Source organism: Burkholderia sp. SRS-25, from assembly GCF_004343765.1.
In the GTDB taxonomy this organism is placed as follows: Bacteria; Pseudomonadota; Gammaproteobacteria; order Burkholderiales; family Burkholderiaceae; genus Burkholderia; species Burkholderia contaminans.
This window is the reverse complement of the sequence record NZ_PTXM01000011.1, coordinates 170,026-225,937: the sequence shown is the minus strand read 5'-3', so window position 1 is coordinate 225,937 and position 55,912 is coordinate 170,026. Positions and strand designations below refer to the sequence as shown.

The window sequence follows — 55,912 nt, the reverse complement described above, 5'->3', positions numbered from 1 at the left end:
CGCTTCGCGCCGCAAGTGCTCGCGATGATCAAGCGCTTTCCCGCGCCGGCCTATACGCTCGCGTTCCTGCTGTGCTTCGAGCTGATCACGCAGTTCGACGAACTGCTGACGCTCGCGCAGTCGGCCACCCACACGATGTGACGGGGAGACGCCGCGATGCTGCCGCTGCTTACGTTCCGCCGCCCCGGCACGCGCTGCCGGCCATGCGCAGTGGCGGCGCGCCGCGCGTCGCCCGCGCCGATCAGTCGCGATCAGGCGCACCCAGCGGAAAGAACGGGCGAAACGGCCGCGCCTCGTCGACCGCGCGCGCGAACGACGGCCGCGCCAGCAGACGCTGGCGGTACGCCAGCACGTTCGCGAACGACGGATCGATCCGGTGCGTCCAGTCCGCGTAGAACAGGAACGGCGCCGCGCCGCAGTCGGCGAGGCTGAAGCGGTCGCCGGCCGCCCATTCGCGATCGGCCATCCTCTTGTCCAGCCACGCGTACGACGTCTCCAGCATCGCGCGCGCATCGGCCACCCCGCGCGCATCGCGCTCGGCCTCCGGCCGCAGCGCGTCGAACACGACCTTCTGCTGCGGCGTCGACACGTAGTTGTCGAAGAAACGATCCATCGTGCGCACCTCGAGCGCCGCGTGCGGATCGTCGGGCAGCAGGCGCACGGGGCCCGGATGGTTCAGGCCGAGATACTCGATGATGATCGACGCCTCGATCACCGTGCGGCCGGCATCGACGAGCACCGGAAAACGCTTCAGCGGCCACAGCGCGGCCAGCTCCTGCATCGGCTTCGGATCGTCGTGCGCGAGCACGCGATACGAGAACGGCGTGCCGTTCTCGTACAGCGCGGTCAACACCTTCTGGCAGTAGGACGAAAAGGGATGGGCGTAGAGCGTCGGCATCATCGTGGGGTCTCTCAGGGGTTTCGGCGCCGCGTGATGCGGCGCCACGTGATCGGATACCTTGACGACGAACGGCACGCGGCCATTTCGACAACGAGTCGGAATTTTTTTTCGTGCGACCTGGGGCGTTACGACCGGCCGTCCATCACGACGCGCCCTTCGGCACGCCAGCGCAGCATCCCGCCGCCGAGATTCGCCACCGCGTCGAAGCCGGCCTTCAGCAGAATGACGGTCGCCTGCGCGGATCGCCCGCCGGCCCGGCACACGGTCACGACCGGCCGGTCGCGCGCTATCTCGCCGGCGCGCGCGGCCAGTTCGCCGAGCGGAATCGGCGTCGCGCCGGGCAGATGGCCGAGCGGGCCGGTGAATTCGTCCGGCTCGCGCACGTCGACGACCTGCACCGCCGGCAGATGATCCTCGAGCCATTGCGGATCGATTTCCCAGAACCCGGCGAACGTATAGACGAGCGGCGCCCAGTCGGGTGCGGCCTGCACGTCGGGCGCGTTCGCCGCGACGCCGCATTGCAGGTTCGCCGGCACCGCCACGTCGATCTGCCGCGGATGCGCGAGCCCGAGGTTGCGCATGTAACCCGCGAAATCGTCTTCGCTCAGGTCGCCGCCGAGACGCGGGTTGAAGCGCCGCTCCTCACCGACGCTCGTCACCGTGAGCCCGCGATAATCGTGCGCCGGATACAGCAGGCACGCGGCCGGCAGCGTGAACAGCCGGCCGTGCACCGCGCGATACAGCGCGCGCGGGTCGCCCTGCTGGAAGTCGGTGCGGCCCGTGCCGCGGATCAGCAGGCAATCGCCGGTGAACGCCATCGATTCGTCGTCGAGCACGAGGCTGATGCAGCCGTTCGTGTGGCCGGGCGTCGCGCGCACGGTCAGGTAGCGCGCACCGAACGCGCAGCGGTCGCCGTCGTTCAGGTAGCGATCGGCGCCTTGCGCGCCGCTCGCGGCCGAGATCGCGATCGTGCTGCCCGTGCGCTGCTTCAGCAGCCACGCGCCCGTCACATGATCGGCATGCACGTGCGTGTCGACGGTCGCGACGAGCCGCAGCCCGAGCTCGTCGAGCAGCGCCGCGTCGCGGCGCACCTGCTCGAACACCGGATCGATCAGCACCGCTTCGCGCGATGCGCTGTCGGCAAGCAGGTACGTGTACGTCGACGATTGCGGGTCGAAGAGTTGCCGGAAGATCATCGCGAAGTCGCTCCGTCGCTGGTTGAGGCTTGTTTGATGCGTGCTGGATGCTGCCGTCCGGCCCGCGTCGCGACGGTCGCCGTCGCGCGGGCCACCCCGTCGTGATCCTGCATGGCCGGCATCCGGCCGGCACGGTGTGTCAACGCGGCTGCGTCACGTAGCGCAAGTACGGCTTCAGCGTCCGGAAGCCGTCCGGATACTTCTGCTTCGCCGCATCGTCCGACACCGACGTCGGAATGATGACATCGTCGCCGGGCTTCCAGTTCACGGGTGTCGCCACCGTATGCTTCGCGTTGAGCTGCAGCGCGTCGAGCAGGCGCAGCACCTCGTCGAAGTTGCGCCCCGCGCTCATCGGATAGACGAGCATCGCCTTGACCTTCTTGTCCGGCCCGACGATGAAGACCGAGCGCACGGTCGCGTTGTCGACCGCCGTGCGCGGGCCGCCGCTCGCATTCGGGTGAATCATGTCGTACAGCTTTGCGACCTTCAGCTCGTCGTCGCCGATCAGCGGATAGTTGACCGCGTGCCCCTGCGTTTCGGCGATATCCGCCACCCACTTCCGGTGATCGCTGACCGGATCGATCGACAGCCCGATGATCTTCGTGTTGCGCTTGTCGAATTCCGGCTTGAGCCCGGCCATGTAGCCGAGTTCGGTCGTGCACACCGGCGTGAAATCCTTCGGATGGGAAAACAGGATCGCCCAGTGGTCGCCGATCCATTCATGAAAGCGGATCGTTCCCTCGGTGGTCTCCGCGGTGAAATCGGGCGCGTCCTCGCCTAGTCGAATCGACATGTTCGTCTCCATCAAGTGGGAATCATCACGACGCCCGCGCCGCGGCTTGCGCGCGACGCGCGATCGTCCGCACGCGAAGGGCCGGCATGGCACATGCCGGGGGGCCGCGCGTTCATATAGCCTAGTTCAAAATGCGCGCGCCACCGGTATCGAGCACGCGGCTCGCGTGCGTATCGCGGCCGATTCCGATGGCGAATGCGGTGCAGCGGAACGGTGCGCCGCACCCGGCCGCCGGTACGCACTGACTTACACTACCGGCTGTTCTCGTCTTACGTTCACAGGAATTCCACCGACATGTCGATGACGATCGATCACAGACAAATGCGCGTTAGCCTTTGATCTTTGACCATTAGGCTCGCGTCGGTCAGATTGCGGGCTATCTAGATTTTGCTGATTTTTATTGAATTCCCGATCTATCGATTCTTATCGCTGGCACAGTTCGGTCACACCTCCCCCCGATACCCCTGCTGTCCGTGCTATCCCGCGTACAGGAGAGAGCTGCAAGAAGTGCCCGCCTGAGGCAGGTGGCATGCAGCGCCGCAACTGGAGCATGAGTCACAACTCCCGAGAGTATCAAGGGCGAATTACGGGGTTCCCCTATAGCCTTGAAGAAGCCTGGAGCATGGAGTGGGTCTGGCAGCGCGACTTCGACGGCTTTCGACCGGAAAGCTGTTTGCTGATCGAAGCGAAGGCAAAGTACGACCAGTTCTTGAACAGGGACGATGTACCGTACACCAAGACCTTTGATGAAATGGAGGAGCAGGCCGCTGGTCAGGCCGCAGTTGTGGATGATCATCCTCCTGCGAGGTTGAAATGGTATTTTCAGACGGAGCGGACTTGGAACTACATGAGAAAGCCGCTTACCCGTCTTCAAGTCGAATCAGAATGGGTGCCCTGACAAACATGGAAATAGTCACGCAATTTCGTAACCCTGCCGACTTCGCCCAGCTTGGCGATTTTGCGGCTCATCTCGTCCGTCTATGGCCAGTGGTTGAGGCCATGTCACGCGAGGACGAACGTCTGGGGCAGTGGTGGTTGAAGGCAGATACCGAGGAAGAAGCCCGTCTGTATCCCATGTATGAAGCGCCCGGCATACCTTCGACAGCCGTTTTGGCAGTCTTGGCGCAACGGTACGAAAAAAAGATGGACCTTCCTAAAGTATTTGGCTTCTGGAATGGTCAGATGGACGCGGCCGACAGCGCGAGGCTGAAGTTGGCTATCGATGCGAAGAGGCGGCCCAGTGAGGTTGAAATTGGGCTACCGGCATTGAGTGCAGTTTCGGCGGACGAGCACGGCTATGAGGGCGTGGCTAAGATCGTGTCCGCGATGGTCTCGGTTTATGACCCGATGTATGTCTCTGTTTCGCCACGAGAGTATTTTCCCCGGCAGGTGTTTGATGACAAGCCGGGCGTTGGCTGGATGCTGTATCTCCCGAAGGTCCTCACGACTCAGCAAGTCCCTCAAGCACGCGAATTGATTCCAGTTCCCGAGGCCGGCCGTAGGCAGACTGGGACGATCATTGTGAGCGTCGCTGACGCCGTTTTTTCAGTGGACAACGCCGAACACGTCGACGTTGCCAACCGTATTGAGATCCGGCTCGTCGACCAGGACCTTCTGCCCGCGTTCGCTGACCTGTAACCACGGTGCCGGCGCGAAAGGGTGCTCGAACATCCCGCCGGCCGCCCTGTTTTTTTGACCGCTTGGCCTCGGTTACCGCGCTACTTCGGCAAATTGGTTTGCGCGTCCCCGATAAACACGTCGTGACTGAGCTCGCACTGCCTCCCGGCGATGCCGCGCTGGCCAGCGATCCTCGCCAACTCTCCAACATCGAGAACTTTCGATTTCACGATGTCCGGCACACCTGGGCTAGCTGAAACGTTCAGAATGGCCCCCCCTTGAGCGACTGAAGGAACTGGGTGGATGGTCGAGTTACGACATGGTTCTCCGGTATGCACGTCTAGCGCCAGACCATCTGGCATAACATACCGAACCGGTCACAGTTTGGTCCGAAGGTGGGACCGATTTCCGTGTCACACTTGATCGCTACGCGTCATGATCGGCCGCAACGCCATAACTCGAAAGGCTTCATCGTTTTGAGTATCACAATCTGTCTTGGGCTATCTGATACATGTCGATGACGATCGATCCAAAGCAGGCCGCCGCGCTGCTGGCCGTCGCCGACACGGGCAGCTTCGAGCAGGCCGCCGTGCGCCTGCACGTGACCGCATCCGCCGTCACGCAGCGCGTCCGCGCGCTGGAAGCGAGCCTCGGCACGCCGCTCGTGCTGCGCACGCGGCCGTGCCGCCCCACGGTGGCCGGGCAGCGCGTGCTGCAGCACCTGCGGCGCGTCGCGCTGCTGCAGGCCGACCTGCAGAGCACGCTCGCGACCGAGCGCGAATCGCCGATCTCGGTCACGATCGCGCTCAATTCCGACAGCCTCGGTACGTGGTTCCTGCCGGCGCTGACATCCGTACTCGCCGGCGAGCGCATCCTGTTCGAGCTGATCGTCGAAGATCAGGACCACACGTTCGCGCTGCTCGAAAGCGGGATGGCAGTGGGCTGCGTGACGACCGAGCCGAAGCCGATGCGCGGCTGCCTCGCGACACCGCTCGGCACGATGCGCTACCGGCTGCTCGCGGCCGCCGCGTTCGCGGTGCGCTGGTTTCCGCGCGGGCTGAACCGCACGAGCGCGCGCAAGGCGCCCGTCGTCGCGTATTCGCGGCGCGATACGCTGCAGTCGTCGTTCCTGAAGGAGAAATTCGGATTGCCCGAAGGCGCGTACCCGTGCCACTACGTGCCGGGCACCCATTCGCACTTCGCGGCGGTGCGGCACGGGCTCGGCTACGCGATGGTGCCGGAGCCGCTGATCGGCAGCGCACCGCTCGACACGCAGGGGCTCGTCGATCTCGCGCCCGCCCATCCGACCGACGTCACGCTGTACTGGCACGCGTGGACCGTGCAGTCGCCGACGATGGCGTCTTTGTCCGAGCGGGTCGTCGAAGCGGCGCGGCGGCTGCTCGCGCCGCTGCCGTGACACGCGTGCAAGCGGCGCCGCCCACGCCGCATATGGCGTATGGCGTGCGATGTGCCGTATGCGATGCGCGGCGCAGCGCGGTACACCTGGCGACGAGAATCCCCGCCGCGCCGCCTATACTTTTTCCATCGGCCTGATGAGCGCCCCGCGCGGCCGATCACGCCTGTCCGGCCGTTCCCTTTCCTGCAAGGAGAACATCATGTCTCGCCGCTATATCGATTGCCGCGAGTTTCCCAGCGCGACGAATTGCTCGGTCGCGATTTCTGCCGACTCCGACAACGAACTGCTGGAGGCCGCCGTGCAACATGCGGTCCTGGTGCACCAGCACACCGACAGCGCCGAACTGCGCACGCAACTGAAAGCGCTGTTCCGCGACGGCACACCGCCCGCGGATGCACCCCGGCAAGCATGACCCGCCGGCTCGCCCGATATCGACAGACGGGTTGCCACGTCGCCCCCGTCGCCTCTCCGCCTCCTGCTTCGCGCCACATCGGGCCGGCGGCCCCGCCGGCCGGCGCATTCCACCTTACGCGCGGCGTTGCGCGAAATACGCACCGACCGCGTCGATGAACGTATCGATGTCCGCGCGCGACACGTCGCAGTGCGTGACGAAGCGCGACGCGTACAGCATCTGCGTGAGGATCCCGCGTTCCTTGAGCCACGCCTCGAGCGGCGCGCAATCGGCTTCGGGGAATTGCGCGAACACCATGTTCGTCGCGTGCGACAGCACCTTCACGGAGTCGATGCGCGCGAGGCCTTCGGCGAGATGCGCCGCATTCGCATGATCGTCCGCGAGCCGTTCGACATTGTGGTCGAGCGCATACAGGCATGCGGCCGCGAGAATGCCCGACTGCCGCATGCCGCCGCCGAGCACCTTGCGCCAGCGCTGCGCGCGCTCGATCAGCGCGCGATTGCCGACCAGCACCGAGCCGACCGGCGCGCCGAGCCCTTTCGAGAAGCAGATCGACACGCTGTCGAACGGCGCGCCCAGTTCGGCGATCGAACGGCCCGACGCGACGGCCGCGTTGCACACGCGCGCGCCGTCGAGGTGCAGGGACAACCCGCGGCTGCGCGCGAGCGCGGTCGCTTCCTGCACATAGCCTTCCGGCAAAACCTGCCCACCGATCGTGTTTTCGAGCGCGAGCAGGCGCGTGCGGGCAAAGTGATTGTCGAGCGGCTTGATCGCCGCGGCGATCTTCGCGAGCGGCAGCGTGCCGTCCGGCGCGTTCTCGATCGGCTGCGGCTGGATGCTGCCCAGCACGGCCGCGCCGCCGCCTTCGTACTTGTAGGTATGCGCGAGCTGGCCGACGATGTACTCGTCGCCGCGCTCGCAATGGGCCATCAGCGCGGCCAGGTTGCTCTGCGTGCCGCTCGGGAAGAACAGGCCGGCTTCCTTGCCGGCCCGCTCGGCCGTCACCGCCTGCAGGCGCAGCACGGTCGGGTCGTCACCCCATACGTCGTCGCCGGTTTCGGCGGCAGTCATCGCGGCCAGCATTGCCTGGCTCGGACGTGTCACGGTATCGCTGCGTAAATCGATCATCGCTGAGTCCTGGGTAAACGCGGACCGGAACCGATGCGCCCGGCCCTGCCGAAACGAGACTCAGAGTGTACGCAATTCATGCAGCGTGTGTGTATCGACGGTCGAGGCACGCACGGCGCGTCTGGCGCACCGGGCGCACGTGCGCGCCATGCCGTACGACGCCGCCCTAGCCGTCGTCAGTAGCGCGGCGGCGGCGGTTGAACGCCCGCCGGCGGCATCGGCGGCGCCGCGCGCGGTGCACCGCCGTATCCGCCCCCGCCATACCCACCGCCACCACCGCTCATCCCACCCGGCACCGGAACGCGATTGCCGGTCGCGTACATGCACTGCAGGTAGCCATAGTCGTAGCGGCGCTGGATGTCGTAGGCCGAGCCTTGCGCCGCACCGGCACCCACCACGCTGCCCGCGAGCAGCCCCGCGCCCGCGCCGACTGCCGCCCCCGTGCCGCCGTTGAACGCCGCGCCGGCCGCCGCACCCAGTGCGGTGCCGACGGCTGCGCTGCCCACTGCGCTTGCGGTCGACGCCTGCCCGGCGCTCACGCCGCCCGATTGCTCGAACGCGTATTGGCGGCAGTTCGCATCGTCGACGCGGAACTGGTCGAACGATTTGCCGGTGCCGGGCAACGCCATCACGCTCGGCCCGGTCGGCATGTACGCGCATGCGCCGAGCAGGCCGGCCAGCGCGAGCGCGGCCGGCACGCGCAGCGGTCGAAATATGGATTTCATCGTCGCGCCTCCATCACTGCGGCCGCGCCGGCACCGATCGCCAGCCCGACTTGCAGGTCTTCACATACGGGTAGTAATGCTTCGACGCGTCGCAGTAGTACCAGAGGTTCGCGTCGCCTTCGTCCTGCGGCTGGCCCTTCTCGACGTACTCGGGCGGCGGCCCCGGATCGACGGGCACGGCGACGACGGGCGGCGGGTAGTAGTAAGGCGCAGGGACGACGGGGTAGTAATACGGGTAGCCGGGGCCGATATAGACCCCGACCCGGGCGGCATGCGCCACGCCGCCCGTCGCGATCGCCACTGCGGCCACCGCGCCCAGCGCGAGCTTCAATCGATTCACGTCACGTTCTCCGGCTGGCGGTTCGTCGATGCGAACCCGACATACGGAACGCTACGCCGCGCACGATCCGTCATCCATTACGGACACACCCGCCAATATTGCGCGGCATTACCAATGTGACAGACCCCATCGACCGCGGCCCGCCGGCACGACCGCGCACGTTACGCGATAACGCATCGCAACGGTTCGGCCGTGCGCGGACGCGACGCCGCGCGTTGTCACGCGGGGGTTTGCGCCCGCATCGAACCGTTCCGATGACGCAACGCGCCATATTGCCGCACGTGCGTCAGACCGCCACGCCGCGGCCGCGCCTGCCGCACGCATCCTTCTTGATACGAATCAACGATTTACCGCGAAAACGCGCGCGACGGGCTGGACATCTGCGACGAGTTGGCGCATTTCGCGGTGCAACATCGCGGCACATACTCCAGCCAACCCCGACGCCCATCCGCCGGGGTCCGTCGGCACCCGCCGGCGGGTATCGTCAGCCTCGGTCAACTGGTATGGACACCGCTCTTTCGGCCCTCGATCTGGCCCGCCTGCAATTCGCGTTCACCGTCTCCTTTCACATCGTCTTTCCGGCGCTGAGCATCGGCCTCGCCAGCTTCATCGCCGTGCTCGAGTATCGCTGGCTGAAAACCGGCAAGCAGTACTACAAAACCCTCTGCCTGTTCTGGTCGAAGATCTTCGCGGTCGCGTTCGGGATGGGCGTCGTCTCCGGCGTCGTGATGAGCTATCAGTTCGGCACGAACTGGTCGGGCTTCTCGAGCTTCGCGGGCGCCGTCACCGGGCCGCTGCTGATGTACGAGGTCATGACCGCGTTCTTCCTCGAAGCCGGCTTCCTCGGCATCATGCTGTTCGGCTGGAACCGCGTGAGCCCGCGCGCGCACTTCGGCGCGACGCTGATGGTCGCGATCGGCACGCTGATCTCGACGTTCTGGATCCTCGCGTCGAACAGCTGGATGCAGACGCCGCAGGGCTTCGAGATCGTCGACGGCCGCGTCGTGCCGACCGACTGGTTCGCGATCATCTTCAATCCGTCGTTCCCGTACCGCCTGTTCCACATGGCGATCGCCGCGTTCATCGTCGCCGCGCTGGTGGTGGCCGCGACGGGCGCCTGGCACCTGCTGAAGGGCCGCCGCGACAAGGGCGTGAAGAAGATGTTCTCGATGGCGCTGTGGCTGCTGCTCGTGCTCGCACCGCTGCAGGCCGTGATCGGCGACCAGCACGGCATCAACACGCTGAAGCACCAGCCCGCGAAGATCGCGGCGATCGAAGGGCTGTGGGAAACCGAGAAGGGCGGCACGCCGCTGAACCTGTTCGGCATTCCGGACATGAAGGCGGAAACGACCCGCTACGCGGTGAAGGTGCCGCACCTCGGCAGCCTGATCCTCACGCACAGCTGGGACGGCAAGATCCGCGGGCTGAAGGAATTCCCGCCGGAAGACCGCCCGAACTCGACGGTCGTGTTCTGGAGCTTCCGGATCATGGTCGGCCTCGGCTTCGCGATGATCGGCCTCGCCGCGCTCGCGTGGTTCCTGCGCCGCCGCGGCCGCCTGTATGAATCGAAGTGGTTCCAGCGCTTCGCGCTCGTGATGGGCCCGACCGGCTTCGTGTCGCTGCTCGCGGGCTGGGTCACGACCGAAGCCGGCCGCCAGCCGTGGGTCGTGTATGGCGTGATGCGTACCGCGCATGCGGTATCGCCGCTGTCGGTGCAGCAGGTCAGCCTGTCGATGATGACGTTCGTGATCGTGTACTTCCTCGTGTTCGGCACCGGCGTGTACTACATGCTGAAGCTGATGAAGGCCGGCCCCGCGCTCCCCGACGTGAAGCACGACGACACCCCGGACACGCGCCCCGACCACACCGCGCGCCGCCCGATGTCGGCCGTCGACGAGCCGCTCGAGACCGTCTGAGCCCACCCTTTCCGCATACGAGAAAACCTATGGACGTCACCGTAATCTGGGCCGCGATCATCGCATTGGGGCTCTTCATGTACGTCGTGCTCGACGGCTTCGACCTCGGCATCGGCATCGTCTTCCCGTTCTTCCCGGACGAGAAGGAACGCGACCTGATGATGAACACGGTCGCGCCCGTGTGGGACGGCAACGAGACGTGGCTCGTGCTCGGCGGCGCGGGGCTGTTCGCGGTGTTCCCGGTCGTCTATTCGACCGTGCTGTCCGCGCTGTACCTGCCGCTGATCTTCATGCTGGTGTGCCTGATCTTCCGCGGCGTGTCGTTCGAGATCCGCGCGAAGGCGCGGCGCACGAAGCAGCTGTGGGATCTCGCGTTCATCGGCGGCTCGGCCGGCGCGACGTTCTTCCAGGGGATCGCGCTCGGCGCGTTCCTGCAGGGCATCAACGTGAAGGACGGCGTGTTCGCGGGCGACGCCTTCGACTGGCTCACGCCCTTCAGCCTGCTGACCGGCCTCGGCCTGATCGTGACCTATGCGCTGCTCGGCTGCTGCTGGCTCGTCGCGAAGACGGAAGGCGACCTGCAACGGCGCCTGCATCGTGTCGTATGGCCGCTGACGGTCGTGCTGCTCGGCTTCATCGCGGTCGTCAGCCTGTGGACGCCGCTGCAGGATCCGGCCGTCGCGCAGCGCTGGTTCGATTCGGGGCTGTTCTGGCGCCTGCTGCCGGTGCCGTTCCTGGTCGCCGGCTGCGCGGTGTGGATGCGCCGCGCGGTGCGCGCCCGACATGACATGACCCCGTTCGTGCTCGCGCTGGCGCTCGTGCTGCTCGGCTACGTCGGCCTGCTCGTCACGCTGTTCCCGTATGCGATTCCCCAGACGATGACGATCTGGGAAGCCGCGGCGCCGCGTTCCAGCCAGACCTTCACGCTGGTCGGCGCAGCGGTTATCCTCCCGATCATCATCGCCTACACGACGATGGGTTACTGGGTATTCCGAGGCAAGGTGCGCCATGAAGACCAGCATTACTACCACCACTGATTCCGCCGATGGCCAGCCCGATGCGCCGAAGCCGCGCATGCGCGGCTGGATGTGGTTCGTCGTCCTGTGGGCGGGCGGCGTGATCGGCGCCGTCACGCTCGGCTATGCGTTCAAGATCTTCATGAACCTGACGCTGTTTGCGGTGAAGTAGACGAAGCGGCTGCCGGATCGAGCGACGATCCGGCAGCCGTTTTCTCGTCGACGGCTGCAGCGTCGCCCCGATGCAGCGGGCGGCGCGCCGGCATCCGCGCCCATTCTCCGGGCGGCCGCGCGCACGCCGTTCCCCGCTCCTCCCTTGCGCCCCCGACGCCGGCACCTGCGTGCCGATCACCGCTCGCACGACGTCGTGCACATCGCCTTGTCCATCGCGCCGAAGAAGGTCTGGTAGTAATCGGGCTCGACGATGGTTTTCATCCGCGAGTCGCCGTTGCTGTCCCATACCGTGCGGTCGAATCGCGCACGCACGATCGCGTCGCGCGCCGCCGTCACGCGAACCGTGACGACGGCGGCTATCCGCTCGTGATCCGGCTTCGCGGGCAAGCCGCCGATGCGCGCCTTCAGCGCGCCGCGCAGCAGTTGCCGCCACTTCGGAATCAGCGTATCGCTGCGCCCGCCCTCGATCAGCCCCGAATCGCGATCGACCGTTACGGGCGCATAACCCTGCGCGCGCAGCACCCCGGCCACCGCGTCGAGTGCGCGCCCCTGCGTCGCACCGGCATAGCGGCGATCGGTCATCATACGCAGCGTCTGCTGCTCGCTTTCGGACAGGTCGACTTCGGTCTGGCTGGAGCTGTAGCGCACCAGCGATCCGCCGCTGCCGATCTGGCGTTCGTTTTCCGGCTTCGCTGCACACCCGGCCAGGACCGCGAACAGTCCGGCACAGGCGAGCGCCAGCGCGCCGCGGCCATGCATCGGCGGCACCGCTACCTCGCGACGCATCGCGCGCCGGGCGCGAAGTCGGCGGCGAATTCCGGTTGATCGGCAATCGGGTGGCGCTATGATCGTCATCGCGGTGTTCTCCTGTCGGCGCCATCATAGGGACGCGCCCCGACCGCCACAAACGACATTTTTTGACCCACTGTGTAGCTTTTCTTCGCGATCTCACGATGCGCCGATTGCCGCCCCTGAACGCGCTGCGCAGCTTCGAAGCTGCCGGCCGCCTGCAGAGCCTCACCCTCGCCGCCGACGAGCTGAACGTGACCCAGAGCGCGGTCGCGCAGCAGATCCGCGTGCTCGAATCGTTCTTCGGGCAGAAGCTGTTCGAGCGCGACGGACGCTCGTTGCGGCTCACGCCGCGCGCGCGGCATTATCTTGTCGACGTCGCAAGCTGCCTCGGCCGGCTCGCACAGGCGACGGGGCAGATGTTCGAACCCGGCGGCGGCCATCCGGTGCGGATCAACACATCCGTCTCGTTCGCGCACGGATGGTTGCTCACGCAACTGGCTGCGTTCCAGGCCGAACATCCGGACATCGACGTTCAACTCGTCACGACGCCCGACAACGAGCGCGACCAGTTCGACGAAAGCTGCGACATCGTGGTTCGCCGCTATACGCCGGAGTTGCGCCGCAAGGGGTTCGTGTCGCGGCCGCTGCTCGCGACCGTCGCGGTGCCGGTGTGCGCGCCCGATCACCCGGTGCTCGACCAGGCACGCACGCCGGCCGACCTGCGCAACGCGCCGCTGCTGCATTACGCGGGATTGCCGCAGGCATGGCAATACTGGTTCCACCAGGCGGGCTCGGTCGTCACCGAGACGCTGCACGGGCCGTTCTATCGCGAGTTCTTCCTGATGACCAAGGCCGCCGCGAGCGGGCTCGGCGTGTGCCTCGCGCCGCGTGCAGTGGTGCGCGACGACATCGAGCAAGGGCGGCTCGTCGCGCTGTTTCCGGAAGTCCACCTGGAAGCGCCGCCGTTTCATTGCCTGTATCGCGACGACGACGATCCGTCGCTGCGCACGTTCGTCGACTGGCTGTTCGCGCGGGCGGAGGAACTGGAAGGGGCGCCGCCGGGATAGCCGGCGCGGGGTAGGGGGTGGAAACCGATGAAACAGCCCGAAGCGGCTGCCTTACCGACGACCGGACGGATGCGCTGTCACCGCCAGCTATGTGGTCTGTCGCACCACGCCCAGCTTCAACCCCAGCATACCGAAGATGCGGTTCATCGTCTGCACCGTCCCGTCGCTGCGACCTTGTTCGATATCCTGAATGGTCTTCGTCGACACGCCGGCGAGCTTGGCGATTTCCGCGCTCGTGAGTCGCATCGTCTTCTTCAGATGACGTACCGATTCGCGCAACGACCATTCAGGATGCGCGAGCACGTCTTCGATCGCTTGTCGTCGAAGCGAAAGCTGCTCGGGAAGTGGCAGCGCGTTATAGCGTTTGTCCATCGTGTCACCCCTTCCTAGCGCAACGCATCCAGCTCACGAGCAAGCCGCTCGAGCCCCGGCTTCAGAAAGGCATGGAGATCGTGCGCCAGCTTTAAATCAGAGGTTTTGAATTATTGGAAATATCGTCATTTCGGTGGAAATCTATACAAACTGCAACGAAGACCCATCACAACTTATGTAGATTTCTGCCGAAACAAGAATCCTTGCCGTTACTTCAGGCAGTGCTGAAAGCGCTCGGATTCCCCTTCAGCGACCTATCGCCGCTCCCGCAGCGCCGCCTCGATCTTCCGGTCGGTCTTGTACTGGCTCAGCGCATACACCGACCAGATTGCGGCCGGCAGCCAGCCGATGATCGTGATTTGCAGGATCAGGCAGATGATCCCGGCGATCGGGCGGCCGATCGTGAAAAACTGGAACCACGGCAACAGCAGGGCAAGCAGAAGGCGCATCCGGAATCCTCTCGAGGTGTCATTGAACGTACATGCACCGCCAATATGGCGAGTTGCCCGCACCATTTCAAGTCCGCCGCAGACGAACACCGGACGCGCAGCCGGCACCTCCTGCCGCCGGCCTACGCCGAATCGGCCAGCCACCGCGCGACCCGCGCAACGAGCGGATCCGCTTCGTCGAAGCATTCGGCGCCCGCCACGCGCGGCGCGTCGCAAATCGCGAACACCGGCTTGCCCCACTGCAAACCGAGCGCGATCTCGGACAGCGTGCCGAGCCCGCCGCCGACCGCGATCAGGCACAGCGACGCACGCGCGACCAGCGCGTTGCGCGTGATGCCGAGCCCGGTCGGCAGCGCGACGCTCAGGTAGGGATTCGCGAGCGTCGCATCGTCTTCCGGCAGCAGGCCGATCGCGCAGCCGCCGGCCGCATGCACGCCGCGCGCGGCCGCCTCCATCACGCCCTGCTTGCCGCCGCCGACGATGGCGACACCCGCCGCCGCGAGCGCATGCGCGATCCGCTGCGCGAGTCGCATCTGTTCGTCGGTCGCCTCGCGCGGACCGATCACGCCGACCGGCATGCGATGCCGCCGCGTGCCGCGCTGCCGCTGCGCGAGTTGCGCCAGCGCGTCGCACGCCGCTTCCGACCACTCATCCATGACGTCGTTGCCGTACAAGGCCTTCCCCCAATGCAAGAACGCTGGTGCAGATCGCCGTCAGCACGATCGACAGCACCGCCGCCTGCGAGAAATCGGTTTGCCCGTCCGACAGCTTCAGATACATCAGCAGCGGCAGGATGTTGATTTGCGTGCCGGCCAGCGCGAGCGCCGTGCCGTAGGTGCCGAGCGCGATCGCCGTGACGAGGCACCACGCGGACGCGACCGACGGCCACAGTTCGCGCCACGCGACGTCGAGCCACGCACGCCACGGGCGCGCGCCGAGCGTCAGTGCCGCCTCGAGCGGCCGCCGGTCGAGATTCGCGAGCGCCGGGTAGATCATCAGCGCGACCCGCGGGATCAGGTAATACGCATACGCGACCGCCAGCCCCGGCATCGTGTAGATCGCGCCGCCGAGCACGGTCGGGTCCGCGCCCAGCGACGCCGCGAGCGTGGTGACGAAGCCGGCGCGGCCGAACGCGAGGATGAAGCCGTACGCGATCACCAGCCCGGAGAACGCGAGCGGCACGCCGAGCAGCGCGAGCGTCCAGTGGCGGCGGGCGGGCGACTGCCCCGCCAGCGCGAATGCGACCGGCACGCCGACGCCGACCGACAGCGTGCCGGCGCCCACCGCCAGCGCCAGCGAATGTGCGATCGCATCGGCGACGAGCGGGTCGCGCAGCACCGCACCGAACGCACGGCCGCCATCCGTGAAGGCCGAGCCGACGAGCGCGGCGAGCGGCAGCGCGAAGCACACCGCCAGCAATACCGCCGCCGGCACCGCGCCGAAGCGGCGCAGCGCGCCGCGTTCCGCCAGGGAGGTCTGCATCGTGTGCCCCTTACTGGCCGAGCGTCGCCTGCGACCAGAGCTGGTCGATCTCGGCCTTGCGCGCGGCCGCCTTCGCCACGTCGAGCGGACGCACCTGCGGCGCCTTCGGGAGCTTCGCCGCGACATCCGGCGCGACCGGCGTGCCGGGCACGGCCGGCCGCACGAAGCCCTGCGCGAACAGCGCCTGCCCGGCGTCGCTCATCACCAGGTTGAGCCAGAGCTGCGCGGCGGACGGGTTCGGGCCGTTCTTCACGAGGCTCATCGCATACGGCGCCGATACGCTGCCGTCCTGCGGAATCACGACGTCGGCCGCGTCACCCATGCCGTCGACGTACTTCGCCTTCAGGCCGTCGTTCTCGTAGCCGATCAGGATCGGAATCTCGCCCTTCACGAACTTCGCATATGGTGTCGTACCTTCGACGCGCAGCACGTTGCCCGCGCGCTTCAGCTTGCCGAAGAATTCCGTGCCGGGCTTCGGGTTCTCGACGCTGCCGCCGTTCGCATATGCGGCCGCGAACACGGCGACCTGCCCCTGCCCGGTCGAACGCGGGTCGAGATAGACGACCGCGTTGCGATACTCCGGCTTCAGCAGGTCGGACCAGCGCTGCGGCACGTTCTTCACGAGCTTGCGGTTGACGAGGAACGCGATGTTCAGCGAGTGCACCGCGAACCAGCGGCCGTCCGCCGAGCGAAACACGTCCGGCAGCTTGTCGAAGTTGACCGGCTTGAACGGCGCGACGACATCCTTGCTTTCGGCGTCGAGCGCCGACGCGGCGAAGTAGTACGCGGTATCGGCCTGCGGACGGCGGCGCGACTTGTCGAGCGACACCACGGTCGCGGCCGAGCCGATGTCGTTGTATGTGATCTCGACCTTCGGATAGCGCTTGCGGAACTCGGCGAACAGCGCCTTCCAGTTGGCCCATTCGGGGCCCGTGTCGAACGACACGACGAGCCCTTCGTCGGCGGCCTTCGCATACAGCGCGTCCTCGCCCGGATACAGCGGCGCGGCGTGCGCGGGCGCGACGGCCAGCGCCGCGAACGCGCAGAGCGCCAACACGCCGGCGCGCATGGTTTTCACAAGAGGGTGGCCTGCAGGCATCGGGTTTCTCCGTTGAATGAAAGGGGTCATTGCGCCTCCGGCGCGGCCGGCAGCACGAGCAGATGGCGCGGGTCGATCGCGATCCGCAGGGTGGCCGGCACGCGGCCTTCGCACAGCAGCGGGTCGGCCGAGCCGGCGGGAATGAAGTCGTAGCGTTGCGTCGCGCCGAAGTAGCGCACGTCGCCCGGCGCGCCGTCGATGCGGTTCACGCCGTGCGCCGGCGGATCGGCCTCCACGTGCTCGGGCCGCACCAGCACCTCGACCTCGGCGCCCGTCCGGTGCCCGCCGGTCTCGACGCGCAGCGTCGCGAACCGCACGTCGACCGTATCGTGCGCGGTCACGCGGCCGCGCAGCAGCGTCGAATGCCCGACGAAGCGCGCGACCTGCGCGGACACGGGCCGCTCGTACAGGTCGCGCGGCGTGCCCACCTGGAGCACTCGCCCGCCGTCGACGATCGCGACGCGGTCGGCCATGCTCAGCGCCTCGTCCTGGTCGTGCGTGACGAGCAGCGTCGTCGCGCCGCACGCACGCTGCAGCGCGCGAATCTCGTCGCGCAGCTGATGGCGGATGCCGGCATCGAGCGCTGCCAGCGGCTCGTCGAGCAGCAGCAGCTTCGGTTCGATCACGAGCGCACGCGCGAGCGCGACACGCTGCTGCTGCCCGCCGGACAGCATCGCGATGCCGCGTTCTGCATGTGCCGCGAGGCCGACCCGCTCGAGCATGTCACGCGCGCGACGCCGCCGAACCTCGGCCGCGACGCCGCGCATTTTCAGCCCGTACGCGACGTTGTCGGCCACCGACAGGTTCGGGAACAGCGCGTAGTGCTGGAACACCATGCCGACCTCGCGCCGCCACACCGGCACGCCGGCCATGTCGGCGCCGCCGATCGCGATGCGGCCGCTGCCGCCGTCGAGCAGGCCGGCCGCGAGCCGCAGCAGCGTGGACTTGCCGGAGCCGCTGCGCCCCATCACCGCGAGCAGCTCGCCTTGCGCGGCGGACAGCGTGACGTCGTCGACGCCGTGCCGCGCGCCGGGATACTGGAAACTGACGTGTTCGAACTCGAGACTCATGACGGACTCACTTCATACGTTGCACGGTGCCGACCGATACGAGCGTCGCGAGCACGGCGAGGACGAGCAGCACGACGGTCGCCGCGCACGCCATCCCCGACGCGCCGTAGAACGCCTGCAGCAGCACGATCGGATAGTTGCGATAGCGAAAGCCGGCGATCAGGTTCGATATCTGGAATTCGCCGATTGACAGCGCAGCCACCATCACCAGCCCCGAAAACAGGCTGTGCCGCAGGTTCGGCAGCACGATCGTGACGAACTGGCGCAGCGGCGTCGCACCGAGCGTCGCCGCGCAGGCCTCGAGGCGCGCGAGCCCGAGGTGGCGCAGATCGCTGAGCAGCGTCTGCAGCAGGTACGGCAGCGTCAGCACCGCATGGGCCGCGATCATCAGCGGCAGCGTGCCGAGCCATGGCAGCGTGTCGCCGCTGAAGATCGCGATATAGCCGAAGCCGAGCGTCAGCGCGGGCACGGCCACCGGCATCAACATCACGAGGCGGGTCGCCATGCCGCGCCCGGCCTGCGCACGGTGATGCAGCGCATACGCGAGCGGCAGGCCGACCGCGGCGTTCAGCGCGCAGCACGCCAGCGCCACCGTCAGGCTCACGCCGAATGCGCGGGTGAAGCTGCGATTTCCGGCGAGATCGGCGAACCAGCGCCAGGTGAAGCCGGTCGGCAGCAGCGTGTTCGTCCACGACTGGCCCACCGAGCCGATCAGCAGCAGCGCGATCGGCAGCAACAGGTAGAGCCCGAACACCGCGACGAGCGCGTGCAGCAAGAGGCGTCCGGCACGCGGACGCACCGGCCTGTTACGCGAAATCGGAACACCATCGGCCAGGGCCGGGGCGGTAGACGCAGGCATGAAAACACTCGCGGACAAGAGACGAAGACACCGCGCAACGCCCACCGGGCGGGGCTGTCACGCGTTTTCTGGATGGCCGCAGTGTGCGGAGCCGACATGGCATCGTCATGAAAAAAACGTACAAAGCCCGCATCGATCTGTGCGCCGAAGGAATAGTCGCGATGAAGCACCTGTATCCGAACGTCTCCGAACTGCACGCATTCACCTGTTCAGCGAAGACCCTGAACTTCTCCTACGCGGCCCGCGAACTGGGCCTGACGCCCAGTGCGGTCAGCCGGCAGATCGCGAATCTCGAGGCGCTGTTCGGCGTGAAGCTGTTCGTGCGCGAGGGGCGCAGCCTCGTGCTCACGCGTGCCGGGCAGGTGTACCACGCACGCGTGGCCGGCCCGTTGCGCGAGATCGGCAACGCGTCGATCGAACTGCTGAGCGCGCGCGAGAACGACGACCTGCTGACGATCGCCAGCGTGCCGACGTTCACGACCAAGTGGCTCGTACCGCGGCTCTCGCGCTTCCTGGCCGTCGCGCCGAGCGTCACGCTGAGCTTTCGCCGCCATCTCGCGCACGGCGACATCTTTCCGTTCGGGCTCGACGCGGCGATCCGCTACGGCGACGGCGCCTGGGAAGGGGTGCGAAGCGATTACCTGGACGGGCGAACCTTCGTGCCGGTCTGTACGCGTGAATTCGCCGAGCGGCACGCATTGCGCACGCCCGCCGACGCGGTCACGGCGCCGCGTCTCGTGCACGAGCAAGCGGAAATCGCGTGGTCCACCTGGGCAGAACGCCATCGCGCGACCCAGATGAACGCGCTCGCCGGGCCCCGCTTCGAACAGTATTCGGTGCTGATCCAGGCCGCGCAGGCGGGACTCGGGCTCGCGCTCGTGCCGCGTTTCCTGATCGCGGACAATCTCGCGGCCGGCACGCTCGTCGAACCGTTCGATGCGCCCGTCGAGGTCGACGCGCAGGGGCACTACCTGTGCTATGCGCCGGAACGCCTTGAAACGAGCGAAGCGTTGCGGCACTTCAGGGAATGGATGCTGGACGAATGCGCGCCGGCGTAAGCCGGCCCGCATTCGTCATACGGCAGGACGCGCTCGGCCGCGCGCCCCGCCGCACCGGACACCACCGGGCAGCGGCGTCCGGCTGTCGCCGTCAGCGGCGGATGCCGAGCCCCGGCAGCACCTCCGTGCCCTCTGCCACCACCGCATGCAGCAGGCGCGGGTCGGCACCGAGCAGCCCGAGGATCGTCGGCGCGACCTGCTTCGTGCCGACCGTGTCGGTCACCGAGCGTGCGCGATGCAGGCCCGGATACGACACGAGCAGGCCGAGGTGGCTGTCGTCCGGCGCGTTGCCGCCGTGCTCCTCGTCCTTCTTCGTGCTCGACGTGTAGATCACGCCCGGATTCGGCTGGACGACGATGTCCGGCGTGCGGCCGTTGGCCGGATCGCCGAAGCGCTCGGCGAGCGCCGCGCCGTACAGCACGTACGCCTGCGGGCCGTCCGCGCAGATCCCCGGCGCGTTGCAGCCGAGGTTCGCCTTCAGCGTCTGCACCACGGCCGTGCGCTGGTTGCGGTCGCGCAGCCAGATCAGGCCGACGTCGTCGGTCTGCACGAAGCCGGTGCCGACCAGGCCCGAGCCGTCGTTCAGGTTGCCCGTCGTCGTGTTGTTCTGGCCGAAGTTGCCGTTCGGGTCGATGTAGTTGTTCGCTTCGAGCAGCTTCGTCAGCGTGTCGCCGTTCTTCACGAGCTTCGTGTGATCGGTCGGCGACTGGCCGTGCTTCGCCGTGACGATCACGGCCGTCGACGCATACAGGTTCGCCTGCTTCAGCGCCGCGACGACATGGCCGATCGAGTTGTCGACGTACGTGATCGCGTTCGCGACCTGCCCGTTCGGCGTGAAGTTCGCATCGAGATAGCCGCCGCCCTTCGCGACCGGCGCCTTCTGCGCGACGCTGAGCGTCTGGAAGTTGCCGCCGAACAGCGTCGGCACCGGCGCGCTCTTCGTGCCCGTCGAGTCACGGCCGTTGATCTGGTTGATCAGCGCCTGCACGTGCAGGTTGTCGAACTGCGCGGTATGCGAATAGACGTCGGTGTAGTCCGTCTTCGTCACCGGGTCGATCGAGTTGATCTCGGTGCGCATCAGGTCGTCGACGCCGGTGCCCGACGGCCCGTTCAGCCAGTCGTAGCCCCACGCGTGCTTGTCGGCCCACGCGGTGGTCGCGTTCGGGATGCCGGCCTTCACGGCCTCGAACACCGTGTTGGTCTTCACGTAGTTGTGCGGATAGACCGGCACGCACTTGTCGTTGACCTTCGCGTTCGGGATCGCCTGCGGGTTGAACGCGCCGCCGCCGTCGAGGTGGATGAGCGCGCCGCCGTTCTCGGCATCGATGCCGGTCGTCTCGTCGAACACGACGTTCCAGCCCTGCTTGCCCGAGCAGCTCGTATCGCCCGGCGCGTACAGGTTGCGGTCGTACGACACGTCGTAGAACAGGCCGGCCGTCTTCGGCGAGCCGCCCGTCACGAGCGCGGCGAGGCCGGGGAACGAATCCGACAGGCCCGGCGTATAGGCATTCGTGTACGTCACGCCGCTCTTCGCGAGCACCGCGATGTTCGGGCACGTGTTCGCGCCGATGCAGCGCGCGAGATCCTGCTCGTGCAGGCCGTCGACGCTGATCAGCAGCACGTGTTTCACGACGCGGCTCGCGTGGTCGCGGCCCTCGCCGTGACTGTCGTCGTTCTGCTGCGCGGCGTGCGCACCCGCACCGGCGAGCGCCAGCGCGCCCGCCACCATTGCCACCACCTTCCGCTGCTTACCAAGGAAAGACATGATCACCCCACCTCTTCGATTGACGTTGAACTGCGTGACTTGCCATCAGGCGCGCAAGAATATGGGCGCGTCGTGGGTCGCTCGCATGAAGCGGGGCTTTCTGTTTTCTATCAAACGTAACCAATCGCAAGTGACACGAACCGGTCGCAAAGCAATGTGGCCTGGCGAACATTGCGAAAGGCGCGCTCACCTGCCGGCACTACGCCGGTGCATCGGCCAAACCGTCCGCGGTGTCATCGGCCGTACGATTTTTTTCCGGCTTGGCGCGCGACTATTGGCGTGTGATAAAGGGTTTTCCCTGACCCGGAGCACGAGTATGTCGACCCTGGAAGCCCTCCGGTTCGTGCTGGACGATGCACGCACCCCCGAGATCATTCGCCACCACGTCGTCGACGCGTTGCAGTACGCGTTGCGCAACTACGGACAGGTGTTCACCGCGAAGGAAGTCGAATGGCTGGCGCAGTGGGACGACGCGCGTCTGCCGCTGGCTGCAAAAAAGGAGTTGGGCAAGCGCGAGGAACCGGCGATCGCCGCGCGCTGAACGCTGAAGGAAACGCGCCGCCGCGCCCGAACGGATGAACGGGCGCGGCGGCGGATGGCCTGCTTACTGCAGGCCGAAGTCGACGCGAGTGGTCGCGCCCTTGTCCTCGATGCCCTTCGCATCGAGCTTCGGCGCGACGATGAACATGCGGCTCGAATCGATCTTCCCGTCGAGATACTGGCGCACCGCCTGCGCGCGCTGCTGCGCGAGCGCACGCAGCGCGTTGTCGTCGGCCGGCGCGTGCTCGGCGAGCGCCTTCTTCATGTCGGCGTCGGGCAGCGTCTTCTGCAGGCCGATCACGTTGCGCGGCTTCTTGAAGTCGGCGGCCTTGTACGCGCGGGTCAGGTACTTGCTGTACTCGGCCGGCTCGACCTTCACCGACATCGGGTCGATGCTCTCGCCCTGCCCGACCACGTCCTTCAGCTTCTGCTGGCGCACGAGCCGCTCGACGTACGCGTCGCCGAGCCCCGACGTGTCCTTCGCCGGATCGACGCGGCCGATCAGGTCGAGGCGGATCGACGGCTTCTCGGTCAGCATCTTCACGACGGTGTCGAGCTTCTTCTGCTGCGCGTCGTCGAGCTGGTACGAGCCCGGCGCGAATTCGACGTAGCCGAGATCCTCGCCGCCGCCGCCGAACGCATGCGCGAGCAGCGAGAACGGCGACGTGACGGCCTTCGCGATCAGGTTCAGCACCGCGCGCCAGATCAGCCCGCCGACGCTGAACTCCGGATTCGACAGCGAGCCGGACACCGGCAGGTTCACGTCGATCTGGCCGCGCGTGTTCTTCAGCAGCGAGATCGCGAGCTTCACCGGCAGCCTGGTCGCCGTGTCGTTCTCCACATGGTCGCCGAACGTGAGCTGGTCGATGAAGATGTGGTTGTTTGCCTTCAGCTGGTCGTTCGCCAGTTCGTAATGCAGGTCGACGTTGAGCTTGCCCTTCGTGATCGGGTAGCCCGCGTACTTCGCCGAGTACGGCGTCAGGTTGGTCAGCTCGATGTCGTGCGCGGTCGCGGTGAGGTCGAGCGCCGGCTTCTCGATCAGCGGGTTCACCGAACCCTTGATCGAGATCGGCCCGTTGCCCGCGAGGTTCGCGGCGACGTCGACCGGCGCGGACGTCGTCGAATCCGTGCCGAACGCGCCGACCGTGCCCTTGATCGCAATGAGGTTCGCCGTGTAGTTCGGCTTGATGAAGTTGTCGGTATACGTCACGCGGCCGTTCTGCAGCAGCAACTCGCCGAAATGCATGCGCACCGGGTTCTGCGGCGGCGGCGCGGCCTTCACGACCACCGTCGCCGAGGCCGCGGCCGGCGCCAACGCCTGCTGCGCGGCCGCGGCCGACGCGGCCTGGGCGGCAGCCGGCGGCGTCATGCCAGGCGACAGCGGCACCGGCTCGCCCTTGCTCGCGTCACGCGTGAGCGACTGCGCGGGGCCCGTTTCCTTCGCGACCACGTCCTTCAGGTTCAAACGCCCCTGCGCGTCGAGCAGCACGCGGCCGTAGAAGTTCGAGAACGTCACGCGCGCGGCATCGACGTCGGTGCCCTTCTCGTCGTAGTTCGCCTTCAGGTTCGTCAGCGCGAGCGAGCGCCAGCCCGCGAACGGGTCGGACGTCGCCTTGTCGAGCATCCGCACGTCGACGAGCGCGACATCGCCGCGATAGGTCGCGCGCGGCGCGTTCTTCACCTGTGCGAACGTCAGGTTGCCCTGCGCATTGAGCAGCGCACTGGCGATCGTCGCGTTCAGCGCGCTGCCGAAGTACGGCTCGAACGCGGCCGCGTCGAGGCGGTTGCCGTTGATCTTCAGGCCGAGCTTCAGCGGCTGCGCGGTCACGTCGCCCGTCACGTTCAGCGAACCCTTGCGGTTCAGCGTCGCCTTCAGCTGCACGGGCAGCGGCTTGGTCATGTCGTCGCTGATCTTCTGCACCGACAGGTCCAGCGGCTTGATCGCCAGCTTCACCGGGCGCGGCGTCGACAGGTCGGTGAAGTTCGCGGACGCATCCTTCACGTTCAGCGCGTCGATCCGGTAATGCCACGACGGCGCGGCGGCCTCGGCCTTGCGCGCGACCGTGCGTTTCGGCACCGACGCCTGGGCAGGTTCGGCCAGCGCCGCGAGGTCGATCTTGCCGTCCTTCAGGCGCTGCACGTCGAGCGCGAGCCCGCTTGCGTCGACGCTCGCGATCTCCGCGATGCGCGTGGCGACGTCGACTTTCGCGATCTTCGCGCTCGCGTCGGGCAGCACGATCGCGGGCGCCTTCGCATCGGGCGTCGCGATCTTCAGCGACTTCAGGCTGACCGTGCTGTCGGCAACCTGTGCGGCGAGCGGCGTCTTGCCCCAGTCGGCCTTCGCGTTGACGGTCGCGCCGAGCGTGCCGTCGAGCACGCGCGCACGCGTCGCCTCGCCGAGATACGGCTGCAGCGCCGGCAGCGCGAGCGCGGCGACCGTCAGCTTGCTCTCGACCTGCTTCTCCGCGAGATTGAACGAGCCTTCGGCCGTCACGTCGCCGCCGCGCGACAGCGACGTCGACAGCGTATATTTCGCGGGCGTCTTGCCCTGCATCGTGAAGCCGTCGAGCGTCGCGGCGAGCTTCGTGAGCGACAGCGCGGTCGGCGTCGCCGGCACGCGGTCGTCGACGTTGACCGTGCCGCCGTCGATCGCGAAATGGCGGATCGTCAGGTCGAGCGGGGGCGCCTCGTTCGCGCCGGCGCCGGCTTCGGCCTTTGCCCCGCTGGCGGCGGCTTCGGCAGCGGCGGAAGCGGCCGCCGTGCCCGCCGACGCCGGCTTGCCTTCGGCGGCCTTCGGTGCGGCGGCCGGCTGCGCGGCGAGCTTCTCGACGTTCAGCACGCCCTGCTTGTCGCGCGACAGGTCGACCACCGGCTGGTCGATCCGGATCTCGTCGAAGTGCATCGCGTTGCGCAGCGGCTCGAGGCTGGCCGCCGCGACGTGCACGCCGCGCGCGGCGAACAGCGGCGCGGACGCATGGTCCGTCACCTTCGCGTCCTTCAGGTCGACGGTGCCCGACACGCGCAGCGCGGGCGTCTCGCCGCTCATCACGAAATTGACCGAGAGGTCGCTGCTCAAGAGGCCGCTCGTCACGGCCACCGGCAGCTTCGCCGGCACGTACGAGATCAGCTTCGGCACGTCGAGGCCGTCGAATTTCAGCGCGATCTCCGATTCGCGCGACTGCGCGAACGGCTTGGTCTTGCCGTCGATCGCGATCGGGCTGCCGTCGAAGCGCGCGCGCAGCTTCGGCTCGACGAAGATGTCGGTCTTCGAGGCCAGCGTCGCGATGTACGGAATGCCGAGCGTCCAGTTGTCGACGACGTGCTTTTCGTTCAGCAGACGGTCGTCGAAATCGATCCGGCCGTTGTTGACCTGGATGTTCGACACCGAGAACTGCGTCGGCTTGCTCTCGGGTTTCGGCGACGGCGTCGAGAACTTCTCGATCAGGTCGGTGAAGTTGAAGCGTTGCGCGTCGTAGCGGACGATATGAAAGCGCGGCGAGTCGAGGCGAACTTCATTGACGATCGGCGCGGCGCGGAACAGCGACGACCACGACGGCCGCACGACGAGCTTCGCGATGTCGACGAAGTCGCCCTGGCCGCCTTTGTCGCCGAGATGGATGCCGTCGGCTTCGAGGTTCAGCGTGTACGGGTTCAGCGCGATGCGCTGGATCGTGGCCGGCCGGTCGAGCTGCTTGCTCAATTGCTGTTCGGCGATATGGCGGATCAGCGGCGGCGCCGCGAAGAACCCGAGCAGTCCGAACAAAACGATGAAGATCAGCAGGCCGATGCCGATGCGCCGGGCCCGGCGCGAGCGTGCAACGCCACCGAGGGCATGGAGGGTGGAGGGTACGGTTTCTTTGTCTGCGCTTGCCATGCTTGAATGCCTCGGGATGGAATGCCGGGCCGCGCCGGAGAACCGGGCGGCCGCGCACGCTATCCCGAAAGTATAGGCTCAGGAGGTGACGGTACGGGGTTCGGGCGCCGTCGCGCCCGCCGGTCGGACAACGCCGCCGGTCATCCGTTCATTTCCGGACGATGACGGGCGGCATCCACGACCCGTCGCTCGCCTGCGGCTTCGGCGCGTACAGGCGCAACGCAAGTGCGAAATCGGCGCGCGGCGCCGGCAGCCAGTTGGCCGCCTGCGTGCCGCCCGGCGACGCCGACACGACGATGTCGATCGAGCCGTCGTGGTTGCGGCGCAGGCGGTCGCGATCTCCGAGCGAGCGGCGCGCCGACCCGACGTCGGGCAGCGCGCCGTTGGTCGTATAGGGTGTCAGCGTCCAGAACGCGCGCACCGGCGGCAGCGCGCCCGGCGCGAAATGCAGCACATAGCGATTCGCGCCGTTCAGCGCATGGCCGTCGCTGTCGACGCGGACGACCGCGAGCGTTTCGTCGTCGCGCGTCGCGGTGCCGAACTGCGTGTAGGCCGCGTACGCGCGCAGCGTGTAGTCCTGGCCGTACTTGCCGGCCGTATCGCCGATCCAGCTCCAGCCGTTCGCGTTCAGCAGGTTCGACGGCGGGGTCGAGAGCCGCGCGCGCGCCTCGGCAACGCCGGCCGTCGCGGCCGTGAGGCGGTCGCCCGTCCACAGCACCGGATAGCCGGCCGACACGCCGATGTCGCTGAGCAGTTCCTGTGCGTGCGCATCGTCGGCCGGCGCCGGGTTGTCCTGCAGCGCCTGCGCGAAGCGCGTGAAGAACGCCTTCGGATCGAGCGCGGCCACCTGCTCGGCCGGCGTGCCGCCGCCCACCGCTTCGGACGGCGCGCTGCCCGCATGGACCGCGACCGACGCGCCGCGCGCCGCGCCCGTGTAGACGGACAGCGGCACCACGCGGATCGCGCGCTGCAGTTTCTTCACGTTCGTCAGGTCGCGCCCGCCGCTCGTCTGCAGCCGGACTTCGAGCCACGCGTTGGCCGACGGGACGTCGATCCGGACCGCACCCTTCGGCAACGTGCCCTGCCAGTCCTTCGCGGCGAAGGCAATCGTTTGCGATCGCGCGCCGCCGCGTGCCCCGCGTGCGGCCACGCTCGACGACGACCACAGCACGTTCGTCCACATGTCGAGTGCGCGCGCATCCCAGTAGCGGCCGCGCGTGTCGGGCAACGTGACGATCACGGGTTCGGTCGCGACGTCGAGCCAGCCGGTCGAGTCGAGCGTGTCGACGCCCGGCAGCGGCGGATTGACCGCGCCGACGGGCGGCAGCGCCTGCGCATGGCGCAGCGTGTTGAGCGGCGCCTGCCCCGGTTGCGCGCCGTCGCCGCCGGTTGCCGCTTCCTTCGCGACGTCCATCAGCACGAGCGGATACGCGTAAACGTAGGAGTCGGCGACTTCCGCCCGCATCCAGCCGGTTTTACGCTGGATTGCATCCGGTTGCGACGCGCACCCCGCTAGCAACGCCGCGAGGGCGAGCGACGCGCACGCGCGCCGCAGAAAAACTGATTCCTGCTGGTTTTCAATCATCGATTACTGGCCGAATATCGTTCTTTTCAGTCAACGCCTTGTTCGACTTGCGAATGGCGAAAGCAAGGCACCCCAGCCTGCCCTGGCAACCGTTTCGCGACGGTTCATAACGCTGGGCGCTGATGTCAGGCCGGTATCATAGCGCCTCAGGGCATCCCCCAATATGCCGATTAGCGGGTGGCGCGTATCCGCGGGCCGAAAGGGTCCCAAAAGATCTCGCCGGATCTTCAGGATAATTGGGGCGACATCGAAGCGGGTTTCGGCTGGCTTTAGGTGCCCGAGCGGATCGCCGACCGAACCTATAGCGGTGAATTCAAGGTTCGTATCCCGCCGCAAGCTCACCGTGCGCTGGTGATCCAGGCCGCCGAACAAGGCGTCAGCCTGAACCGTCTCGCAAGCGCCAAGCTCTGCGCGTAACCGTGCGATTGCGCGAGGCACGTGACGCCCGGCCTTCCTCGTGGAAGCCGGGCGTTCGCTTTTTCCGGGTCGTGGCACCCTGTGAACCAGGATGGCCTCAGCCGATCCGCCCGCCTTGCATCGCATGCATCATCCACCGCTTGACCTTACCATCATGGGAATGTTGATACTGGGATCATTGGCGGCATGAGCCGCGCATTCAGGGAATCCGACATGACTGAACCACTTGCCTCCGCAGCGCTGCATACGATCGAGCTGAGCATCGACGGCATGCATTGCGGCGGCTGTACGGGCCGCGTGCAACGGGCGCTGGCCGCGATACCGGGCGTCGTCGAGGCGACGGTCGACCTCGACACGCACACGGCGGCTGTGACAGCGCACGATACGGTCGAAGCCGCACAACTCGTCGAGGCGGTCGGCGCAGCCGGCTACCGCGCCGCCGTGCGCGAGCCGCTGCCCGAAGACGCCACGACGACGCATGCCCATCCTGTCGAAGCATCGACCGCGCCGATGGCCGCCGCCGCCGCTTCGACCGCCCGCCACCCGCTTCCGGCCGACAGCCCCGTCATCGAACTCGATATCGACGGGATGACCTGTGCATCGTGCGTGTCGCGCGTCGAAAAGGCGCTCGCGAAGGTGCCGGGCGTCACGCGTGCGTCGGTCAACCTCGCGACCGAGCGGGCTACCGTCGACGCCACGTCCGACGTGACCGCCGCCCGGCTCGCCGAAGCCGTGAAACAAGCCGGTTATGGCGCGACGCCGGTGGCCGGCGCCGCGATCCCGCCGGCGGCCTCCTCCGCCCCCGCCGATCTCGAACTCGACATCGGCGGAATGACCTGCGCATCCTGCGCCGGCCGCGTCGAAAAGGCGCTGGCCGCCGTGCCGGGCGTCGCGCGCGCTTCCGTCAACCTCGCGACCGAGCGCGCTTCCGTACACGGCGCCGGTGCGCTCGACGCCGCGACGCTGATCGCGGCCGTCACCACCGCCGGCTACCGCGCGTCGCTCTCCGCCACATCATCAGCTGGTGCCGCCGCCGGGGCTGACGCGCAACCGGCCGGCCCCGCGCAAGACCCCGACGCCCGCAAGCATCTCGAAGCGATTCGTGAACGCGATCTCGTGATCTGGTCCGCCGTGCTGAGCGCGCCCCTTGTCGCACCGATGCTCGTCGCGCCGTTCGGCATCGACCTGATGCTGCCCGGCTGGCTCCAGCTCATGCTCGCATCGATCGTCCAGTTCGGCTACGGCGCACGCTTCTATCGCGCGGCCTGGCATGCGGTGAAGGCACGCACCGGCAACATGGACCTGCTCGTCGCGCTCGGCACGTCGGCCGCGTACGGGCTGAGCCTGTGGATGCTGCTGCGTGCCCCCCTGCACCCCGGCCACCTGTATTTCGAGGCGTCGGCCGTCATCGTCACGCTGGTGCGCTTCGGCAAGTGGCTCGAGTCGCGCGCGAAGCGCCAGACCACCGACGCGATCCGCGCGCTGAACGCGCTGCGTCCCGACCGCGCGCGCGTCATCGAGCACGGCGTCGAGCGCGACGTGCCGCTGGCGCAGGTGCGCGTCGGCACCCGCGTCAGCATCCGTCCCGGCGAGCGCGTGCCGGTCGACGGCCGGATCGTGACGGGCCGCTCGCACATCGACGAATCGCTGATCACCGGCGAAAGCCTGCCCGTGCCGAAGGACGACGGCGACCCCGTCACGGCCGGCTCGATCAACGGCGAAGGCGCGCTCGTCGTCGAAACCACCGCGATCGGCGCGGAAACGACGCTCGCACGCATCATCCGCCTCGTCGAATCCGCGCAGGCCGAGAAGGCGCCGATCCAGCGGCTCGTCGATCGCGTGAGCGAGGTATTCGTGCCGGCGATCCTCGGCATCGCCTTGCTGACGCTGGTCGGCTGGCTGATCGCCGGCGCCGGCACGGAAACCGCGGTCCTCAACGCGGTCGCGGTGCTCGTCATCGCGTGCCCATGCGCGCTCGGCCTCGCGACGCCCGCCGCGATCATGGCCGGCACGGGCGTCGCGGCCCGGCACGGCGTGCTGATCAAGGATGCGCAGGCGCTCGAACTCGCGCAGCGCACGACCGTGATCGCGTTCGACAAGACCGGTACGCTGACCGAAGGCAAGCCGTCCGTGACGGCGTTCGAAGCGGTCGGCGTGCCGCATGACGAAGCGCTCGCGCTCGCGGCGGCGGTGCAACGCCAGAGCGACCATCCGCTCGCGCGCGCCGTGGTCGCCGCGCACGAAGCCGAACTGGCCGCACGCGGCGGTGCGGTGTCATCGCCCGTCGTCGCCGATGCGCGTGCGGTGGCCGGACGCGGCGTGGAAGCACGTGTCGGCGGGCAGTTGCTCGCGCTCGGCAGCACGCGCTGGCGCGACGAGCTCGGCATCGCGGTGCCGCCCGCGCTCGACGCACGCGCGGCGGAGCTCGAGCACGCGGGCAACACGATCTCGTGGCTGATGCGCGCCGACACGCCGCGCGCGTTGCTCGCGCTGATCGCTTTCGGCGACACCGTGAAGCCGGGCGCCCGCGACGCGATCGCGGCGCTGTCGGCGCGCGGTGTCGCGAGCGTACTCGTGACGGGCGACAACCGCGGCAGCGCGGCCGCCGTCGCGGCGTCGCTCGGCATCGGCGAGGTGCATGCGCAGGTGCTGCCCGACGACAAGGCGCGTGTCGTCACCGAGTTGAAGCGCACGCACGGCGGGATCGTCGCGATGGTCGGCGACGGGATCAACGATGCGCCCGCGCTCGCGGCGGCCGATGTCGGCATCGCGATGGCGACCGGTACGGATGTCGCGATGCACACGGCCGGCATCACGCTGATGCGCGGCGACCCGGCGCTCGTCGCCGACGCGATCGACATCTCCCGGCGCACGTATCGGAAGATCCAGCAGAACCTGTTCTGGGCGTTCGTCTACAACCTGGTCGGCGTGCCGCTCGCGGCGCTCGGCTGGCTGAACCCGGTGATCGCGGGCGCGGCGATGGCGTTTTCGAGCGTCAGCGTCGTGACCAACGCGTTGCTGTTGCGGAGATGGAAGGCGCGCGCGCGGTGACGTGTGCCGGTGACGTGTGCCGAACGGCCTGATGGCCGTTCGGCGCTTGGCGCTTGGCGCTTGGCGTTCGGCGTTCGGCGTTCGGCAAACAGGAAGGATCGTGAGGTCGGCCGGCATTGGCCGATGGCGAGTCAAATCGCCAGCGCACGACGACGCGACGCCGGCCGATGGCTTCAGTCCGAAATGACTGGCTTGATCAAGGTCGTCGTGATCGGCGCGAAGCCGCACGCACGATACAGCGCACGGGCCGCCGCGTTGTGATTGAACACCGACAGCCCGATCTCGGTGACACCGTACCGGCGTGCCTCGGCATCGAGCGCCTCGAGCGTACGTGTGGCCCAGCCCTGGCGGCGCCGGGACGGGGCGATGTCGAGGTCGTAGATGAACAGCGTGCGGTTTGGCCCTTCAGGCACGATCGCGTACCAGAGGTCGCCCACCGCGTCGCCGCTGGCGCCGTCGATGAGCACGACGAGGGTCTGGCCGGTGGTACGCAGGCCGTCCGGCAACAGCGTGTCGAAACAGGCGCGCGCCCGGCTGGCCGCGTCTTCGACAGCGTTTTGTCCGGATGAAACGAGATCGCTCGCGTAGCCGTCGATGGCTCGCGCGCGGTACGCGTGGAATTCGCTGGCCGTCATCGGCCGCATCTGCAGCATGGTGCGGTCACCGTGAACGGAATCGGACTTCCAGTGTAGCGGGACGGTCGCACCGGCGCGCGATGCAGCGGCGGAAAGCGGAAAGGCAGATGCGGCAGGCACCGCGCTGACAGCGAATCAGCGAATCAGCGAATCAGCGAATCAGCGAATCAGCGAATCAGCGACGGTACAGGACGATGGGCACGAGGTGCGCACGACGCACGCGCTCGGCTTCGGCACGACGCGCAGCGTACGAGTATTCGGCGTCGAGCGGCAGGTGCGGGGACACGAAAAGGTCGTCGATCTTTTGCAGCAGGGCGAGGATGAAGCTCATGTGAGACTCCTGACAGATGTGGCTAGGGTTTTCCCTTAGATGGACTCCATTCTAAGGGTTTTCCCTGAACTCTGCCAGCGCACCGCATCAGTTTGCCGCAGGCGCGCGACGGCGGATCGCCGGTACATAGCGGCGATCCTTGCTCCGTCGGGCTGCCAGGATAGGGTCGAAACGATTAACGCGTGCGGCGACCGCGCTTCGCGACGGCCGCCTCGCGGTTCGCGTTGCGCTGAAGCCGGTCGACTTGCGACAGAAGCGCCTCGTGATGCTCCTCGAGCGTCATCAGCGTTGCCTGCTGCGTCGACAGATCGGCCGCGAGGCGATCGATCCGCTGCTGCTTCGTGGCGACGTCCTGCTTCAGGTGCGCGATCTGCCGTGTCTGCATCACCAGCGCGACGAGCCCGGCCAGCACGACGACGGCCAACGCCAGCAGCAGTCGGTTGACGCGACGCATCTCGCGATCGGCCGTGCGCGTCAGGCCGTCCACATCGGCCTGCAGTGCGGCGAGACGGTCGGTCAGCGGACGCAGGTGCGTATCCGGATCGAAGACCGGCGCGCCCGGTTGCGTGCGCTCCGCCGACGGCTTCGTGACAAAGGAGGCAGCGGAAGCCAGTGGTGCGGCGTCATGGGTCTTCGCGACGTTAGCCGTGTTCGCCGTGTTCGCCGTGTTCGCCGTGTTCGCGGCAATCACCGGCTTGGCAGGCTGCGCCGAAGTCTGCGGCTCGACCACCGTCACCGAGTCCGACGCCGGGCTCGCCCCGGCCGCCTCCGCCGCCGTGCCAACGCTCGTCGCGACCGGCGCGGATTGCTCCGTTGTCGCGTCGCTTGCACCGGCAGCCGCCCGGCGTTTGCCGCCCGACGACGCACGGCGTTCCTTCACGGCGTCGCCGGCGGGCCGCCCTTCGCGGGATTTAACGGCGGTAGCAGCAACAACAGCAGCCTTCTCGACTTCACCATCAGCCGCTTGAGATCCGGTCGCCTTCGACTCAGCACCATCGGTTGCTTGCAGCTTGGTCGCCACCGTTGCGGCGCCATCGCCCGCAGGCACATCGTCAGCCTTCGTTGCGGCGCCATCGCCCGCAAGCCCATCGGCGGCTTTCGTTGCAACGCCATCGGCCAGGGGAATATCGACCGCCGTCATCGCAGCCGCGCCGGAAGCCGGCACGACGTCGACGTTAGCGTCACCACCACCTTCAGGCGACGAAACACCATGCGCCAGCGTCGCGTCTCCAGGCGTCACTGCACCTTCTGCTGCATCAACAGGTCCTGCCGCGGCCACCGCCTCCGGTGCACTGAACCCGTCCAGCGCAGCCTGCCGCCCGGACGCCACATCGTCCGCGACATCGACTGCCGCATCGGCTTGCGCGACCGCGTCGTCACGCACCGCGGCCGGCATGCGTTCACCCGGCTCGAGCACGGGATCGCCGAACAGGTCGAGCGTCCGTTCGTCCCGCGACGCGTCGCCGGCCGACGCATTGCCGGACCGCACCGTCGCCCTCGCGGACGTACTGCCCGCGGCAGCAGCCGAGCGCGGTCGCGAACGGGCCGACGAACGATTGGAACGGGAGCGGGAGCGAGGCGAGGAAACGGATTCGGTCATGGAAATCGGATGGCTGGGCCCGCAAGCGCGGAACCGGATGTCGAACGGAATCGGTGGTCGGCCATTGTCGCATGCCCCGTCGCCGATTCCGCCTATTCGTCGCCCGACAAGCCGTTGCCCTCTTCGAAACGGGTGACGCCCTTCAACGCGCGCAGCTTGTCGCAGATCGCCTGGTATTCGAGTTCCGACACCCGCGCGAGCGCGATGCGCACCTCGTCGTGCTCGCCCGTGTCATCGGCGCGCTGCACGATGAACTGCTTCACCCGCGCACTGTCCGGACCCAGCGCCGCGTGCAGCGAATCGAAGTTCAGCGTGCCGCCCACGACCGTCAGCGCGAGCTGGCGCCGCTGGCGCACCGTGAAGTAGCGCCGCTCCAGCGGCTTGATGCCGGCCAGGATGATCAGGATGATGATCGTCGCCGAAATCGACGCGACGTAGAGCCCGCCGCCCACCGCGAGGCCGATCGCGGCGACCGACCACAGGCTCGCGGCGGTCGTCAGCCCGCGCACGATCTCGCCGCGCAGCAGGATCGAGCCCGCGCCGAGGAAGCCGATGCCCGACACGACCTGCGCGGCGATCCGCGACGGATCGAGCACGATGTGCTCGCTGCTGCCGAGTACGTCGGCGAACCCGAACGCCGACACGATCATGATCAGCGTCGAACCGACACAAACGAGCATGTGCGTACGCAGGCCGGCCGCCCACGACAGGCGCTCGCGCTCGAAGCCGATGACGCTGCCCAACGCGGCCGCAAGGACGAGCCGCATCACGAGTTCCAGGTTGCTCAGCATGCGATTTATCTCCTATTTTTGGTGCCGGCCGCGCGGAATGTTTTATCCTTGGCCCCGGCCGCGCCGATCCTCCGGGCCGCGCCGACACGTTTCGAACCCAGCGCTCAACCCCGTCATGTCCGTTTCCGACTCCGCTTCCGCCCAGGCCGCCCAGCTGCGCCACCATTTCGCGCACGTCGTCTTGCCGATCTGGCGGGGTTCAGGGTTCGACCAGACATTACAGTTGCCGTTCGAAGCCGTCGATCCGGCCACCCACGCGCCGCTGCCCGTGACCCGATATCGCGCAATGGCCTGTGCACGGCAACTGTTCGTGTTCGCACAGGCCGGCGACACCGCGCACGCAGCCATGCTGTTCGACGCGCTGGGCCGCCACTTTCGCGACCCGCGCCACGGCGGCTGGCACTACAGCGTGGACGCGCAGGGCGCACCGCTCGACACGACCAAGGATCTCTACACGCACGCCTTCATCGTGTTCGCGTGTGCGGCGTGGTATGCGGCATCGGGCGACGCCGCCGCGCGCAACGCGGCCGAAGAGACCGCCGCGCTGATTCAGGACCGTTTCGCGCCGCACCGCGGCGACGCGCTGCTCGACGCGGCGCGCCACGCCGATTTCTCGTCATCCGGCAGCGGGGCGCTGCAGAATCCGCTGATGCACCTGACCGAAGCGTGGCTCGCGGCGGCCGCTGCATTCGGCGATGCGGCGTTCGATGACGCGCTCGCGCACACCGCGCAGGCCGTCGAGCGCACGTTCGTCGACGCGACAACCGGCTGCGTGGCCGAGCTGCCGCTCGGCGCAGCCGACAACCGGTTCGAGCCCGGCCATCAGTTCGAGTGGTTCTATCTGGTCGATGCGGCCGGCGCGCGGCTCGCGCAGACCGGGCTCCCCGGCGCGCTGGCGCGCGCGTTCGTGTTCGCGGAGCAATACGGCGTCGATCCGCGGACGGGCGGCGTCTGCGCGGCGCTCGACGCGCAAGGCGCGTGCATCGACGGCACGCAGCGGATCTGGGCGCAGACCGAGTACCTGCGCGCGCTCGCGACGCACGGCGGCACGGCGGCCTCCGCGCCGCTCGCGCGGCAGATCGAACGCTTCGCCGCGCGCTTCCTGCATCCTCGCGGCTGGTTCGAGTGCAAGACGGCCGACGGGCAGGTGGCGCGCGCCGACATGCCGTCGACGACGCCCTACCACCTCGAGACCGCCTACGCGGCGCTGCCGGCCGGCGCGTAACCCGCGTCGTCGAACGACGGCGCCGCGCGCTCGCCGCGTGCGGCGCGGCCATCGCCCAGTTCGAACACGGACACCGCCTGCATCAAGTGCGCGGTCTGGTCGTTCAGCGACGCGGCCGCCGCCGCGACCTCCTCCACCAGCGCGGCGTTCTGCTGCGTGAGCTGATCCATCTGCGTGACGGCCTGGTTCACCTGCTCGATCCCGACGCTCTGCTCGACCGACGCCGCGGTGATCTCGGACATCGTCTGCACGACGCGCGTGATCGACGCCGACACCGTCCGCATCGCGTCGCCGGCGCGCTCGACGAGCTCCGCGCCGCCGTTGATCTGCGCGACCGAATCCTCGATCAGCGCCTTGATCTCCTTCGCCGATTGCGCGCTGCGCTGCGCGAGCGAGCGCACCTCACCCGCGACGACCGCGAAGCCGCGCCCCTGTTCGCCTGCGCGTGCGGCTTCCACGGCCGCGTTCAGCGCAAGGATGTTGGTCTGGAACGCGATGCCGTCGATCACCGAGATGATCTCCGCGATCCGCCCCGAACTCTGTGCGATGCCGCGCATCCGGTCGATCACGCTGTCGACCACGCCGCCGCCGTGGCTCGTCGCCTCGAGCGCCGCGTCGGCCAGCGCGCTCGCCGCGCGCGCGCTGTCGGTGTTCTGCCGGACGGTCGCCGTCAGTTCTTCCATGCTCGCGGCCGTTTCCTCGAGCGACGCGGCCTGCGTGCCGGTGCGCGCCGACAGGTCGGCATTGCCGCCCGCGATCTCGCCCGCGCCGAGGTGGATCGCATCGGACGCCTGGCGCACCGTGCGCACGGTGCCCGCGATGCTCGTCTGCATCGTGGCGAGGCCGCGCAGCATCCGGTCGATCTCGAACACGCCGCCTGCCCGCACGACTTCATCGAGCCGGCCCTGCGCGATCCGCTCGAAATGGCGGCCGGCTTCTTCCAGCGGCGCGACGACCGCGCGCCGTGCGGCCGCGTAGATCGCTGCGCTCGCCGCGAGCATCGCCACCAGCAGCACGATGCCGACCGACTTGAACCAGAGCATGCCGCCGTCGATGGTGTCGAGCGCCGTGCGGCTCGACGCGCCGCCATAGTCGGTGAAGCGGCGCAGCTCGGCGAGATAGGCGTCCTGGATGCTCTGCGTCGGCTGGTCGAGGAAGGCCTGGATGTTGTCGGCGTCGAGGAACTGCACGAGTTCGCCCAGTGCGCCGCGCAGCGCGCGATAGCGCTCGGTGAGCGCCGCGACGCGCGCGCGGTTGGCATCGTCGACCGGTTGCGCGGCCGTCAGCGCGGCGAACGCCTTGTCGGCTTCCGCGAGCGACGCGCCGGCATGGCGGATGATGTCTTCCGGCTTCGGGCCGCCGCGCACCATCCGCGTGCCGGCGCGCGACAGGTTGATGCGCGCGTCGAGCAGCTGCTGGGTCGCCTGGCTGGCCGCCTCGACCTGCGTGATCGCGACGTTCGACAGATCGTCGACGCCGCTGCGCGTGGACTTGAGCGCCCAGAAGCCGAGCGCCTCGATCGCGAACAGGAAGAGGCAAAACACGGTCAACACGCCGAGCAGACCCGACGCGAGCTTGATTTTTCCGAACATGGGGAGATTCCTGGAAAGCGGACGATGAGGCAATGCCCCGGCATTAGCGGCATTTCTTCGTCGGACTTTAGGTGCGGATGCAGACGAAATTCGCGTTGCCCGCGCATTCCCGCGGAATCGCCCGCAAACGGGGAAATCCACGGCATTCGACGCAACAATCACGTCGCATCGCGCCGGAAATTGCGCGAAATGCGGACGAATTTCCTTGCTTATCCGCATCCCCCTTCCTAGAGTTCAGCGCAAGCGGGCACTCATTTCGAGGAAAGTCGATGACCGACATCACGGACCACGCGCGCGGCGCATTGCGTGCGCAACCGTTCAGCATGCTGCTGGGCACGGAGCTGATGCACATCGGCGACAACGAAGTGTCGCTGTGCCTGCCCGTGCGCGAAGAACTGCGGCAGCAGCACGGTTTCGTGCACGGCGGCGTCATCAGCTACCTCGCCGACAACGCGCTGACGTTCGCCGGCGCGCTCGTGCTCGGCCCGCGCGTGATCACGGCGGAATACAAGATCAACTACCTGCGGCCAGCCGTGAACGGCACGCTCGTCGCCCGCGCGAAGCTCGTCTACGCGGGGCGGCATCAGGCGACCTGCCAGTGTCATGTGTTCGTCATCGACGGCGATCACGAGCGGCTCGTCGCGATCGCGCAGGGAACGATCAATCGCGTCGGCGACGGCAAGATGCCGGATGCGCCGGAGGAAACGGCGTGAGCGATTCTCCGCGCTTGAAGGATCGCCCGTCCTTCCAGAAGACGATCAGCGCGTAGTCGAGCCGAACGGCCAGACATGCTAACAAGCGTGCCGCTCCCTTGAGCGGCACATGGGGTGCTAACGCTTCATCGCGGCAAGATAGACCGCATCGCGCTCGCGTCGACCGACCGCCACGACCAGTACGAGCACTTCCGAATCGCGCACGTCGGAGGATCGAGAAAGGCGAGCTCAAAGGTCATTCAGCTTGACCTTGACGACCTTCTCCTTGGCGCGCTTGTCGGCAAGCGCGTTGTCCTCGATATCTTCAAGGCGTTCGACCATCGCCTCCCACGTCTTCGCCGGGATGCAGTAGAACGCAGGTTCGTTGTGATTCAGGATCGCGACCGGGAAACCCTCTCCCGCCGCAACCGTGCCCATCGGGTTCCGCTTCAGTTCCGAAACGCTCGCCGTAACGTTGGCCAGGATGGTATGAGGCATGTCGACTCCTTCTTCAGCAGGAGATCGATTGTGCTCTATTTGGCACCAAATATTCTGCGAGCCTTCGTTTAAGTGCATTTCACGACCGGCTCAACGACCTCGACATGCCAGTCCGTTTACTCCGCCACGCCACCCGCCAACGGCAAAAACCGCGGCGCCACGCGCGCCCGCACGTTGCCGTTCTCATCCGTCCGATAGATCCCGCGCGCCACGTTGTGCGGATGCGCGGCCGCGTCGGCCACGCTCAGCAGCGGCGCGAAACACGCGTCGGTGCCTTCGAGCAACGCGCGCCAGTGTGCTGACGGCTGCTGCGCGAACACGTTGGCAAAACGCGCCTTCAACGCGGGCCAGTGCGCGCGATCGTACTGCGACGCCGGATCGACGTCGGTCAGCCCGAGCCGTTCGACCAGCAGCGCATAAAACGGCGGCTCGAGCGCCCCGATCGTCACGCATTCGCCATCCGCGCAGCGATACACGTCGTAGAACGGCGCGTCGTGAAAGAGGCTCGGCTGCGCGCCGTCGAGCTGCCCGTTCGCGCGCGCCCATAGCGCGAGCGAGCCGAGCATCGACACGATGTCGACGATCGCGCCGTCGACCACGCGCCCCGGCCCGCCGCCGCGCACGTCGAACAGCGCGCAGACGATTCCGAACGCCAGCCCGAGCGCGCCGCCCGCATCGCCGACGACGGTCGGCGGCAACCCCGGCCTGCCGTCGCGCGGCGCCGATAGCGACAATAGCCCCGTCAACGCGACGTAATTCAGGTCGTGTCCGGCCGCGGCCGCGAGCGGGCCGTGCTGGCCCCAGCCGGTCATCCGCCCGTACACGAGCGTCGGATTACGGTCCGCGCAATCGCCGGGCCCCAGACCGAGCCGCTCCATCACGCCGGGCCGCAGCCCCTCGATCAGCGCATCGGCCTGCGCGATCAGGTCGAGCGCGGCGTCGCGGCCGGCCGGCGACTTCAGGTCGAGTTCGACGATCGTCTTGCCTTCGCGCAGCAGGTCGCCGTCGCGGGCCTTCAACGCATCCGGCGCGCTCGTGCGGCCGGACGGGCGGGCGATCAGCGTGATCCGCGCGCCCATCCCGGCGAGCATCCAGCCCGCGAGCGGGCCGGGGCCGAGACCTTCGAATTCGACGATGTGGATGCCGGAAAGCGGCGTGTTCAATGGCATGGCGACCTCGCTCAAATGCAGCCGGGACAGGAGCAACGAAACCTCCCGATTCTATGCGAACGCCTGCGCGCGCCAGCCGCGGCCGGCTAGCTCGCCGCGGCATCCGGCCGCTGCCCGGCCAGCACCTCCCGCATTGCCCGCACGATCGCGTCGCGCTGCGCGTCGATCCGCTCGGCCGGCCCGGCCACACCCATGGCCAGCGGCAGGCCGTTCCAGCCGTCCGCGATCACCATCGAGATCATCGCGGCGCCCTGCGTGACCGTGTGCGCCGAATAGGAATAGCCGAACCGGCGCGTCTGCTCGACCTTGTCGAGCACGACATCCTCGTCGATCGTCCGGCCCGACTTGCCGAGCCGGCGGATGCTGCGCGACACGAGCCGGCGGATCGCGCTGTCCGGCTGGAGGCTCAGCAACGCCCAGCCGAGGCTCGACATGCAGATCTCGCGACGCGTGCCGATGGGCGCGTAGAACTGGATCGGAAGCGTGTGCGCGCCCTCGACCGCATCGATGTACTGCACGTACAGGTCGCTCTGCACCGCGATCACGACGGCCTCGTGCGTGCGGACCGCCAGCCGCTTTGCGACGGCGTGCCAGTACCGCCGGCTGCCCGCCGTCGAATCGACGAGCGCTTCGCCGAGATTGACGAGCCGCGCAGTGGGCGCATACGTATGGGTGGCATCGTCGTACGCGAGATAGCCGAGCGCCTTCATGCTGGTCAGCAGCGCCGCCGCGCTCGACCCCGGATAGCCGCAGCGCGTGGAGATTTCCCGCACGCTCAGCGGCCGCTGCAATGCGCTGAACAGCTCCAGCACTTCAAACACGCGCGCCGCGCTCTTGACCACGTTTCCGCTCATCCCGCCGTCTCCTCACGCCACCGGGCGAGCCTTCCACATATGTGGAACGGAATTTCCCGCCGCCAACCGTCGTGACGATACTAGGCTTCGGCCCGCGGCGTGAAGTCGCGCGGCACGGAACACTCGGAGACACCATGACAGCCTTTCTGATCCGTGAACGGCAGGGACCGATACTGACCGTCACGATGAACCGTCCGGAAACACGCAACGCCATTTCGGACAACGATGCGATCGACGCACTGACCGAATGCTGCGACGACACGAACCGCGACGAATCGATCCGCGTGCTGGTCCTGACCGGTGCCGGCACGACGTTCTCGTCGGGCGGCAACCTGAAGGCGATGCGCGCGTTCTTGGAATCGGACCCGCACGACCTCGCCGCGATCCGGACCAGCTATCGCCGCGGCATCCAGCGCATTGCACACGCGTTCCAGCACCTCGAAGTACCGGCCATCGCGGCGATCAACGGCCCGGCCATCGGCGCCGGCACCGATCTCGCGTGCATGTGCGACATCCGCATCGCCGCCGAACGCGCCCGCTTCGCCGAAAGCTTCATCGCCCTCGGCCTCGTGCCCGGCGACGGCGGCGCGTGGTTCCTGCCGCAGATCGTCGGCGCCGCCGTCGCCGCGGAAATGTCGTTCACGGGCGATGCGCTGGACGCACAGGCGGCGCTGCGCTGCGGGCTCGTATCGCGTGTCGTTCCCGATGGCGACCTCCTTGCGCACGCGCTCGAACTGGCCGGCCGCATCGCCCGGCATTCGGGTACCGCGTTGCGCCTGACCAAGCGGCTGCTGCGCGAAGGCCGCCACGCGAGCCTCGACACGCTGCTCGACCTGTCGGCGTCGTACCAGGCGTTCGCGCACGCCACCCCCGAACACCGCGAAGCCGTGAACGCCCTGTTCGCCGCGCGCGGTTGAATCCGCGACGCATCGCATGCCGGCGTGCCGGCCAGCCGAATCCCACATCGAAGGAAACATCGTCATGACAAGCAGTCACGAAGGCGCACTCGCTGGCGTGCGCGTGGTCGACCTGAGCCGCGTCTACGCGGGGCCGTTCTGCGCGCAGACGCTCGCCGACCACGGCGCGGACGTCGTCAAGATCGAACCGCCGCAAGGCGACGAAACGCGCGACTGGGGGCCCGCGATGCCGAGCGGCATCTCCAGCTACTACTGGGGGCTCAACCGCAACAAGCGCAATCTCGCGCTCGACCTGTCGCATCCGGACGGGCGCGACGTGCTGTTCCGCCTGCTCGACACGGCCGACGTGCTGATCGACAACTTCAAGCAGGGCACGCTCGAACGCTGGGACATCGGCTACGAAGGCTGCCTGCGCGAGCGCTTCCCGCGCCTCGTCCACTGCTCGATCTCCGGATACGGCACCGACGGCCCGCTGGCGCGGTTTCCGGGCTACGACGCCGTCGCGCAGGGTCTCGCCGGCTTCATGTCGATCAACGGCGAGCCGGGCGGCATGCCGCTCAAGGTACCGTTCCCGGTCGTCGACTACGCGGCGGGCCTGAGCGCCGTGTCGAGCGTCCTGCTCGCGCTGGTCGAACGGACCCGCTCCGGACTCGGCCAGCACGTCGACATCGACCTGTTCAGCACCGCGCTGTCGATGCTGCATCCGGTCAGCACGACCTGGATGGCGACCGGCGACGTGCCCGTCGCGACCGGCAACGTGTATGCCGCGATCGCGCCGTACGGCGTCTATCCGTGCAAGGACAGGCCGATCTCGACCGGCGCCGGCAACAACCGCACGTTCGCGCGGCTCGTCGAAACGCTCGGCGCGCCCGAGCTGGCGCGCGATCCCCGGTTCGCGACCAACGCGAAGCGCGTCGCGCATCGCGATGCGCTCGATACGCTGCTCGGCCAGCTGACCGCCGAACTGCATGCCGACGACATCGTCGAGCGGCTGCTGAACGCCGGCGTCGCGACGGGCCCGGTAAACACCGTCGCCGACGCGTTCGGCCACCCGCAAACCGCGCACAACGCGATGTTCATCAAGACCGACACGTACACCGGCGCGGGCGTCCCCGCCAAACTCTCCCGCACGCCCGGATCGATACGCCGGCCGCCCCAGCCGTTCGCCGCCGACACCGACGCCGTGCTCGACGCGCTCGGCATCGACGCGGCGCACCGGGACGCGCTGCGGCAAGCGGGGGTGCTCCACGACACGCGTGCGGACGCCACCGGGAGCGCGTCATGACCCCATACGGCTCGTTCTCTTCGCTGACGGGCGACGACGCCCCGTCGATCCTGCGCAACGACGACAGCGGCATCGCGTGGCTGACGATCCATCGTCCGCACGTCGCCAATGCACTGTCCGCCGAAGCGATCCGGCGGCTGTGCGACGAACTCGTCACGCTCGACGACAACCCGTCGATCCGCGTCATCGTGATCCGCGGCGCGGGCGAACGCGCGTACAGCGCGGGCGTCGATCTCGGCGACCCCGAGATGCGCGGCATGCAGCCGATGCGCGGGCTCGCACGCAACGTGCACGAGCTGATCCTCGAGCTGCGCAAGCCGACCATCGCGGCGATCAACGGCTACGCGATCGGCGGCGGCTTCGAGATCGCGCTCGCGTGCGACCTGCGGATCGCTGCCGACCACGCGTACTTCGCATTGCCCGAAGCACGCGTCGGCATGGGCGCGAACTTCGCGAGCGTGCTGCTGCCGCGCTTGCTGCCGCGCGCGATCGCGATGGAGCTGCTGTTCACGGGCCGGCGCTTCGACGTGGACGAGGCGCAGCGCACCGGGTTGCTGAACCGCGTCGTTCCCGGCGCCGCACTCGACGACACCGTGCGCGAACTGGCGCAGACGATCGCCGCGAACGCGCCGCTCACGATCCGCCGCATCAAGGAAACCGCGACCCGCAGCCAGGGGCTGCCGGTGGCCGCCGCGCTGCGGCTCGACGTCGGCCCCGCCGTCTATGCGAGCGAAGACCGGATCGAAGGCGCCCGCGCGTTCCTCGAGAAGCGCAAGCCGGTGTTCAAGGGGCGCTGAGCCCAACCCAGCACAACGACAAAGCGCGCGCAACCGCTCCCAGAACGCGGGCGCGCGACAAAAGACATGGAACGGAGACGCCATCATGCAACGGAAAGCATTCCTGGTCGGCGCGTGCGTGCTATACGCCACATCGGCGCATGCGTCATCGGTCACGCTGTACGGGATCGTCGACAGCTACGTCGAATTCGATCGCGTCGGCAGCCTGTCGAGCGTGCGGCAAAGCGGCGGCGGCTCGTCGACGAGCCGGTTCGGGCTGACGGGAGTCGAGGATCTCGGCGGCGGCACATCGACGAAGTTCGTGCTGGAAAGCGGCTTCTCGCCGGCCGACGGGTCGTTCCAGGGCGGCACGCTGTTCTACCGGCAGGCCTATGTCGCGCTGCAGAGCACGCGCTACGGCGACCTCCGGCTCGGCCGGCAATACACGCCATCGTTCTACGTCGTCTATGACGGCGATCCGTTCGGGCTCAACGAACGGCTGTCGCCGCTCGCGCTGCTCGCGACGTCGACGGACACGATCACCCCCAACACGACACCGCCGATTCCGCGCTTCAACCAGGCGGTGTCGTACCTGAGCCCCGACTGGAACGGCCTGCGCGTGATGGCCACGTACGGCTTCCCGACGCCAAACGCACTGTCCACGCAGGCCGGGCGCAACTACGGCGCGGGGCTCCAGTACCGGATCGGCGGGCTCTACGTCGGCGCCGGTTTCCAGGGCGACACGTCGGCCGGCAACCTGTCGCCTGTCGTCTCCCCGTCGACGACCCGCCACTACGTGTTCGCGACCAACTACGCGTTCGCGCACGTCAAGCTGTACGCCGCGTTTCTCTACGGCGTCAGCACGGCGCGCAACCTGCCTGCGTTCTCGACCGCGAGTGCCGGTGCGTCGATCGACGTCGGCGCGCTCGATCGCGTGCTCGTCTCGGTCGTGCGCCGCGACGTGAAAGGCTCGGCGAACGACGCGACCGCGCTCGGCCTCGGGTACGACCACCCGCTGTCGAAGCGGACATCGCTCTACGCACGCTATCTCTACATGAAGAACGGCGGCGACGCCCGCAATACGGTCGTCGTCGGCCTGCAGCCGCAACCGGGCGGCACCGAACAGGTGTTCGCGCTCGGCCTCGTTCATCGTTTCTGACGGAGTGCTCATGACCCCGACCCTTTCGACCCACCCGGCCGCCGCCGACGATGGTGCGACGCCGGCGCTCTACCGCCGGATCTCGCGCCGGCTGCTGCCGTTCCTGATCCTCTGCTACACGCTGTCGTTCATCGACCGGATCAACATCGGCTTCGCGCACGCGCAGATGGCGGCCGAGCTGCACTTCTCCGACGCCGTCTACGGGCTCGGCGCGGGCATCTTCTTCATCGGCTACATGGCGTTCGAGATTCCGAGCAATGCGCTGCTTGCGCGGATCGGCGCGCGCAGGACGATCGCGCGGATCATGGTGCTGTGGGGGCTCGGCTCGGCCGCGACGATGTTCGTCACGACGCCCGCGCAGTTCTACGCGTGCCGCTTCCTGCTGGGTGTGTTCGAGGCCGGCTTCTTCCCCGGCATCCTGTTCTATCTCGGCGCATGGTATCCGCCGCAGCAGCGCGCGAAGGCGTTCGCGCTCTTCATGACCGCGCTGTACCTCGCGGGGATGATCGCCGGCCCCGTGTCGGGCGCGATCCTGTCGTACTTCGACGGCGCCGCGGGCCTGAGCGGCTGGCAATGGCTGTTCCTCGTGGAAGGCCTGCCGAGCAGCGTGCTCGGTTTCGTCGCGCTGCGGTTTCTCGACGACCGGCCGGACGACGCACGCTGGCTGTCGGACGCCGACAAGGCCGCGCTGCGCGCCGCGCATACGCAGGCCGAAGCCGGCACGCCGGAGGCGAACATGGCCCGCCCGCTGCTCGCGCAGCGCGATTTCTGGCTGCTGTGCGCGGCCAATTTCGCGATCGCGGCCGCCGGCTATGCGCTGGTGTTCTGGATGCCCGTGATCCTGCATCGCGGCGGCCTGCATGGCGCGATGCAGATCGGGCTGCTGTCCGCGCTGCCCTATCTCTGCGGCATCGTCGGCATGCTCGGGATGGGCTGGCGCACCGAACGCCGGCGCGAATGGCGCGGGCATGGCGCGATCGCGATGATCGCGTGCGCAGCGGCGCTCGCCGGGCTGGCGCGCGTCACCGGCACGACACACATGATGATCGCCCTCTGCGTCGCGGTCGCGACGCACGCCGCGGCATTACCGGCGTTCTGGGTGCTGCCGGGGCTCGCGCTGCCGGAGCGCTCGATGGCGGTCGCGATCGCGGCGATCACGATGTCCGGCGCAATCGGCGGGTTCGCGAGTCCGTTCCTGATGGGCGTGCTCAACACGGCCACCGGGTCGATGCGCGGCGGACTCTATTTCAACGCCGCGCTGCTCGCAGCCGGCGCCATCGCATTGCTGTTCACGCTGCGCGCCCGCGCATCGTCTCGTCCGAACGCGGGCTGACCGCGTCGGCCGTTCCTCCCTCACTCTCATCGACCCCATGAATTTCGACATCGAACTCGACCACCGGATGATCCGGGACCTCGTCGCACGCTTCGTGAAAGACGAACTGATTCCACTCGAAGCGGCCGTGATGGCGCGCGAGGCCGACGGCCAGCGCTTCGGGCTGCTCGACGACGAGCGCGCGCACCTCGACGAGCGCTCGCGACAGCTCGGCCTGTGGGGGCTCGACGCGCCGCTCGAGGCAGGCGGCGCCGACCTGCCGGCCGTCGCGATGGTCGGCGTAAACGAAGCGATCGGCGCGACCGTGACCCCGTACATCCTGCCGCCGGACTCGCCGAACCTGCGGATGCTGTGCGAAGTGGCCGACGACGCGCAGCGCGCGCGCTATCTCGATCCGTATGCACGCGGCATCACGCGTGCCGCGATGGCGATCTCCGAGCCGGGCGCCGGCTCGGATCCGGGCGCGTTGTCCACGACGGCCGTGCGCGACGGCGACAGCTGGGTGCTGAACGGCCGCAAGATCTGGATCAGCCATGCGACCGAAGCCGACTGGACGATCGTGATGGCGCTCACCGATCGCAGCAAGGGCAAGCGCGGCGGCATGTCGGCGTTCATCGTCGACCGCGATACGCCGGGCTTCATCATCGAACGCCGGATCCCGATGATCGGCGGGCTGTCCACGTATGAAATCGTGCTGGAGAACTGCCGCATTCCCGCCGCGCAACTGCTGGGCCGCGAAGGCGCCGGTTTCGCGCCGATGCAGGCACGGCTCGCGAACCGGCGGCTGGAGATGGCCGCCTGGTGCATCGGCCGCGCCGAGCGCGCAGTGGCGATGCTGTGCGACCATGCGAAGCAGCGCACGACCTTCGGCGCGCCGCTCGCGGAACGCCAGGCTGTCCAGTGGTGGGTCGCCGACGCACTCACGCAGATCCACGCGTGCCGCCTCATGACCTACGAAGCAGCCGCGCGCGTGGATGCCGGGCAGGACGCGCGCACGCAGATCTCGATGGTCAAGGTGTTCGCGACCGAAATGGCATCGAGCGTCATCGATCATGCGATGCAGACACTCGGCGCGATGGGCATGACGAAGGAAATGCCGTTACAGCAGATGGCCAGCGAAGCGCGGTTGATGCGCATCTTCGAGGGCCCGACCGAGGTACACCGTTGGGTCGTCGCGCGCAGCGTGCTGTGATCGCGCGCCCCACCGTCACGATGGAGCCATGCGTTGGATACCCTGCATCTCGTCGATCCTGAAATCCGCCCGCTGCTCGCGGCCTGGCCGACCGTCACGCTCAGCGCCGACAACCTCGCACAGTCGCGCGAACGCGTGCTGCCGCTGCCGCCGCCCGACCTCGCCGGCAGCACGCTCGAACGCCGCGCGGTGCCCGGCCCCGCCGGCGCGCCGGACGTCCCGGTCCTCGTCTATCTGCCCGAGGCCGGCGCACGCCCGCTCCCGGCGATCGTCCACATGCACGGCGGCGGCTACGTGCGCGGCGCGGCAAAGGATCTCGAGGCGGTACACCGGTCACTCGTGACGCAGCTCGGCTGCGCGCTGATCTCGATCGACTACCGCCTCGCGCCGGAAACCGTGTTCCCCGGCGCGATCGAGGACTGCTACGCGGCGCTCGCGTGGGTCTTCCGCCACGCCGATGCACGCGGCATCGACGCGACGCGGATCGGCGTGGCAGGCGAAAGCGCGGGCGGTGGGCTCGCCGCCGCGCTGGCGCTGCTGGCACGCGACCGCGGTGAATACCGGCTTGCGTTCCAGCACCTGATCTATCCGATGCTCGACGATCGCACCTGCGCACGCACGCCGCATCCGCATGCCGGCGAGTTCGTCTGGCATGCGGCCAACAACCGGTTCGGCTGGAGCGCGTTGCTCGGTCACGCGCCGGGCGTCGACGGCGTGTCGCCGTACGCCGCCGCCGCACGCGCCACGCGGCTCGACGGCCTGCCGCCCGCGTTCCTGTCGGTCGGCTCGCTCGACCTGTTCCTCGACGAAAATCTCGACTACGCGCAGCGCCTGCTTCGCGCGGGCGTGCCGACCGAACTGCACGTGCTCCCCGGCGGCGTGCACGGTTTCGACATCGTGCCCGGCGCGCGCGTGTCCGAAACGGCGCGCCGCCTCAGCCACGATGCGCTGCGCCGGTTCCTGCACGGATGACGAAAACGACGCGGGCGGCCGAAGCCGCCCGCATCCGCACCGCTCAAGCGGCTACGCTCAGAACGCATCCCCCGGCACCCGCACCCAGCCTTCCATCAACACGCGCGCACTGCGGCTCATGATCGCCTTGGTGACGGTCCACTCGCCGTTCTCGAGCTGCGCTTCCGCGCCGACGCGCAGCGTGCCCGACGGATGCCCGAAACGCACTGCGTTACGTTCGCCGCCGCCCGCCGCCAGGTTGACGAGCGTGCCGGGGATCGCCGCGGCAGTGCCGATCGCGACCGCCGCCGTGCCCATCATCGCGTGGTGCAGCTTGCCCATCGACATCGCGCGCACCAGCAGGTCGACGTCACCCGCGTTCACGCGCTTGCCGCTCGATGCAACGTAATCGGCCGGCTTCGCGACGAACGCGATCTTCGGCGTGTGCTGTCGCGTCGCGATTTCATCGAGCGTGTCGATCAGGCCCATGCGCAGCGCGCCGTGCGCACGAATCGTCTCGAACTTCTCGAGCGCCTTCGCATCGCCGTTGATCGCATCCTGCAGCTCGGTGCCCGTATAGCCGATCGCTTCCGCTTCGACGAAGATCGTCGGAATGCCCGCGTTGATCATCGTCGCCTTCAGCGTCCCGACGCCCGGCACGGCAAGATCGTCGACGAGGTTGCCGGTCGGGAACATCGACCCGCCCGCGCCCTCTTCCTCGGCGGCCGGGTCCATGAACTCGAGCTGCACTTCGGCGGCCGGGAACGTGACGCCGTCCAGCTCGAAGTCGCCCGTCTCCTGCACCGCGCCGTTCGTCACCGGCACATGCGCGACGATCGTCTTGCCGATGTTCGCCTGCCAGATCCGCACGGTCGCGACGCCGTCGCGCGGCACGCGCGCCGGATCGACCAGCCCGCCGCTGATCGCGAACGGGCCGACCGCCGCCGACAGGTTGCCGCAGTTGCCGGTCCAGTCGACGAACGCCTTGTCGATCGACACCTGGCCGAACAGATAGTCGACGTCGTGGCCGGGCCGCGCGCTCTTCGACACGATCACCGTCTTGCTGGTGGACGACGTCGCGCCGCCCATTCCGTCGATCTGCTTGCCGTACGGATCGGGGCTGCCGATCACGCGCAGCAGCAGCGCGTCGCGCGCGGCGCCCGGCGCCTGCGCGGCGTCCGGCAGGTCCTGCAGCCGGAAGAACACGCCCTTGCTGGTGCCGCCGCGAATGTAGGTCGCGGGAATCCTGATTTGAGGAATGTGAGCCATGTGTGCGTTATCCCTGTGTGACGCGATCAAGCCGCCTGCGACGATTCGAGGAAGTCCTGCGCGAAGCGCTGCAGCACGCCGCCCGCCTCATAAATCGACACTTCCTCGGCCGTATCGAGCCGGCACGTCATCGGCACCTCGACGCGCTCGCCGTTCCTGCGGTGAATCACGAGCGTCAGGTCGGCGCGCGGCGTGCGCTCGCCGATCACGTCGAAGGTCTCGGTGCCGTCGATGCCGAGCGTCGTCCGGTTCGTGCCGGGCTTGAACTCGAGCGGCAGCACGCCCATCCCGATCAGGTTCGTGCGATGGATCCGCTCGAAGCCTTCGGCGGCGATCGCCTCGACACCCGCGAGCCGCACGCCCTTCGCGGCCCAGTCGCGCGACGAGCCCTGGCCGTAGTCGGCGCCGGCCACGACGATCAGCGGCTGCTTGCGATTCATGTACGTCTCGATCGCTTCCCACATCCGCATGACCTTGCCTTCCGGCTCGACGCGCGCGAGCGAGCCCTTCTTCACCACGCCGTCGACGATCGCCATCTCGTTGATCAGCGTCGGGTTCGCGAAGGTCGCGCGCTGCGCGGTCAGGTGGTCGCCCCGGTGCGTCGCGTACGAGTTGAAGTCTTCTTCCGGCAGGCCCATCTTCGCGAGGTATTCGCCGGCCGCGCTGTCCAGCAGGATCGCGTTCGACGGCGACAGGTGATCGGTCGTGATGTTGTCGCCGAGCACCGCGAGCGGACGCATGCCCTTCATCGTGCGTTCGCCGGCAAGCGCGCCTTCCCAGTACGGCGGACGGCGGATGTACGTGCTCTGCGGACGCCAGTCGTACAGCGGCGCCGCACGTTCGCCCGCATCGGCCGTGCGCGCGAACATCGGTTCGTAGACCTTGCGGAACTGCTCGGGCTTCACGCTCGACGCGACGATCGCGTCGATCTCCTCGTCGGTCGGCCAGATGTCCTTCAGCGTGACGGGCTTGCCGTCCTGATCGTGGCCGAGCACGTCCTTCTCGATGTCGAAGCGGATCGTGCCGGCGATCGCATACGCGACGACGAGCGGGGGCGACGCGAGGAATGCCTGCTTCGCATACGGGTGGATGCGGCCGTCGAAGTTGCGGTTGCCGGACAGCACGGCGGTCGCGTACAGGTCGCGATCGACGATCTCCTGCTGGATCTTCGGATCGAGCGCGCCCGACATCCCGTTGCAGGTCGTGCACGCGAACGCGACGATGCCGAAGCCGAGCTTCTCGAGTTCGGGCAGCAGGTTCGCTTCTTCCAGGTACAGCTCGACCGCCTTCGAGCCGGGCGCGAGCGAGCTCTTCACCCACGGCTTGCGCGTGAGGCCGCGCGCGTTCGCGTTGCGGGCGAGCAAGGCCGCGGCGATCACGTTGCGCGGGTTGCTGGTGTTCGTGCAGCTCGTGATCGCAGCGATGATCACCGCGCCGTCGGGCATCTCGCCCGCCTTCTCTTCCCACTTGCCGGCGATCCCGCGTGCGGCGAGGTCCGACGTCGGCAGCCGCTTGTGCGGATTCGACGGGCCGGCCATGTTGCGCACGACGCTCGACAGGTCGAACGTCAGCGTGCGCTCGTATTGCGCGTTGTTCAGCGTGTCGGCCCACAGGCCCGCCGCCTTCGCGTAGGTCTCGACCAGCTTCACCTGCTCGTCGCTGCGGCCGGTGAGGCGCAGGTAGTCGGTCGTCTGGCCGTCGATGAAGAACATAGCGGCCGTCGCGCCGTATTCGGGCGCCATGTTCGAAATCGTCGCGCGGTCGCCGAGCGTGAGGCTCGCCGCGCCTTCGCCCCGGAACTCCAGGTACGCGCCGACCACCTTTTCCTTGCGCAGGAACTCGGTCAGCGCGAGCACGACGTCGGTCGCGGTGATGCCGGGCTGGCGCTTGCCGGTCAGCTCGACGCCGACGATGTCCGGCAGGCGCATCCACGATGCACGGCCGAGCATCACGTTCTCCGCCTCCAGCCCGCCGACGCCGATCGCGATCACGCCGAGCGCGTCGACGTGCGGCGTGTGGCTGTCGGTGCCGACGCAGGTATCCGGGAACGCCACGCCATCCTGCGCCTGGATCACCGGCGACATCTTCTCGAGGTTGATCTGGTGCATGATGCCGTTGCCCGGCGGGATCACGTCGACGTTCTCGAACGCCTTCTTCGTCCACTCGATGAAGTGGAAGCGATCCTCGTTGCGACGATCCTCGATCGCGCGGTTCTTCGCGAACGCGTCCGGATCGAAGCCGCCGCATTCGACCGCGAGCGAGTGGTCGACGATCAGCTGCACCGGCACGACCGGGTTCACCTTGGCCGGGTCGCCGCCGCCGTCGGCGATCGCGTCGCGCAGGCCGGCGAGATCGACGAGCGCCGTCTGCCCGAGGATGTCGTGGCACACGACGCGCGCCGGGAACCACGGGAAATCACGTTCGCGCTTGCGCTCGATGATCTGCTTCAGCGAATCGGCAAGGATCGCCGGATCGCAGCGGCGCACGAGGTTTTCGGCGAGCACGCGCGACGTGTACGGCAGCGTGTCGTAGGCGCCGGGCGCGATCGCTTCGACCGCGGCACGCGCGTCGAAATAGTCCAGCGACGTGCCGGGCAGGGGTTTGCGGTTGGCGGTATTCATGGTGTGGGGCGGAATTCGGGGTAAGGCGTTCCGCGCGCGCCGGCCGCCCGCATCACGGGCGCCGGCGCGCGCGGCGGACGATCAGCGCTTCTCGATCGGCACGAACTGCAGGTCTTCCGGACCGGTGTAGTTCGCGCTCGGGCGGATGATCTTGTTGTCGATGCGCTGCTCGATGATGTGCGCGCTCCAGCCGGACGTGCGCGAGATCACGAACAGCGGCGTGAACATCGCGGTCGGCACGCCCATCATGTGATACGACACCGCGCTGAACCAGTCGAGGTTCGGGAACATCTTCTTCGCTTCCCACATCACCGATTCGAGGCGCTCGGCGATGTTGTACAGCTTCACGTCGCCCGCTTCCTTCGACAGCTTGTGCGCGACGCCCTTGATCACCTTGTTGCGCGGATCGGAGATCGTGTAGACCGGGTGGCCGAAGCCGATCACGACTTCCTTGTTCTCGACGCGGCGGCGGATGTCGGCTTCGGCGTCGTCCGGCGAGCTGTAGCGGCTCTGGATTTCATACGCGACTTCGTTCGCGCCGCCATGCTTCGGGCCGCGCAGCGCACCGATCGCGCCGGTGATCGCCGAGTAGATGTCCGAGCCCGTGCCCGCGATCACGCGGCCGGTGAACGTCGACGCATTGAACTCGTGCTCCGCGTACAGGATCAGCGACGTGTGCATCGCCTCGACCCACGACTTCGACGGCGTCTTGCCGTGCAGCAGGTGCAGGAAGTGGCCGCCGATCGAGTCGTCGTCGGTTTCCGTCTCGATGCGCTTGCCGTTGTGCGAGAAGTGATACCAGTACAGCAGCATCGAGCCGAGCGATGCCATCAGGCGGTCGGCGATGTCGCGTGCGCCCGGCAGGTTGTGGTCGTCCTTCTCCGGCAGCACGGTGCCGAGCACCGACACGCCCGTGCGCATCACGTCCATCGGGTGGGCCGACGCCGGGATCTGCTCGAGCGCCGCCTTCAGCGCGTTCGGCAGGCCGCGCAGCGCGCGCAGCTTCGTCTTGTACGCGGCCAGTTCGGTCAGGTTCGGCAGCGTGCCGTGAACGAGCAGGTGCGCGATTTCCTCGAATTCGCACGATTCGGCGACGTCGAGAATGTCGTAGCCGCGATAGTGCAGGTCGTTGCCGGTCTTGCCGACCGTGCACAGCGCGGTGTTGCCGGCCGTCACGCCCGACAGCGCCACCGACTTCTTCGGCTTGAATGCGCCTGCGGCGGCCGGTGCTGCTGCGTCTTTCGTCTCGCTCATGTTTCTGCTCTCCAATGTGTATCTGGGGTATGGGCTGTCGGCCGGACTTGGCGCTTCAGCGCCTGGTGCGGCCCCATGCAAGGCTCTCCGGAATCGTGTCCCGGCGCGCGGGTGCTTACTTCTTGCCCTGCGCGAACAGCTCGTCGAGCTTGCGCTCGTATTCGTGATAGCCGAGGAAGTCGTACAGCTCGGCACGCGTCTGCATCGTCTGCACGGCTTCCTTCTGCGTACCGTCGCGGCGCACCGTCTCGTAGAAGTTCAGCGCAGCCTTGTTCATCGCGCGATACGCGCCGCAGCAGTACAGCGCGATGTCGACGTTCGCCTCGCGCAGCTCGTCGACCGTGAACAGCGGCGTCGAGCCGAATTCGGTCAGGTTCGCGAGGATCGGCACCTTCACGGCGGCCTTGAAGCGGCGGTAGTCGTCGAGCGTCTTCATCGCTTCCGGGAAAATCATGTCCGCACCGGCTTCGACATAGGCCACCGCGCGCTCGATCGCCGAGTCGATCCCTTCGGCGGCGGCGGCGTCGGTACGCGCCATGATCACGAACTGGTCGTCGGTACGTGCATCCACCGCCGCCTTGACGCGATCGACCATTTCCTCGATCGGCACGACTTCCTTGCCCGGACGGTGGCCGCAGCGCTTCTGGCCGACCTGGTCTTCCAGGTGCACAGCCGCGACGCCGGCCTTGATGAACGAGCGCACCGTGCGCGCGATGTTGAACGCGCCGCCCCAGCCGGTATCGATGTCGACCAGCAGCGGCAGGTCGGTCGCGTTGGTGATCCGGTTCGCGTCGATCAGCACGTCTTCCATCGTGCTGATGCCGAGGTCGGGGATCCCGAGCGAGTTCGCGGCGACGCCGCCGCCCGACAGGTAGACGGCCTTGAAGCCGACGGCCTGTGCCATCTTGGCCGCGTACGCGGTGATCGCGCCGACCACCTGCAGCGGCTGCTCGGCCGCGACTGCCGCGCGGAATTTCGCGCCGGCGCTCTGAAGATGCGTATTGCTCATGAACGGCCTCCTGAAGGAACGACCATTAACAGCAAGGACCGGGCCAGCTCGCGCAACGTCGCTAACCCACTGATTCTTAAGCACCTGGCCGGGGCGAAGCCACGTCCGACGATTTCAATTCAGCAATTTCATGTTTCAAAAATGAAATCGCGCGCGCATAATCGACCGCCATGGACCTCTCCTCGACCAAGCCCGTCGGCCCGGCCGATCGCGCGGCGCGCCCGCGCATCTGGGCGATGGGCATCAGCCGCCTGCGCGACCTGTTTCGCGAGATCGCCGGCGAATTCGACGAACGCGCCGATGTGCGCATCGTCACGCGCGCCTATGAGGATGCGCTCAGCGCAATCGCCGAGGCCGGCACCGCGCGGCCCGACGTGATCGTCGCGGCCGGCTCGAACGGCGGCTTCCTGAAAACACGTGCGCAGGTGCCGGTGGTGGTCGTGTCGCCGACCGGCTTCGACGTGATGCAGGCGCTCGCGCGCGCCCGGCGCGACGCGTCGCGGATCGCGCTCGTCAGCGCCGGGGAAACACCGCCCGAAGTGCGCCGCTTCGTCGCCGCGTACGGCCTCGACGTGCAGTTTGCGTCATATCAGTCCGCGCAGGAAGCGGAAGCCTGCGTGCACGAGTTGCGCGACCGCGGCATCGAGACGATCGTCGGCCCCGGGCTCGTCACCGATCTCGCGGCCAGCGCCGGCATGGGCGCGGTGTTCCTGTATTCGCACGCGTCGGTACGCAAGGCCGTCGATACCGCGCTCGAAGTCGCGTATGCGACGCATGCCGAGGCGTTCCGCCGCCAGCGGCTCGACAACCTGCTCCAGCACCTGCGCGACGGCGTGGTCGCGCTCGACGCGCGTGGCCGTGTCGAAGCGATCAACGAGCGGCTCGCGTCGGCGCTCGGGGTCGAACCCGCGGCGGCCGTCGGCCGCGCGCTCGTCGACCTGCGGCCCGAGCTGCGCACGCTGCGCGGCGAGGACGGCGACGCGCTCGCGACCGTGCGCGGCGTGCGCTACGTCGTGCATCGCGGGCCGCTCGTCGATCGCGGCGTCACGTCCGGCAGCGTGCTGACGTTCCAGGAATCGCGCGCGGTCGAACGGCTCGATCGTGCGCTGCGTTCGCAGCCGACCACGCAGCAGTTCGCGGCGCGCTACGCGCTCGACGACGTGGTCGGCGCATCGGCGCCGATGGCGCGCGTGCGCGATCTCGTGCGCCGCTACGCGAAATCCGACGCGACCGTGCTCGTGCTCGGCGAAAGCGGCACCGGCAAGGAAATGATCGCGCAAAGCCTGCACGCGCTCTCTGCGCGGCGCAGCTACCCGTTCGTCGCGGTCAATTGCGGCGCGTTTCCGGAGGCGCTGCTCGAAAGCGAGTTGTTCGGCTATGAGGAAGGCGCGTTCACCGGTGCGCGGCGCGGCGGCAAGACCGGCCTGTTCGAAGCCGCCCACCGCGGCACGCTGTTTCTCGACGAGATCGGCGAGATGCCGCCGTCGCTGCAGAGCCGGCTGCTGCGCGCGCTGCAGGAACGCGAGGTGATCCGCCTCGGCTCGACCGAGCCGATCCGCATCGACGTACGCGTGATCGCCGCGACGCACCGTCCGCTGCTCGCGGCCGTCGAGGCCGGCACGTTCCGCGCGGATCTCTATTACC

General features: G+C 68.0%; 51 protein-coding genes and 3 pseudogenes (2 of these 54 running past the window's edge). 24 read left to right on the top strand and 30 right to left on the bottom strand.

Annotated elements, in window-relative coordinates; all coding sequences use genetic code 11:
* Positions 1-141, top strand: the end of a protein-coding gene (locus tag C5O79_RS17610) for a phosphatase PAP2 family protein (protein WP_046548678.1). 552 nt of this gene lie to the left of the window's left edge; only the last 141 of its 693 coding nucleotides appear in the window; its start codon lies beyond the left edge, outside the window; it ends in the stop codon at positions 139-141.
* Between the two features lie 100 nt (positions 142-241).
* Here C5O79_RS17610 and C5O79_RS17605 read toward each other — a convergent pair whose 3' ends face one another.
* The 3 genes from C5O79_RS17605 to C5O79_RS17595 all read right to left on the bottom strand — a co-directional run bounded on the left by C5O79_RS17605 (position 242) and on the right by C5O79_RS17595 (position 2,890).
* Complete coding sequence (locus tag C5O79_RS17605) at positions 242-901, bottom strand: glutathione S-transferase family protein (protein ID WP_122477550.1); 660 nt, start codon at positions 899-901, stop codon at positions 242-244.
* A 125-nt stretch (positions 902-1,026) separates the two neighbouring features.
* On the bottom strand, positions 1,027-2,097 hold the full coding sequence (locus C5O79_RS17600) for an MBL fold metallo-hydrolase (RefSeq protein WP_047851307.1): 1,071 nt from the start codon (positions 2,095-2,097) through the stop codon (positions 1,027-1,029).
* A gap of 139 nt (positions 2,098-2,236) precedes the next feature.
* Positions 2,237-2,890 (bottom strand): peroxiredoxin, encoded by a 654-nt coding sequence (locus tag C5O79_RS17595; RefSeq protein WP_046549473.1) that lies wholly within the window; start codon positions 2,888-2,890, stop codon positions 2,237-2,239.
* Positions 2,891-3,419: 529 nt separating this feature from the next.
* Here C5O79_RS17595 and C5O79_RS17590 point away from each other — a divergent pair.
* From C5O79_RS17590 to C5O79_RS17570, 5 genes and pseudogenes are all read left to right on the top strand, one after another.
* Complete coding sequence (locus C5O79_RS17590) at positions 3,420-3,788, top strand: Tox-REase-5 domain-containing protein (RefSeq protein WP_122477036.1); 369 nt, start codon at positions 3,420-3,422, stop codon at positions 3,786-3,788.
* Positions 3,776-4,528, top strand: a complete 753-nt coding sequence (locus C5O79_RS17585) for an immunity 52 family protein (RefSeq protein ID WP_335904794.1) — start codon at positions 3,776-3,778, stop codon at positions 4,526-4,528. Before C5O79_RS17590 ends, C5O79_RS17585 begins: the two co-directional genes overlap by 13 nt.
* A gap of 176 nt (positions 4,529-4,704) precedes the next feature.
* Positions 4,705-4,871 (top strand): annotated as a pseudogene (locus C5O79_RS38580) (tyrosine-type recombinase/integrase); the annotation flags it as partial.
* A 147-nt stretch (positions 4,872-5,018) separates the two neighbouring features.
* Positions 5,019-5,924, top strand: a complete 906-nt coding sequence (locus C5O79_RS17575) for an HTH-type transcriptional regulator ArgP (protein WP_046548680.1) — start codon at positions 5,019-5,021, stop codon at positions 5,922-5,924.
* A 199-nt stretch (positions 5,925-6,123) separates the two neighbouring features.
* On the top strand, positions 6,124-6,336 hold the full coding sequence (locus C5O79_RS17570) for a DUF1059 domain-containing protein (RefSeq protein ID WP_039349722.1): 213 nt from the start codon (positions 6,124-6,126) through the stop codon (positions 6,334-6,336).
* A 114-nt stretch (positions 6,337-6,450) separates the two neighbouring features.
* Here the strand turns inward: C5O79_RS17570 and ltaE are convergent, their stop codons facing one another.
* From ltaE to C5O79_RS17555, 3 genes are all read right to left on the bottom strand, one after another.
* Positions 6,451-7,464, bottom strand: coding sequence for a low-specificity L-threonine aldolase (gene ltaE / locus C5O79_RS17565; protein ID WP_046548681.1), 1,014 nt, complete (start codon positions 7,462-7,464; stop codon positions 6,451-6,453).
* 176 nt (positions 7,465-7,640) lie between these two features.
* On the bottom strand, positions 7,641-8,189 hold the full coding sequence (locus tag C5O79_RS17560; RefSeq protein WP_122477039.1) for a YMGG-like glycine zipper-containing protein: 549 nt from the start codon (positions 8,187-8,189) through the stop codon (positions 7,641-7,643).
* Positions 8,190-8,202: 13 nt separating this feature from the next.
* Positions 8,203-8,529 carry a hypothetical protein gene (locus C5O79_RS17555; RefSeq protein WP_046548683.1) on the bottom strand — a complete coding sequence of 109 codons (327 nt, stop codon included), beginning with the start codon at positions 8,527-8,529 and terminating at the stop codon, positions 8,203-8,205.
* Between the two features lie 503 nt (positions 8,530-9,032).
* Here C5O79_RS17555 and C5O79_RS17550 point away from each other — a divergent pair.
* The 3 genes from C5O79_RS17550 to C5O79_RS17540 are packed head-to-tail and all read left to right on the top strand — an operon-like array spanning position 9,033 to position 11,633.
* Positions 9,033-10,445, top strand: a complete 1,413-nt coding sequence (locus C5O79_RS17550; protein WP_122477041.1) for a cytochrome ubiquinol oxidase subunit I — start codon at positions 9,033-9,035, stop codon at positions 10,443-10,445.
* 29 nt (positions 10,446-10,474) lie between these two features.
* Positions 10,475-11,482: a cytochrome d ubiquinol oxidase subunit II gene (gene cydB / locus C5O79_RS17545; protein WP_122477044.1), complete on the top strand. Its 1,008-nt coding sequence runs from the start codon at positions 10,475-10,477 to the stop codon at positions 11,480-11,482.
* Positions 11,454-11,633: a hypothetical protein gene (locus C5O79_RS17540; protein WP_047851318.1), complete on the top strand. Its 180-nt coding sequence runs from the start codon at positions 11,454-11,456 to the stop codon at positions 11,631-11,633. The genes cydB and C5O79_RS17540 overlap by 29 nt, the downstream gene beginning before the upstream one ends.
* 176 nt (positions 11,634-11,809) lie before the next feature.
* On the opposite strand, the gene C5O79_RS17535 is transcribed toward C5O79_RS17540, so the two are convergent.
* Positions 11,810-12,421 carry a hypothetical protein gene (locus C5O79_RS17535; RefSeq protein ID WP_236862346.1) on the bottom strand — a complete coding sequence of 204 codons (612 nt, stop codon included), beginning with the start codon at positions 12,419-12,421 and terminating at the stop codon, positions 11,810-11,812.
* Positions 12,422-12,588: 167 nt separating this feature from the next.
* Between C5O79_RS17535 and C5O79_RS17530 the strand changes: the two genes are divergently transcribed.
* On the top strand, positions 12,589-13,494 hold the full coding sequence (locus C5O79_RS17530) for a LysR substrate-binding domain-containing protein (protein WP_236862347.1): 906 nt from the start codon (positions 12,589-12,591) through the stop codon (positions 13,492-13,494).
* A gap of 87 nt (positions 13,495-13,581) precedes the next feature.
* Here C5O79_RS17530 and C5O79_RS17525 read toward each other — a convergent pair whose 3' ends face one another.
* From C5O79_RS17525 to C5O79_RS17495, 7 genes are all read right to left on the bottom strand, one after another.
* A complete protein-coding gene (locus C5O79_RS17525) occupies positions 13,582-13,866 on the bottom strand; it encodes a helix-turn-helix domain-containing protein (RefSeq protein ID WP_122477051.1) in 285 nt (94 codons plus the stop codon).
* A gap of 254 nt (positions 13,867-14,120) precedes the next feature.
* Positions 14,121-14,315 carry a YqaE/Pmp3 family membrane protein gene (locus tag C5O79_RS17520; RefSeq protein WP_006397338.1) on the bottom strand — a complete coding sequence of 65 codons (195 nt, stop codon included), beginning with the start codon at positions 14,313-14,315 and terminating at the stop codon, positions 14,121-14,123.
* Between the two features lie 122 nt (positions 14,316-14,437).
* The gene (locus C5O79_RS17515; protein ID WP_047851322.1) at positions 14,438-14,971 is read right to left on the bottom strand and encodes a TIGR00725 family protein; all 534 of its coding nucleotides are present in this window, start codon (positions 14,969-14,971) and stop codon (positions 14,438-14,440) included.
* Entirely contained in the window at positions 14,964-15,797 is an 834-nt protein-coding gene (locus tag C5O79_RS17510) for an ABC transporter permease subunit (protein WP_131931521.1), read from the bottom strand. Before C5O79_RS17510 ends, C5O79_RS17515 begins: the two co-directional genes overlap by 8 nt.
* A 10-nt stretch (positions 15,798-15,807) precedes the next feature.
* Positions 15,808-16,896 (bottom strand): extracellular solute-binding protein, encoded by a 1,089-nt coding sequence (locus C5O79_RS17505; RefSeq protein WP_122477054.1) that lies wholly within the window; start codon positions 16,894-16,896, stop codon positions 15,808-15,810.
* 26 nt (positions 16,897-16,922) lie between these two features.
* On the bottom strand, positions 16,923-17,966 hold the full coding sequence (locus C5O79_RS17500; RefSeq protein ID WP_122477056.1) for an ABC transporter ATP-binding protein: 1,044 nt from the start codon (positions 17,964-17,966) through the stop codon (positions 16,923-16,925).
* 7 nt (positions 17,967-17,973) lie between these two features.
* Positions 17,974-18,825: an ABC transporter permease subunit gene (locus tag C5O79_RS17495; protein WP_122477058.1), complete on the bottom strand. Its 852-nt coding sequence runs from the start codon at positions 18,823-18,825 to the stop codon at positions 17,974-17,976.
* 161 nt (positions 18,826-18,986) lie between these two features.
* On the opposite strand from C5O79_RS17495, the gene C5O79_RS17490 reads away from it, so the two are divergent.
* The gene (locus C5O79_RS17490; RefSeq protein WP_122477554.1) at positions 18,987-19,883 is read left to right on the top strand and encodes a LysR substrate-binding domain-containing protein; all 897 of its coding nucleotides are present in this window, start codon (positions 18,987-18,989) and stop codon (positions 19,881-19,883) included.
* 91 nt (positions 19,884-19,974) lie between these two features.
* On the opposite strand, the gene C5O79_RS17485 is transcribed toward C5O79_RS17490, so the two are convergent.
* Positions 19,975-21,654, bottom strand: a complete 1,680-nt coding sequence (locus tag C5O79_RS17485) for an alkaline phosphatase family protein (RefSeq protein WP_122477062.1) — start codon at positions 21,652-21,654, stop codon at positions 19,975-19,977.
* Positions 21,655-21,964: 310 nt separating this feature from the next.
* Between C5O79_RS17485 and C5O79_RS17475 the strand changes: the two genes are divergently transcribed.
* Positions 21,965-22,189 carry a hypothetical protein gene (locus C5O79_RS17475; RefSeq protein WP_027790361.1) on the top strand — a complete coding sequence of 75 codons (225 nt, stop codon included), beginning with the start codon at positions 21,965-21,967 and terminating at the stop codon, positions 22,187-22,189.
* A 63-nt stretch (positions 22,190-22,252) separates the two neighbouring features.
* On the opposite strand, the gene C5O79_RS17470 is transcribed toward C5O79_RS17475, so the two are convergent.
* Entirely contained in the window at positions 22,253-26,062 is a 3,810-nt protein-coding gene (locus C5O79_RS17470; RefSeq protein ID WP_122477065.1) for a DUF748 domain-containing protein, read from the bottom strand.
* A gap of 148 nt (positions 26,063-26,210) precedes the next feature.
* Positions 26,211-27,647: a DUF1254 domain-containing protein gene (locus C5O79_RS17465; protein ID WP_047851330.1), complete on the bottom strand. Its 1,437-nt coding sequence runs from the start codon at positions 27,645-27,647 to the stop codon at positions 26,211-26,213.
* 273 nt (positions 27,648-27,920) lie between these two features.
* Here C5O79_RS17465 and C5O79_RS17460 point away from each other — a divergent pair.
* Together C5O79_RS17460 and C5O79_RS17455 are read left to right on the top strand one after the other, a co-directional pair.
* Positions 27,921-28,064 (top strand): annotated as a pseudogene (locus C5O79_RS17460) (toxin-antitoxin system HicB family antitoxin); the annotation flags it as partial.
* A gap of 213 nt (positions 28,065-28,277) precedes the next feature.
* A complete protein-coding gene (locus tag C5O79_RS17455) occupies positions 28,278-31,115 on the top strand; it encodes a heavy metal translocating P-type ATPase (RefSeq protein ID WP_122477067.1) in 2,838 nt (945 codons plus the stop codon).
* 173 nt (positions 31,116-31,288) lie between these two features.
* On the opposite strand, the gene C5O79_RS17450 is transcribed toward C5O79_RS17455, so the two are convergent.
* From C5O79_RS17450 to C5O79_RS17440, 4 genes are all read right to left on the bottom strand, one after another.
* Positions 31,289-31,768 carry a GNAT family N-acetyltransferase gene (locus C5O79_RS17450; protein ID WP_122477069.1) on the bottom strand — a complete coding sequence of 160 codons (480 nt, stop codon included), beginning with the start codon at positions 31,766-31,768 and terminating at the stop codon, positions 31,289-31,291.
* Between the two features lie 157 nt (positions 31,769-31,925).
* Positions 31,926-32,081 carry a hypothetical protein gene (locus C5O79_RS38140; RefSeq protein ID WP_006481665.1) on the bottom strand — a complete coding sequence of 52 codons (156 nt, stop codon included), beginning with the start codon at positions 32,079-32,081 and terminating at the stop codon, positions 31,926-31,928.
* Between the two features lie 175 nt (positions 32,082-32,256).
* Positions 32,257-33,681: a flagellar hook-length control protein FliK gene (locus C5O79_RS17445; protein ID WP_131931519.1), complete on the bottom strand. Its 1,425-nt coding sequence runs from the start codon at positions 33,679-33,681 to the stop codon at positions 32,257-32,259.
* A gap of 92 nt (positions 33,682-33,773) precedes the next feature.
* Entirely contained in the window at positions 33,774-34,472 is a 699-nt protein-coding gene (locus C5O79_RS17440) for an MgtC/SapB family protein (RefSeq protein ID WP_046548701.1), read from the bottom strand.
* Between the two features lie 115 nt (positions 34,473-34,587).
* Between C5O79_RS17440 and C5O79_RS17435 the strand changes: the two genes are divergently transcribed.
* Positions 34,588-35,697 (top strand): AGE family epimerase/isomerase, encoded by a 1,110-nt coding sequence (locus tag C5O79_RS17435; RefSeq protein ID WP_131931517.1) that lies wholly within the window; start codon positions 34,588-34,590, stop codon positions 35,695-35,697.
* Here C5O79_RS17435 and C5O79_RS17430 read toward each other — a convergent pair.
* A complete protein-coding gene (locus C5O79_RS17430; protein ID WP_047851332.1) occupies positions 35,670-37,289 on the bottom strand; it encodes a methyl-accepting chemotaxis protein in 1,620 nt (539 codons plus the stop codon). The genes C5O79_RS17435 and C5O79_RS17430 overlap by 28 nt on opposite strands.
* Positions 37,290-37,558: 269 nt before the next feature.
* Between C5O79_RS17430 and C5O79_RS17425 the strand changes: the two genes are divergently transcribed.
* A complete protein-coding gene (locus tag C5O79_RS17425) occupies positions 37,559-38,002 on the top strand; it encodes a PaaI family thioesterase (RefSeq protein WP_011353771.1) in 444 nt (147 codons plus the stop codon).
* A 117-nt stretch (positions 38,003-38,119) separates the two neighbouring features.
* Here C5O79_RS17425 and C5O79_RS38940 read toward each other — a convergent pair.
* The 4 genes and pseudogenes from C5O79_RS38940 to C5O79_RS17405 all read right to left on the bottom strand — a co-directional run.
* Positions 38,120-38,209 (bottom strand): annotated as a pseudogene (locus C5O79_RS38940) (addiction module antitoxin); the annotation flags it as partial.
* A gap of 21 nt (positions 38,210-38,230) precedes the next feature.
* Entirely contained in the window at positions 38,231-38,479 is a 249-nt protein-coding gene (locus tag C5O79_RS17415) for a type II toxin-antitoxin system Phd/YefM family antitoxin (RefSeq protein WP_039349647.1), read from the bottom strand.
* A 116-nt stretch (positions 38,480-38,595) separates the two neighbouring features.
* Positions 38,596-39,648: a CaiB/BaiF CoA-transferase family protein gene (locus tag C5O79_RS17410; protein ID WP_122477074.1), complete on the bottom strand. Its 1,053-nt coding sequence runs from the start codon at positions 39,646-39,648 to the stop codon at positions 38,596-38,598.
* Between the two features lie 86 nt (positions 39,649-39,734).
* Complete coding sequence (locus C5O79_RS17405; RefSeq protein ID WP_046548705.1) at positions 39,735-40,502, bottom strand: helix-turn-helix domain-containing protein; 768 nt, start codon at positions 40,500-40,502, stop codon at positions 39,735-39,737.
* Between the two features lie 134 nt (positions 40,503-40,636).
* Here C5O79_RS17405 and C5O79_RS17400 point away from each other — a divergent pair, with 134 nt between their 5' ends.
* From C5O79_RS17400 to C5O79_RS17370, 7 genes are all read left to right on the top strand, one after another.
* Positions 40,637-41,419, top strand: coding sequence for a crotonase/enoyl-CoA hydratase family protein (locus tag C5O79_RS17400; RefSeq protein ID WP_122477077.1), 783 nt, complete (start codon positions 40,637-40,639; stop codon positions 41,417-41,419).
* A gap of 64 nt (positions 41,420-41,483) precedes the next feature.
* Positions 41,484-42,704 carry a CoA transferase gene (locus C5O79_RS17395; protein ID WP_046548707.1) on the top strand — a complete coding sequence of 407 codons (1,221 nt, stop codon included), beginning with the start codon at positions 41,484-41,486 and terminating at the stop codon, positions 42,702-42,704.
* Complete coding sequence (locus C5O79_RS17390) at positions 42,701-43,501, top strand: enoyl-CoA hydratase-related protein (RefSeq protein WP_122477080.1); 801 nt, start codon at positions 42,701-42,703, stop codon at positions 43,499-43,501. Before C5O79_RS17395 ends, C5O79_RS17390 begins: the two co-directional genes overlap by 4 nt.
* 85 nt (positions 43,502-43,586) lie before the next feature.
* Positions 43,587-44,639 carry a porin gene (locus tag C5O79_RS17385; RefSeq protein WP_122477083.1) on the top strand — a complete coding sequence of 351 codons (1,053 nt, stop codon included), beginning with the start codon at positions 43,587-43,589 and terminating at the stop codon, positions 44,637-44,639.
* 10 nt (positions 44,640-44,649) lie between these two features.
* Positions 44,650-45,972: an MFS transporter gene (locus tag C5O79_RS17380; RefSeq protein WP_122477085.1), complete on the top strand. Its 1,323-nt coding sequence runs from the start codon at positions 44,650-44,652 to the stop codon at positions 45,970-45,972.
* A gap of 37 nt (positions 45,973-46,009) precedes the next feature.
* Positions 46,010-47,164, top strand: a complete 1,155-nt coding sequence (locus tag C5O79_RS17375) for an acyl-CoA dehydrogenase (protein ID WP_122477087.1) — start codon at positions 46,010-46,012, stop codon at positions 47,162-47,164.
* A gap of 33 nt (positions 47,165-47,197) precedes the next feature.
* A complete protein-coding gene (locus tag C5O79_RS17370) occupies positions 47,198-48,136 on the top strand; it encodes an alpha/beta hydrolase (RefSeq protein ID WP_047851339.1) in 939 nt (312 codons plus the stop codon).
* A gap of 57 nt (positions 48,137-48,193) precedes the next feature.
* Here C5O79_RS17370 and prpF read toward each other — a convergent pair whose 3' ends face one another.
* The 4 genes from prpF to prpB all read right to left on the bottom strand — a co-directional run bounded on the left by prpF (position 48,194) and on the right by prpB (position 54,268).
* A complete protein-coding gene (prpF, locus tag C5O79_RS17365; protein ID WP_046548712.1) occupies positions 48,194-49,384 on the bottom strand; it encodes a 2-methylaconitate cis-trans isomerase PrpF in 1,191 nt (396 codons plus the stop codon).
* 26 nt (positions 49,385-49,410) lie between these two features.
* Complete coding sequence (acnD, locus tag C5O79_RS17360) at positions 49,411-52,005, bottom strand: Fe/S-dependent 2-methylisocitrate dehydratase AcnD (RefSeq protein WP_122477089.1); 2,595 nt, start codon at positions 52,003-52,005, stop codon at positions 49,411-49,413.
* Positions 52,006-52,086: 81 nt separating this feature from the next.
* Positions 52,087-53,259, bottom strand: coding sequence for a 2-methylcitrate synthase (gene prpC / locus C5O79_RS17355; protein WP_046548714.1), 1,173 nt, complete (start codon positions 53,257-53,259; stop codon positions 52,087-52,089).
* A gap of 115 nt (positions 53,260-53,374) precedes the next feature.
* Complete coding sequence (gene prpB / locus C5O79_RS17350; RefSeq protein WP_039349639.1) at positions 53,375-54,268, bottom strand: methylisocitrate lyase; 894 nt, start codon at positions 54,266-54,268, stop codon at positions 53,375-53,377.
* A gap of 170 nt (positions 54,269-54,438) precedes the next feature.
* On the opposite strand from prpB, the gene prpR reads away from it, so the two are divergent.
* Positions 54,439-55,912, top strand: partial view of a propionate catabolism operon regulatory protein PrpR gene (gene prpR, locus C5O79_RS17345; protein ID WP_122477092.1) — the 5' portion only. 509 nt of this gene lie beyond the right edge of the window; only the first 1,474 of its 1,983 coding nucleotides appear in the window; it begins with the start codon at positions 54,439-54,441; the stop codon falls past the right edge of the window.

Excerpts from the sequence above, each read along its gene's own strand:
- C5O79_RS17605 (WP_122477550.1), bottom strand. The coding sequence starts at position 901 with ATGATGCCGACGCTCTACGCCCATCCCTTTTCGTCCTACTGCCAGAAG.
- C5O79_RS17600 (WP_047851307.1), bottom strand. The coding sequence starts at position 2,097 with ATGATCTTCCGGCAACTCTTCGACCCGCAATCGTCGACGTACACGTAC.
- C5O79_RS17595 (WP_046549473.1), bottom strand. The coding sequence starts at position 2,890 with ATGTCGATTCGACTAGGCGAGGACGCGCCCGATTTCACCGCGGAGACC.
- C5O79_RS17590 (WP_122477036.1), top strand. The coding sequence starts at position 3,420 with ATGCAGCGCCGCAACTGGAGCATGAGTCACAACTCCCGAGAGTATCAA.
- C5O79_RS17585 (WP_335904794.1), top strand. The coding sequence starts at position 3,776 with ATGGGTGCCCTGACAAACATGGAAATAGTCACGCAATTTCGTAACCCT.
- C5O79_RS17575 (WP_046548680.1), top strand. The coding sequence starts at position 5,019 with ATGTCGATGACGATCGATCCAAAGCAGGCCGCCGCGCTGCTGGCCGTC.
- C5O79_RS17570 (WP_039349722.1), top strand. The coding sequence starts at position 6,124 with ATGTCTCGCCGCTATATCGATTGCCGCGAGTTTCCCAGCGCGACGAAT.
- ltaE (WP_046548681.1), bottom strand. The coding sequence starts at position 7,464 with ATGATCGATTTACGCAGCGATACCGTGACACGTCCGAGCCAGGCAATG.
- C5O79_RS17560 (WP_122477039.1), bottom strand. The coding sequence starts at position 8,189 with ATGAAATCCATATTTCGACCGCTGCGCGTGCCGGCCGCGCTCGCGCTG.
- C5O79_RS17550 (WP_122477041.1), top strand. The coding sequence starts at position 9,033 with ATGGACACCGCTCTTTCGGCCCTCGATCTGGCCCGCCTGCAATTCGCG.
- cydB (WP_122477044.1), top strand. The coding sequence starts at position 10,475 with ATGGACGTCACCGTAATCTGGGCCGCGATCATCGCATTGGGGCTCTTC.
- C5O79_RS17540 (WP_047851318.1), top strand. The coding sequence starts at position 11,454 with ATGAAGACCAGCATTACTACCACCACTGATTCCGCCGATGGCCAGCCC.
- C5O79_RS17535 (WP_236862346.1), bottom strand. The coding sequence starts at position 12,421 with ATGCGTCGCGAGGTAGCGGTGCCGCCGATGCATGGCCGCGGCGCGCTG.
- C5O79_RS17530 (WP_236862347.1), top strand. The coding sequence starts at position 12,589 with ATGCGCCGATTGCCGCCCCTGAACGCGCTGCGCAGCTTCGAAGCTGCC.
- C5O79_RS17525 (WP_122477051.1), bottom strand. The coding sequence starts at position 13,866 with ATGGACAAACGCTATAACGCGCTGCCACTTCCCGAGCAGCTTTCGCTT.
- C5O79_RS17520 (WP_006397338.1), bottom strand. The coding sequence starts at position 14,315 with ATGCGCCTTCTGCTTGCCCTGCTGTTGCCGTGGTTCCAGTTTTTCACG.
- C5O79_RS17515 (WP_047851322.1), bottom strand. The coding sequence starts at position 14,971 with ATGGATGAGTGGTCGGAAGCGGCGTGCGACGCGCTGGCGCAACTCGCG.
- C5O79_RS17510 (WP_131931521.1), bottom strand. The coding sequence starts at position 15,797 with ATGCAGACCTCCCTGGCGGAACGCGGCGCGCTGCGCCGCTTCGGCGCG.
- C5O79_RS17505 (WP_122477054.1), bottom strand. The coding sequence starts at position 16,896 with ATGCCTGCAGGCCACCCTCTTGTGAAAACCATGCGCGCCGGCGTGTTG.
- C5O79_RS17500 (WP_122477056.1), bottom strand. The coding sequence starts at position 17,966 with ATGAGTCTCGAGTTCGAACACGTCAGTTTCCAGTATCCCGGCGCGCGG.
- C5O79_RS17495 (WP_122477058.1), bottom strand. The coding sequence starts at position 18,825 with ATGCCTGCGTCTACCGCCCCGGCCCTGGCCGATGGTGTTCCGATTTCG.
- C5O79_RS17490 (WP_122477554.1), top strand. The coding sequence starts at position 18,987 with ATGAAGCACCTGTATCCGAACGTCTCCGAACTGCACGCATTCACCTGT.
- C5O79_RS17475 (WP_027790361.1), top strand. The coding sequence starts at position 21,965 with ATGTCGACCCTGGAAGCCCTCCGGTTCGTGCTGGACGATGCACGCACC.
- C5O79_RS17470 (WP_122477065.1), bottom strand. The coding sequence starts at position 26,062 with ATGGCAAGCGCAGACAAAGAAACCGTACCCTCCACCCTCCATGCCCTC.
- C5O79_RS17465 (WP_047851330.1), bottom strand. The coding sequence starts at position 27,647 with ATGATTGAAAACCAGCAGGAATCAGTTTTTCTGCGGCGCGCGTGCGCG.
- C5O79_RS17455 (WP_122477067.1), top strand. The coding sequence starts at position 28,278 with ATGACTGAACCACTTGCCTCCGCAGCGCTGCATACGATCGAGCTGAGC.
- C5O79_RS17450 (WP_122477069.1), bottom strand. The coding sequence starts at position 31,768 with ATGCTGCAGATGCGGCCGATGACGGCCAGCGAATTCCACGCGTACCGC.
- C5O79_RS38140 (WP_006481665.1), bottom strand. The coding sequence starts at position 32,081 with ATGAGCTTCATCCTCGCCCTGCTGCAAAAGATCGACGACCTTTTCGTG.
- C5O79_RS17445 (WP_131931519.1), bottom strand. The coding sequence starts at position 33,681 with ATGACCGAATCCGTTTCCTCGCCTCGCTCCCGCTCCCGTTCCAATCGT.
- C5O79_RS17440 (WP_046548701.1), bottom strand. The coding sequence starts at position 34,472 with ATGCTGAGCAACCTGGAACTCGTGATGCGGCTCGTCCTTGCGGCCGCG.
- C5O79_RS17435 (WP_131931517.1), top strand. The coding sequence starts at position 34,588 with ATGTCCGTTTCCGACTCCGCTTCCGCCCAGGCCGCCCAGCTGCGCCAC.
- C5O79_RS17430 (WP_047851332.1), bottom strand. The coding sequence starts at position 37,289 with ATGTTCGGAAAAATCAAGCTCGCGTCGGGTCTGCTCGGCGTGTTGACC.
- C5O79_RS17425 (WP_011353771.1), top strand. The coding sequence starts at position 37,559 with ATGACCGACATCACGGACCACGCGCGCGGCGCATTGCGTGCGCAACCG.
- C5O79_RS17415 (WP_039349647.1), bottom strand. The coding sequence starts at position 38,479 with ATGCCTCATACCATCCTGGCCAACGTTACGGCGAGCGTTTCGGAACTG.
- C5O79_RS17410 (WP_122477074.1), bottom strand. The coding sequence starts at position 39,648 with ATGCCATTGAACACGCCGCTTTCCGGCATCCACATCGTCGAATTCGAA.
- C5O79_RS17405 (WP_046548705.1), bottom strand. The coding sequence starts at position 40,502 with ATGAGCGGAAACGTGGTCAAGAGCGCGGCGCGCGTGTTTGAAGTGCTG.
- C5O79_RS17400 (WP_122477077.1), top strand. The coding sequence starts at position 40,637 with ATGACAGCCTTTCTGATCCGTGAACGGCAGGGACCGATACTGACCGTC.
- C5O79_RS17395 (WP_046548707.1), top strand. The coding sequence starts at position 41,484 with ATGACAAGCAGTCACGAAGGCGCACTCGCTGGCGTGCGCGTGGTCGAC.
- C5O79_RS17390 (WP_122477080.1), top strand. The coding sequence starts at position 42,701 with ATGACCCCATACGGCTCGTTCTCTTCGCTGACGGGCGACGACGCCCCG.
- C5O79_RS17385 (WP_122477083.1), top strand. The coding sequence starts at position 43,587 with ATGCAACGGAAAGCATTCCTGGTCGGCGCGTGCGTGCTATACGCCACA.
- C5O79_RS17380 (WP_122477085.1), top strand. The coding sequence starts at position 44,650 with ATGACCCCGACCCTTTCGACCCACCCGGCCGCCGCCGACGATGGTGCG.
- C5O79_RS17375 (WP_122477087.1), top strand. The coding sequence starts at position 46,010 with ATGAATTTCGACATCGAACTCGACCACCGGATGATCCGGGACCTCGTC.
- prpF (WP_046548712.1), bottom strand. The coding sequence starts at position 49,384 with ATGGCTCACATTCCTCAAATCAGGATTCCCGCGACCTACATTCGCGGC.
- acnD (WP_122477089.1), bottom strand. The coding sequence starts at position 52,005 with ATGAATACCGCCAACCGCAAACCCCTGCCCGGCACGTCGCTGGACTAT.
- prpC (WP_046548714.1), bottom strand. The coding sequence starts at position 53,259 with ATGAGCGAGACGAAAGACGCAGCAGCACCGGCCGCCGCAGGCGCATTC.
- prpB (WP_039349639.1), bottom strand. The coding sequence starts at position 54,268 with ATGAGCAATACGCATCTTCAGAGCGCCGGCGCGAAATTCCGCGCGGCA.